The sequence below is a fragment of the Rhizobium sp. USDA 4016 genome (genome assembly GCF_056279705.1).
Map to the genome: position 1 here is coordinate 2834451 of NZ_JBWCCY010000004.1, position 53987 is coordinate 2888437.

The 53987-nt window shown below is 62.7% G+C and carries 58 protein-coding genes (2 of these 58 cut by a window edge); 24 read left to right on the forward strand and 34 right to left on the reverse strand.

The window, feature by feature from the left end:
* Nucleotides 1–87 carry the 5' end (the start) of a superoxide dismutase gene (locus ACZ9DP_RS29680; protein ID WP_074067023.1) on the reverse strand. Its footprint begins 516 nt before the window's first position, so 87 of the gene's 603 nt are visible here — the first part of the coding sequence; the start codon lies at nucleotides 85–87; the stop codon falls past the left edge of the window.
* Nucleotides 88–298: 211 nt separating this feature from the next.
* Between ACZ9DP_RS29680 and ACZ9DP_RS29685 the strand changes: the two genes are divergently transcribed.
* The 3 genes from ACZ9DP_RS29685 (at nucleotide 299) to ACZ9DP_RS29695 (ending at nucleotide 2847) form a co-directional block, all read left to right on the forward strand.
* A complete protein-coding gene (locus tag ACZ9DP_RS29685) occupies nucleotides 299–628 on the forward strand; it encodes a hypothetical protein (protein WP_194729224.1) in 330 nt (109 codons plus the stop codon).
* Between the two features lie 117 nt (nucleotides 629–745).
* Nucleotides 746–2047, forward strand: a complete 1302-nt coding sequence (locus tag ACZ9DP_RS29690) for a hypothetical protein (RefSeq protein ID WP_476204410.1) — start codon at nucleotides 746–748, stop codon at nucleotides 2045–2047.
* Nucleotides 2044–2847 (forward strand): COG3904 family protein, encoded by an 804-nt coding sequence (locus ACZ9DP_RS29695; RefSeq protein WP_476204411.1) that lies wholly within the window; start codon nucleotides 2044–2046, stop codon nucleotides 2845–2847. Before ACZ9DP_RS29690 ends, ACZ9DP_RS29695 begins: the two co-directional genes overlap by 4 nt.
* A 61-nt stretch (nucleotides 2848–2908) precedes the next feature.
* Here ACZ9DP_RS29695 and ACZ9DP_RS29700 read toward each other — a convergent pair whose 3' ends face one another.
* A complete protein-coding gene (locus tag ACZ9DP_RS29700; RefSeq protein WP_039844293.1) occupies nucleotides 2909–3229 on the reverse strand; it encodes a GCG_CRPN prefix-to-repeats domain-containing protein in 321 nt (106 codons plus the stop codon).
* A gap of 74 nt (nucleotides 3230–3303) precedes the next feature.
* On the reverse strand, nucleotides 3304–3453 hold the full coding sequence (locus ACZ9DP_RS29705; protein ID WP_022714476.1) for a hypothetical protein: 150 nt from the start codon (nucleotides 3451–3453) through the stop codon (nucleotides 3304–3306).
* A 742-nt stretch (nucleotides 3454–4195) separates the two neighbouring features.
* On the opposite strand from ACZ9DP_RS29705, the gene ACZ9DP_RS29710 reads away from it, so the two are divergent.
* Nucleotides 4196–4927: a sulfite exporter TauE/SafE family protein gene (locus tag ACZ9DP_RS29710; protein ID WP_194729222.1), complete on the forward strand. Its 732-nt coding sequence runs from the start codon at nucleotides 4196–4198 to the stop codon at nucleotides 4925–4927.
* Nucleotides 4928–5284: 357 nt separating this feature from the next.
* On the opposite strand, the gene ACZ9DP_RS29715 is transcribed toward ACZ9DP_RS29710, so the two are convergent.
* The gene (locus ACZ9DP_RS29715; RefSeq protein WP_476204413.1) at nucleotides 5285–5626 is read right to left on the reverse strand and encodes a nuclear transport factor 2 family protein; all 342 of its coding nucleotides are present in this window, start codon (nucleotides 5624–5626) and stop codon (nucleotides 5285–5287) included.
* A 167-nt stretch (nucleotides 5627–5793) separates the two neighbouring features.
* Between ACZ9DP_RS29715 and ACZ9DP_RS29720 the strand changes: the two genes are divergently transcribed.
* Nucleotides 5794–7023, forward strand: a complete 1230-nt coding sequence (locus ACZ9DP_RS29720) for an MFS transporter (RefSeq protein ID WP_476204414.1) — start codon at nucleotides 5794–5796, stop codon at nucleotides 7021–7023.
* A gap of 153 nt (nucleotides 7024–7176) precedes the next feature.
* Here ACZ9DP_RS29720 and ACZ9DP_RS29725 read toward each other — a convergent pair whose 3' ends face one another.
* Nucleotides 7177–9270: a catalase gene (locus ACZ9DP_RS29725; RefSeq protein WP_476204415.1), complete on the reverse strand. Its 2094-nt coding sequence runs from the start codon at nucleotides 9268–9270 to the stop codon at nucleotides 7177–7179.
* Nucleotides 9271–9728: 458 nt separating this feature from the next.
* Between ACZ9DP_RS29725 and ACZ9DP_RS29730 the strand changes: the two genes are divergently transcribed.
* Both ACZ9DP_RS29730 and ACZ9DP_RS29735 read left to right on the forward strand, forming a co-directional pair.
* A complete protein-coding gene (locus tag ACZ9DP_RS29730) occupies nucleotides 9729–10997 on the forward strand; it encodes an adenylate/guanylate cyclase domain-containing protein (protein ID WP_476204416.1) in 1269 nt (422 codons plus the stop codon).
* A 36-nt stretch (nucleotides 10998–11033) separates the two neighbouring features.
* Nucleotides 11034–11600 (forward strand): hypothetical protein, encoded by a 567-nt coding sequence (locus ACZ9DP_RS29735; protein WP_246763274.1) that lies wholly within the window; start codon nucleotides 11034–11036, stop codon nucleotides 11598–11600.
* A gap of 36 nt (nucleotides 11601–11636) precedes the next feature.
* Here ACZ9DP_RS29735 and ACZ9DP_RS29740 read toward each other — a convergent pair whose 3' ends face one another.
* Nucleotides 11637–12530 (reverse strand): branched-chain amino acid aminotransferase, encoded by an 894-nt coding sequence (locus ACZ9DP_RS29740; protein ID WP_194729217.1) that lies wholly within the window; start codon nucleotides 12528–12530, stop codon nucleotides 11637–11639.
* 251 nt (nucleotides 12531–12781) lie between these two features.
* On the opposite strand from ACZ9DP_RS29740, the gene ACZ9DP_RS29745 reads away from it, so the two are divergent.
* Together ACZ9DP_RS29745 and ACZ9DP_RS29750 are read left to right on the forward strand one after the other, a co-directional pair.
* Nucleotides 12782–13822 (forward strand): zinc-dependent alcohol dehydrogenase family protein, encoded by a 1041-nt coding sequence (locus ACZ9DP_RS29745; protein ID WP_194729216.1) that lies wholly within the window; start codon nucleotides 12782–12784, stop codon nucleotides 13820–13822.
* Nucleotides 13823–13835: 13 nt separating this feature from the next.
* A complete protein-coding gene (locus tag ACZ9DP_RS29750) occupies nucleotides 13836–14567 on the forward strand; it encodes a metallophosphoesterase (protein WP_239594992.1) in 732 nt (243 codons plus the stop codon).
* 84 nt (nucleotides 14568–14651) lie between these two features.
* Here ACZ9DP_RS29750 and ACZ9DP_RS29755 read toward each other — a convergent pair whose 3' ends face one another.
* The gene (locus tag ACZ9DP_RS29755; protein WP_194729214.1) at nucleotides 14652–15536 is read right to left on the reverse strand and encodes a LysR family transcriptional regulator; all 885 of its coding nucleotides are present in this window, start codon (nucleotides 15534–15536) and stop codon (nucleotides 14652–14654) included.
* Nucleotides 15537–15615: 79 nt separating this feature from the next.
* Between ACZ9DP_RS29755 and ACZ9DP_RS29760 the strand changes: the two genes are divergently transcribed.
* Entirely contained in the window at nucleotides 15616–16242 is a 627-nt protein-coding gene (locus tag ACZ9DP_RS29760; protein ID WP_476204418.1) for an isochorismatase family protein, read from the forward strand.
* Nucleotides 16243–16266: 24 nt separating this feature from the next.
* Here ACZ9DP_RS29760 and ACZ9DP_RS29765 read toward each other — a convergent pair whose 3' ends face one another.
* Entirely contained in the window at nucleotides 16267–16929 is a 663-nt protein-coding gene (locus ACZ9DP_RS29765) for an EF-hand domain-containing protein (protein WP_476204419.1), read from the reverse strand.
* A 161-nt stretch (nucleotides 16930–17090) separates the two neighbouring features.
* On the opposite strand from ACZ9DP_RS29765, the gene tam reads away from it, so the two are divergent.
* Complete coding sequence (gene tam / locus ACZ9DP_RS29770; protein WP_476204420.1) at nucleotides 17091–17861, forward strand: trans-aconitate 2-methyltransferase; 771 nt, start codon at nucleotides 17091–17093, stop codon at nucleotides 17859–17861.
* Nucleotides 17862–18220: 359 nt separating this feature from the next.
* Nucleotides 18221–19732 carry a glucose-6-phosphate dehydrogenase gene (gene zwf, locus ACZ9DP_RS29775; RefSeq protein ID WP_476204421.1) on the forward strand — a complete coding sequence of 504 codons (1512 nt, stop codon included), beginning with the start codon at nucleotides 18221–18223 and terminating at the stop codon, nucleotides 19730–19732.
* Nucleotides 19733–19786: 54 nt separating this feature from the next.
* Here zwf and ACZ9DP_RS29780 read toward each other — a convergent pair whose 3' ends face one another.
* The gene (locus tag ACZ9DP_RS29780; RefSeq protein ID WP_039844279.1) at nucleotides 19787–20179 is read right to left on the reverse strand and encodes a hypothetical protein; all 393 of its coding nucleotides are present in this window, start codon (nucleotides 20177–20179) and stop codon (nucleotides 19787–19789) included.
* A gap of 232 nt (nucleotides 20180–20411) precedes the next feature.
* Here ACZ9DP_RS29780 and ACZ9DP_RS29785 point away from each other — a divergent pair, with 232 nt between their 5' ends.
* The gene (locus ACZ9DP_RS29785; RefSeq protein ID WP_476205501.1) at nucleotides 20412–21980 is read left to right on the forward strand and encodes a helicase HerA-like C-terminal domain-containing protein; all 1569 of its coding nucleotides are present in this window, start codon (nucleotides 20412–20414) and stop codon (nucleotides 21978–21980) included.
* 114 nt (nucleotides 21981–22094) lie between these two features.
* Here ACZ9DP_RS29785 and ACZ9DP_RS29790 read toward each other — a convergent pair whose 3' ends face one another.
* The gene (locus ACZ9DP_RS29790; protein WP_194729209.1) at nucleotides 22095–22397 is read right to left on the reverse strand and encodes an alkylphosphonate utilization protein; all 303 of its coding nucleotides are present in this window, start codon (nucleotides 22395–22397) and stop codon (nucleotides 22095–22097) included.
* Nucleotides 22398–22810: 413 nt separating this feature from the next.
* Here ACZ9DP_RS29790 and ACZ9DP_RS29795 point away from each other — a divergent pair, with 413 nt between their 5' ends.
* Nucleotides 22811–24352 carry an ABC-F family ATP-binding cassette domain-containing protein gene (locus ACZ9DP_RS29795; protein ID WP_476204422.1) on the forward strand — a complete coding sequence of 514 codons (1542 nt, stop codon included), beginning with the start codon at nucleotides 22811–22813 and terminating at the stop codon, nucleotides 24350–24352.
* 203 nt (nucleotides 24353–24555) lie between these two features.
* A complete protein-coding gene (locus ACZ9DP_RS29800) occupies nucleotides 24556–24702 on the forward strand; it encodes a hypothetical protein (protein WP_476204423.1) in 147 nt (48 codons plus the stop codon).
* A 418-nt stretch (nucleotides 24703–25120) separates the two neighbouring features.
* Here ACZ9DP_RS29800 and ACZ9DP_RS29805 read toward each other — a convergent pair whose 3' ends face one another.
* Nucleotides 25121–25393 carry a helix-turn-helix domain-containing protein gene (locus ACZ9DP_RS29805; RefSeq protein ID WP_476204424.1) on the reverse strand — a complete coding sequence of 91 codons (273 nt, stop codon included), beginning with the start codon at nucleotides 25391–25393 and terminating at the stop codon, nucleotides 25121–25123.
* A gap of 36 nt (nucleotides 25394–25429) precedes the next feature.
* Here ACZ9DP_RS29805 and tnpA point away from each other — a divergent pair, with 36 nt between their 5' ends.
* Nucleotides 25430–25888 carry an IS200/IS605 family transposase gene (gene tnpA / locus ACZ9DP_RS29810; protein WP_476204425.1) on the forward strand — a complete coding sequence of 153 codons (459 nt, stop codon included), beginning with the start codon at nucleotides 25430–25432 and terminating at the stop codon, nucleotides 25886–25888.
* Nucleotides 25889–25966: 78 nt separating this feature from the next.
* On the opposite strand, the gene ACZ9DP_RS29815 is transcribed toward tnpA, so the two are convergent.
* The 3 genes from ACZ9DP_RS29815 to ACZ9DP_RS29825 are packed head-to-tail and all read right to left on the reverse strand — an operon-like array spanning nucleotide 25967 to nucleotide 28025.
* Nucleotides 25967–26755 (reverse strand): VOC family protein, encoded by a 789-nt coding sequence (locus ACZ9DP_RS29815; RefSeq protein ID WP_194729206.1) that lies wholly within the window; start codon nucleotides 26753–26755, stop codon nucleotides 25967–25969.
* A gap of 45 nt (nucleotides 26756–26800) precedes the next feature.
* Entirely contained in the window at nucleotides 26801–27268 is a 468-nt protein-coding gene (locus tag ACZ9DP_RS29820) for a DUF1579 domain-containing protein (protein ID WP_476204426.1), read from the reverse strand.
* Between the two features lie 31 nt (nucleotides 27269–27299).
* Nucleotides 27300–28025 (reverse strand): DUF899 domain-containing protein, encoded by a 726-nt coding sequence (locus ACZ9DP_RS29825; RefSeq protein ID WP_476204427.1) that lies wholly within the window; start codon nucleotides 28023–28025, stop codon nucleotides 27300–27302.
* A gap of 89 nt (nucleotides 28026–28114) precedes the next feature.
* On the opposite strand from ACZ9DP_RS29825, the gene ACZ9DP_RS29830 reads away from it, so the two are divergent.
* Nucleotides 28115–28561 carry a MarR family winged helix-turn-helix transcriptional regulator gene (locus ACZ9DP_RS29830; RefSeq protein ID WP_476204428.1) on the forward strand — a complete coding sequence of 149 codons (447 nt, stop codon included), beginning with the start codon at nucleotides 28115–28117 and terminating at the stop codon, nucleotides 28559–28561.
* Here ACZ9DP_RS29830 and ACZ9DP_RS29835 read toward each other — a convergent pair whose 3' ends face one another.
* From ACZ9DP_RS29835 to ACZ9DP_RS29845, 3 genes are all read right to left on the reverse strand, one after another.
* Entirely contained in the window at nucleotides 28562–29314 is a 753-nt protein-coding gene (locus tag ACZ9DP_RS29835) for an RES family NAD+ phosphorylase (RefSeq protein ID WP_476204429.1), read from the reverse strand. It abuts the gene before it with no gap.
* A complete protein-coding gene (locus tag ACZ9DP_RS29840; protein ID WP_074070201.1) occupies nucleotides 29274–29657 on the reverse strand; it encodes an MbcA/ParS/Xre antitoxin family protein in 384 nt (127 codons plus the stop codon). Before ACZ9DP_RS29840 ends, ACZ9DP_RS29835 begins: the two co-directional genes overlap by 41 nt.
* A gap of 228 nt (nucleotides 29658–29885) precedes the next feature.
* Nucleotides 29886–30308 (reverse strand): organic hydroperoxide resistance protein, encoded by a 423-nt coding sequence (locus ACZ9DP_RS29845; protein ID WP_476204430.1) that lies wholly within the window; start codon nucleotides 30306–30308, stop codon nucleotides 29886–29888.
* Between the two features lie 124 nt (nucleotides 30309–30432).
* Here ACZ9DP_RS29845 and ACZ9DP_RS29850 point away from each other — a divergent pair, with 124 nt between their 5' ends.
* On the forward strand, nucleotides 30433–30900 hold the full coding sequence (locus ACZ9DP_RS29850; protein ID WP_022716337.1) for a MarR family winged helix-turn-helix transcriptional regulator: 468 nt from the start codon (nucleotides 30433–30435) through the stop codon (nucleotides 30898–30900).
* A 39-nt stretch (nucleotides 30901–30939) separates the two neighbouring features.
* Here the strand turns inward: ACZ9DP_RS29850 and ACZ9DP_RS29855 are convergent, their stop codons facing one another.
* Complete coding sequence (locus tag ACZ9DP_RS29855) at nucleotides 30940–32340, reverse strand: MFS transporter (RefSeq protein ID WP_476204431.1); 1401 nt, start codon at nucleotides 32338–32340, stop codon at nucleotides 30940–30942.
* A 116-nt stretch (nucleotides 32341–32456) separates the two neighbouring features.
* Here ACZ9DP_RS29855 and ACZ9DP_RS29860 point away from each other — a divergent pair, with 116 nt between their 5' ends.
* Together ACZ9DP_RS29860 and ACZ9DP_RS29865 are read left to right on the forward strand one after the other, a co-directional pair.
* Complete coding sequence (locus ACZ9DP_RS29860; RefSeq protein WP_476204432.1) at nucleotides 32457–33422, forward strand: LysR family transcriptional regulator; 966 nt, start codon at nucleotides 32457–32459, stop codon at nucleotides 33420–33422.
* Nucleotides 33423–33571: 149 nt separating this feature from the next.
* A complete protein-coding gene (locus ACZ9DP_RS29865) occupies nucleotides 33572–34444 on the forward strand; it encodes a cell wall hydrolase (RefSeq protein ID WP_194729202.1) in 873 nt (290 codons plus the stop codon).
* Between the two features lie 50 nt (nucleotides 34445–34494).
* On the opposite strand, the gene ACZ9DP_RS29870 is transcribed toward ACZ9DP_RS29865, so the two are convergent.
* The 6 genes from ACZ9DP_RS29870 to ACZ9DP_RS29895 form a co-directional block, all read right to left on the reverse strand.
* Entirely contained in the window at nucleotides 34495–35208 is a 714-nt protein-coding gene (locus tag ACZ9DP_RS29870; RefSeq protein WP_476204433.1) for a L,D-transpeptidase, read from the reverse strand.
* Between the two features lie 175 nt (nucleotides 35209–35383).
* Nucleotides 35384–36190 carry a L,D-transpeptidase gene (locus tag ACZ9DP_RS29875; RefSeq protein WP_476204434.1) on the reverse strand — a complete coding sequence of 269 codons (807 nt, stop codon included), beginning with the start codon at nucleotides 36188–36190 and terminating at the stop codon, nucleotides 35384–35386.
* Nucleotides 36191–36306: 116 nt separating this feature from the next.
* Nucleotides 36307–36528, reverse strand: coding sequence for a hypothetical protein (locus tag ACZ9DP_RS29880; RefSeq protein ID WP_194730093.1), 222 nt, complete (start codon nucleotides 36526–36528; stop codon nucleotides 36307–36309).
* 41 nt (nucleotides 36529–36569) lie between these two features.
* On the reverse strand, nucleotides 36570–37496 hold the full coding sequence (locus tag ACZ9DP_RS29885) for an alpha/beta fold hydrolase (protein WP_283071110.1): 927 nt from the start codon (nucleotides 37494–37496) through the stop codon (nucleotides 36570–36572).
* Between the two features lie 92 nt (nucleotides 37497–37588).
* Nucleotides 37589–39235 (reverse strand): cisplatin damage response ATP-dependent DNA ligase, encoded by a 1647-nt coding sequence (locus ACZ9DP_RS29890; RefSeq protein WP_194729200.1) that lies wholly within the window; start codon nucleotides 39233–39235, stop codon nucleotides 37589–37591.
* A 223-nt stretch (nucleotides 39236–39458) separates the two neighbouring features.
* Nucleotides 39459–40469, reverse strand: a complete 1011-nt coding sequence (locus ACZ9DP_RS29895) for a ligase-associated DNA damage response exonuclease (protein ID WP_476205502.1) — start codon at nucleotides 40467–40469, stop codon at nucleotides 39459–39461.
* 135 nt (nucleotides 40470–40604) lie between these two features.
* Here ACZ9DP_RS29895 and ACZ9DP_RS29900 point away from each other — a divergent pair, with 135 nt between their 5' ends.
* From ACZ9DP_RS29900 to ACZ9DP_RS29910, 3 genes are all read left to right on the forward strand, one after another.
* Nucleotides 40605–41579 carry a glycerophosphodiester phosphodiesterase family protein gene (locus tag ACZ9DP_RS29900; protein WP_476204435.1) on the forward strand — a complete coding sequence of 325 codons (975 nt, stop codon included), beginning with the start codon at nucleotides 40605–40607 and terminating at the stop codon, nucleotides 41577–41579.
* Between the two features lie 84 nt (nucleotides 41580–41663).
* A complete protein-coding gene (locus ACZ9DP_RS29905) occupies nucleotides 41664–42989 on the forward strand; it encodes a TIGR03808 family TAT-translocated repetitive protein (protein WP_476205503.1) in 1326 nt (441 codons plus the stop codon).
* Between the two features lie 96 nt (nucleotides 42990–43085).
* Nucleotides 43086–43745, forward strand: coding sequence for a glutathione S-transferase family protein (locus ACZ9DP_RS29910; RefSeq protein WP_194729197.1), 660 nt, complete (start codon nucleotides 43086–43088; stop codon nucleotides 43743–43745).
* 21 nt (nucleotides 43746–43766) lie between these two features.
* Here the strand turns inward: ACZ9DP_RS29910 and nadC are convergent, their stop codons facing one another.
* The 7 genes from nadC to ACZ9DP_RS29945 all read right to left on the reverse strand — a co-directional run bounded on the left by nadC (nucleotide 43767) and on the right by ACZ9DP_RS29945 (nucleotide 50671).
* A complete protein-coding gene (gene nadC / locus ACZ9DP_RS29915; protein WP_476204436.1) occupies nucleotides 43767–44630 on the reverse strand; it encodes a carboxylating nicotinate-nucleotide diphosphorylase in 864 nt (287 codons plus the stop codon).
* A gap of 1 nt (nucleotide 44631) precedes the next feature.
* Nucleotides 44632–46170: an L-aspartate oxidase gene (locus ACZ9DP_RS29920; RefSeq protein ID WP_476204438.1), complete on the reverse strand. Its 1539-nt coding sequence runs from the start codon at nucleotides 46168–46170 to the stop codon at nucleotides 44632–44634.
* Nucleotides 46167–47138 (reverse strand): quinolinate synthase NadA, encoded by a 972-nt coding sequence (nadA, locus tag ACZ9DP_RS29925; protein ID WP_476204439.1) that lies wholly within the window; start codon nucleotides 47136–47138, stop codon nucleotides 46167–46169. Before nadA ends, ACZ9DP_RS29920 begins: the two co-directional genes overlap by 4 nt.
* A gap of 69 nt (nucleotides 47139–47207) precedes the next feature.
* Nucleotides 47208–48095 (reverse strand): NUDIX hydrolase, encoded by an 888-nt coding sequence (locus ACZ9DP_RS29930; protein ID WP_239595092.1) that lies wholly within the window; start codon nucleotides 48093–48095, stop codon nucleotides 47208–47210.
* A gap of 104 nt (nucleotides 48096–48199) precedes the next feature.
* A complete protein-coding gene (locus tag ACZ9DP_RS29935) occupies nucleotides 48200–49096 on the reverse strand; it encodes a LysR substrate-binding domain-containing protein (protein WP_239595094.1) in 897 nt (298 codons plus the stop codon).
* 499 nt (nucleotides 49097–49595) lie between these two features.
* Entirely contained in the window at nucleotides 49596–50216 is a 621-nt protein-coding gene (locus tag ACZ9DP_RS29940; RefSeq protein WP_194729191.1) for a glutathione S-transferase family protein, read from the reverse strand.
* Nucleotides 50217–50305: 89 nt separating this feature from the next.
* Nucleotides 50306–50671, reverse strand: coding sequence for a DUF4406 domain-containing protein (locus tag ACZ9DP_RS29945; protein ID WP_194729190.1), 366 nt, complete (start codon nucleotides 50669–50671; stop codon nucleotides 50306–50308).
* Nucleotides 50672–50790: 119 nt separating this feature from the next.
* Between ACZ9DP_RS29945 and ACZ9DP_RS29950 the strand changes: the two genes are divergently transcribed.
* A complete protein-coding gene (locus ACZ9DP_RS29950) occupies nucleotides 50791–51546 on the forward strand; it encodes a DeoR/GlpR family DNA-binding transcription regulator (protein WP_476204440.1) in 756 nt (251 codons plus the stop codon).
* Here the strand turns inward: ACZ9DP_RS29950 and ACZ9DP_RS29955 are convergent.
* From ACZ9DP_RS29955 to ACZ9DP_RS29965, 3 genes are all read right to left on the reverse strand, one after another.
* The gene (locus tag ACZ9DP_RS29955) at nucleotides 51521–52258 is read right to left on the reverse strand and encodes a hypothetical protein (RefSeq protein ID WP_476204441.1); all 738 of its coding nucleotides are present in this window, start codon (nucleotides 52256–52258) and stop codon (nucleotides 51521–51523) included. The two genes, ACZ9DP_RS29950 and ACZ9DP_RS29955, sit on opposite strands and share 26 nt — an antisense overlap.
* Before the next feature lie 141 nt (nucleotides 52259–52399).
* On the reverse strand, nucleotides 52400–53407 hold the full coding sequence (locus ACZ9DP_RS29960; RefSeq protein ID WP_074070197.1) for an asparaginase: 1008 nt from the start codon (nucleotides 53405–53407) through the stop codon (nucleotides 52400–52402).
* A gap of 115 nt (nucleotides 53408–53522) precedes the next feature.
* Nucleotides 53523–53987, reverse strand: the 3' portion of a protein-coding gene (locus ACZ9DP_RS29965) for a helix-turn-helix transcriptional regulator (RefSeq protein WP_239595103.1). Its footprint extends 156 nt past the window's final position; the window shows 465 of its 621 coding nt (coding positions 157–621); the start codon falls outside the window, past its right edge; its stop codon occupies nucleotides 53523–53525.

Sequence of the window (53987 nt, forward strand, 5' to 3'; positions counted from 1 at the left end):
GTCGTGGTGGAACTCCAGCGTCTCCTTCGACATGAAAGGTGCGAGAGCTTCGTAGTCGTACGGGAGTGCGGGCAATTCGAAAGCCATTGTAGATCTCCTCTTGGCAAAAGATTGCGGGATCGGCAGGTGAGGCGGAACATAGGAGCGGAAACGTAGGGAGGCAACGGTGGAAACATCAAAAATCGGCCGCCTGCGAGGAAAATTTGCCTCGCCTGCAGGCCTGGCTTCGGTGACAAAAATCGCCCATCATCGGCATATAACCGCGCTTGCGGCAGACACCACGCCCAAGGAAACCAAGATGCAGAGGAATAATATCCGCCTTTACGCAACGATCCTCCTTTTTATGACGGCAGGTAGTGCACTTGCCTCCTCCGACGAGGCATGGAAGGAATTTGCCGCGGATGTGGAGGCCAAGTGCAGGCAAGCGGCGGCCGGATCCATCGCGGATGCAAGGGCCGTCGTCGATCCGATCGGCAGCGCGCATTATGGGCTGGCGCTGGTCACCGGCAGGCCGAAAGGCGCCAACGGCTTCGTCACCCATATCTGTGTCTACGACAAGCAATCGAAAGGCGCGGAAATCGGCAGCGAACTGGACACGCAGACGCTCAACCTGCTGCCGGAAGAGTAAGGTGCGGCGCCTGCCCGGGCATACCTCCTGCGGCGTAAGCGATCCGCTGCTTTTGCGGGCCTTGTTTTCGCCGGGATTTTAATGGTTTCTTAAGAGAATACCACCGGGAGGAAAGCCATGGCGCTCGGCACATCCCATCGCCTGCAGGACGGCATCGACGCCGTCGAAACAATGACGCGTTTCGCGCTCGCCGTTCTGGCGCTCGCGTCGGGCGTCTACACCTATCTCGGCGTGCGCAGCATCCTCGATGGTTCGGCAACGGCCGTATTCTTCGCCGCCCTCATCTATTCCAGCGCGGTTTCGGTGGCGATCTATGCCTTCTGGACCTATATGGCGCGCTTCTATCCGCATGTGACGGGTGCGGCAGGACGCGGCGCGATGCTCGGCGTCATGGCGCTCGGCTGCGCGATGATCATCGCCATGTCGAGCTGGCTGAATGCGGCTGCCCTTGCAGGATCGGCCGCACTCGAACAGCATCTTGCCGAGACGCTGGAGGATTACACCGCCGACCTCGACAAGGCGCATCAGAACGCGCTTGCGGCCCAGAGCCTGCTGCCGGACATCCAGCGCACGCAGGAGCGCTTCGAGCGGCTGGCCGACCAGGAGCGGGAAACCGGCGCGCTGACGGGCACGACCGGCGCAGGCAGCGTCGTGCAGCTTCTCTCGCAGATGGCCTCGCAGCTGACGGAGCTCGAAAACGGCATCAATGCCTCTCGCGAACGGGTCACCTCGCTCTTCGACGAGGGCCGCAAGCACCTGGAAACGATGCGTACGCTGGTTTCGGCCCCCGGCGCGATCGATCCGCGCGCCGACCAATTCGCCGCCGAAGCCGTCGGGCTTTCCGGCGTCATCACCTCGCTGGAGCAGACATCCATCGCCCCTTCGGTAAAGCGTGCGGCCGAAGACCTTTCGCTCGGCTTCATCGCCCCCGTCGCCGACGGCCGCGAGGTCGATCTCGCCAACCGGCAGGATCAGGTCATGGAGACGATCCGCTCCTCGGTTGCGGCGCAATCCAAGGTGCTGTCGCAGGCAGCCGACCAGATCCTTTCGCGCGAACCGGTCGCCGAGCGGCGGTTCGTGCCCCTCTCCTCTGCCGAAGCGGTGTTGCGCTATGCTTCCGACTTCATCCCGAGCTGGGCCGGCGCAATCTCGATCGATATCCTGCCGGCGGTGCTGGTCTTCATGCTGTCGATCGTCCACTCGACGCTGCGGCGCCAGGAACAGCGCCTGCCATTTGCCGAGCGGATCACCGCGGCGGAGCTTCTGCAGGCGCTGGAGGTGCAGCGGGCCGTCCAGCAGCGCGGCGTCGATCTCGAAGCCGCGCTCACTCAGGCAGAGAAAACGGAAACGCCGGACCAATCGAACATTGCGAGCTTCGATCTCTCCGGCAAGGGACCGAGGAAGGGGCCGCCTGTATGAGGCTGGAAACGGCAGGGCAGCGGCTGAAGGATTACGTACTTTCCACAGAGGACGGCACGCTGATACGGCACGCCTTCCACGCCCTGCTTGCCGCTGCGATCGTGCTTGCGGTCATCGACTGGCGCGAGATCAGCGCCGCCAACGCCGAGCTGCCGGGCTTCGATCCGGCACAGCCGGAGACCATGCCGGTGCTGCCGCCGGCGCTGACGGAGGGTGGACCGCAGGCGCCACCTTCCGAGATCACGACCAGCATCGAGCTGCTCAAGCAGCCGATCCGTTTCGAGCTACAGCCGGGCGGTGTGCTTCTGGCGCAGGGGGCAATCGAGCTCGGCGCTGCCGCCCGCTTCGAACAGGAGATTGCGGCGCGCGGCGAATATGTGAAGACCGTTTCTTTGGATTCGCCGGGCGGCGCCGTCGGCGATGCGCTGGCGATGTCGAAGCTCATTCGCGAACGGAAGATCGGTACCAGGGTGGCAAGCGGCGCGCTCTGCGCCTCGTCCTGCCCGATCATCATGGCCGGCGGCGTGACCCGAGAGGCCGAGGACGGCGCCGTCATCGGCGTGCATCAGGTCTTCAACGGCTCGAAGGAGAAGCTTTCGCCGGAGCGCGCCATGTCGGAGGCGCAGCGCACGACCGCCGGCGTCACCCGCCATCTCGGCGACATGGGCATCAAGCCCGGCCTCTGGCTGCATGCGATGGAGACGCCACCCGACCGGCTCTACTATCTGACGCCGGAGGAAATCAAGAAATTCGCGCTAGCGACGACGCCGGAGAAGGTGGCAACCCGGAAAGCAAAATAAAGCCGGGGCGACATTTCGTCCCGGCTTCGTCAATCTCAGCGTCTACCGATCGCTGCGCCGCTCAAAAGCTGCTGCGCTCATAGCGGTCATAACGGTCGTAGCGGCCCCAGTCGCGGTCGCGTCGATGGCGCGGGCGCTCCCAGCCCCAGCCCCAACGTGGCGACGGGCGATGCCAGTAGCGCGGCGGCGGCGGACGGTGGAAGCGCGGGCGGCATTCGCCCCAGCGGTTCAGGCGCCATCCAGGCCCGCAGGCATAATCGACCTTCGTGATCGCAGACGGGGCGGCGGTATCGGCACGCGCCGGCGCCATCGGCATCGCTTCGGCGGAAACTGCCGAAAGGCCTCCGATAACGAGCGCTGCTGCCAGCGAGATAATCTTCATTGCGAGTCTCCATAAATCCAGCCGAAGCGAGATTTAGCCGTGCGGTCCTGAACCGATAATGAACTGCCCGTTCATCAACGCTCAGGCGCGGGCAGAACGCGCGAGGTCTTCGCCGGATGGATTTCCGGCCATTTCGAATTGTTCGGCGCCGGCTGACTGCCGATCGCCGATATCGATACGACGATCGCGGTTACGGCCGAGAAAAGCACGAGTGCATGGGTCATAGCTTCCGATCCTCAATGGTTGGTTCCCAGCCACCGGGGCGCAAACTGATGCGGGAGGATGAACGAAAGCCTAAGCGATATGGTTAAGCGCAAAATATTGTAGCAAAATGCCACAAGTCGAATCCATGCGCCAAGGCAACTCATCTCGCGGCGTGAAAGAGAGCCTCTTCCTTCTATTTTCTGCAACTATTGCAGCTTTGGTCTGGTGAAACCCTCGGGGATGAACCCGCAATCAGCGCGACGGGTCATCACGTCGTCAGTTACCCGCCGCCAATGCTGCCCGCCCTCGTGCCAAGTGCTTTTGCGACTGCGGCAGAGGCCTCAAGCGATGCCGCAGCAGCGTCGGCGCATCCTGAGGGCCGGCGAGCTTCTTTTGGCTTCGAGAATGAAGCAGTCGCGCTTGTAAAGAGCGATGCGCTTACTGAAGACCGAGCCCTCTTGTTTCGCGCATGACCTTTTCGAAGACGTAGCCGTTCGGTGGCCGTGGAGGCGGGATCGCCCTGCGGCAGGCCCAGGCCGCAAAGATCCGTCAGGAAGAGCGGTCTTTACTGGCCGCCTTCCTGGCCCTGCCAGCGCTTGGTGAACGCTTCGACCGCTTCAGCCACATACGATTCTTCCATTGCTCCAAAGGCGTTATCGCGCGAAACTTGGCGCCTGAAGCAAGCAATTGCCGGACATTGCGAAAGGAACTTTTCTCGCCTTTTGCGTGTTCCCTTGCGAAGCCGCCAGCTCGGGGAGTTCAATGACGCTTGATTTCTTCTTTTTCGTGCTGGTCGGTTTCTGCGCGCAAATCGTCGATGGCGCGCTCGGCATGGCGTTCGGGGTGCTTTCGACGACGAGCCTGCTGGCGCTTGGCGTGCCGGTCGCCAATGCCAGCGCGATGACACATGTGGCGGAGATCTTCACGACCGCAGCATCAGGCGCATCGCATGTCTATCACCGCAATGTCGACTGGAAACTCGTGGCGCGTCTGGCGCCGGCAGGGATGATCGGCGGGGCGGTCGGAGCCTATATCCTCGCCACTGTCGAAGGCAAGGCGATCGAGCCCTTCGTTTCGGCCTATCTGATCGCCATCGGCCTCGTCATCCTCTTCAAGGCATTCCAGCCGCACTGGCCGCGCGACGTCAAGGACTGGATCGTGCCGCCGGCCGGGCTATGCGGCGGCGTGCTCGATGCGATCGGCGGCGGCGGTTGGGGGCCGATCGTCACCAGCACGCTGGTCAGTCGCGGGCACGATCCGAAGAAGGTAATCGGCTCTACCAGCCTTACGGAATTCGCGGTGACGCTCACCATCTCGCTTACCTTCGTTCTGACGCTCGGCTGGTCGGAACTGCGTTCGGCTGTCGGCCTCATCGTTGGCGGCGTGATCGCGGCGCCGCTCGGCGCGATGCTCGTCAAGCGCCTGCCGGTGAGGCCCTTGATGATCGCCGTCTCGCTCGTCATCATCTCGACGTCGGCGATCCGGTTTTTCTAGGGACGAATGGCGCATGATCAACTACACGACGGTCGGCACTTCCGATTTTAGCGCGAGCCCTAAGATTCTATGGGTCGCTGTTGCCGAAATAAGCCTCGATCAATGCTAGAAAACCTCCGAACTTTGCGTTCATTGGCGCCTGGCTCGGGCTGACAACGCGGCGCTACCAGTCAGGCGATGTTGATTATCACGGCCATATCTTGCGACCGCAGATACAACCTGCTCCCGGGCACCGGAGAGCTCTGAAGAAACCATTGCCGCTGAGGGCCGCTCCAACCCATCAGTTTGGGCCGCGTTGCCTGTTGTGCAACACGAGGCTGCCGACTGCCCAGCCCACCTTGACCAAGGCAAATGCGGTCAGACAACCTCACGCCCGAAATAGACCTCCACCGACGCAAGCTTGCCGTCCTTGAAGCGCAGCGCCTCCATGTTACGGAAGGCGGTGCCGTCAGCTTTTTCGGCGCGGTAGCGGACGACGGCCTCGTCGCCGTCGATCGCCAGGAATTCGATCTCCATGCCGCGAAAGAACGGCGGTTCCGGCCAGCAGCGGTCGAAATAGGCGTTGCGGTCGATATGATCGTCACGCGGGCTCGAGAAGGTGAAATCCTCGCTCAGCATGTCGCCGACGATACCCTTACGGCCTTCGACATAGGCTTTGTAAAGGCCCCGCACGGTGTCTTCGCGGGACGTTGCGGTCATTGCCGCTCTCCTTTTGAAATCCGATTGCGAATTGCAATCAGTTTATAACAAGAAATAGGGCGAAACGCAAATTGCCGGACGGTTCAAGCCCGATCCGTCCTTGGCACCGGAGCCGGCGGGGCGTAAGTTTCCGCTTCTTCCAAACCGGTACCCATAGAGATCCTGACATGACAGAGACGCAGATGGACGCGGCAGATGCGGCGGCCGGGTCCGCCTACTGGAAACGAAACCTCGCGATTTCGCTGACCGGCTCCTTCACCACCATCGTGGCAATGACGCTGCTGCTCCCCTTCCTGCCGCTCTATGTCGCGGAACTCGGCGTCAGCGAGCATGCCGCGATCGTGCAGTGGTCGGGCATCGCCTATGGCGCGACCTTCTTTGCCGCCGCGCTCGTCGCGCCGCTCTGGGGCCGGCTCGGCGATATCTACGGGCGAAAGCTGATGCTGGTGCGCGCCAGCCTCGGCATGACGATCGCAATCTCGCTGATGGGCATGGCGGAGAACGTCTGGCAGCTGGTGGCGCTCCGGCTCTTCGTCGGACTTGCAGGCGGCTACGCCTCGGGCTCCATGGTGCTGGTCGCGACGCAGACGCCGAAGGACCGCTCGGCCTGGGCACTCGGCGTGCTGTCGTCGGGCATCATGGCGGGTAATCTCGTCGGACCGCTGATCGGCGGGGCGCTGCCGGCCATCATCGGCATCCGCGGCACGTTCCTGGCGGCGGGCGGCGTCATCTTCCTCGCCTTCCTGGCGACCACCTTCCTGATCAAGGAGGAGAAGTCCCCTGCGCGCAGACAAGCGGCGAAGGCAAGCGGCGGCTGGCGCGCGATACCGGACAAGGGCCCGGTGGTCGCGATGCTGGCGACCGGCCTGCTTCTGATGCTCGCCAACATGTCGATCGAACCGATCATAACCGTCTACGTGGCGCAACTGGTCGAAGACCAGGGACGCGTAACGATGACCGCCGGCATCGTCATGTCGGCGACAGCACTCGGCAGCATCCTTTCGGCGTCGCGCCTCGGCAAGCTCGCCGACAGGATCGGGCATTGGCCGGTGATTGCGGGTGCGCTTGCTGTTGCGGCGCTGCTCCTGATCCCGCAGGCCTTCGTCACCAATTCGTGGCAGCTGATTGCGCTGCGCTTGCTGATGGGAATTGCGCTCGGCGGGCTGTTGCCCTGCATCACCGCCGTCATCCGCCACAGCGTGCCGGACAGTGCCGCGGGCAGCATACTCGGCTACTCCATCTCGACGCAATATGTCGGCCAGGTCGCAGGCCCCGTGCTCGGCGGCTTCGTGGGCGGGCATATCGGCATGCGGGCGGTCTTTCTCGGCACCTGCGTGCTGCTGTTGGCGGGTGCTGCCTATGCGTGGATGGTGCGGCCGAGGGAGAAAACGAGCTAGCTCCATTGGCTGCTTGTGCGTCGCCTACCGCAAAGCTCGAGGGAGCGGCCGCTCATCCGCCCTTCGGGCACCTTCTCCCCCGGGGGAGAAGGTGATTTGACGTGGCGTCCCGGCACTTGTCCATGGCAGGTAGCGCTCCGCGGCGCGACACATCTATGCCAGCATGCGCACATTCGGCTCGCGGTACCAGTAGCGCTTGGCGGCGGCCTCGAAGAAAGCGCCGTCCAACGCGACGACACCTTCGTCGGGTTCGACGCCGGCCCTCTGAAGCAGGGGCAAGGCTTCCGGCGTGTGGCCGATCGCCTTCAGATGCACGAAGGCATTCATCACCCATTGCACGGCGGCACCTTCCTTCAGCAGTATCCCGGTGCCCTCTCCGGACAGGAGAACCGCGACCGCATCGAATATCTGCGACGGGGAACCGGCGAGCTGGCCATCGGCCTTGATCGTGCTGCCGTCCGAAAGCCTCGCCTTGCCGACCTTCGGAGCAACGACGAAAGCCGTGGCATTCGCATCCTCGATCGAGTTCACCAGGGATTGCAGGGCGTGAGCGTCACTGCCGTCGGCGATCAGGATGCCGATCTTGCGGCCCTCGATCGTCTGCTTCATGTTTTTCTGGATCGAGAGCGCCGGCGACGGGGGCATGTCGATCGGCTCGCGGGCGGCCGGGTTCTTCTGCGGCAGATCGATGCCGAGGCCTTCGGCGACACGTTTGGCAAGCTCCGGATCGACGTTCAGCAGGTTGCCGACCATGCGTGATGGCACCTGCTTCAGGCCGACCTTGGAAAGCTCGAAGACGAAGGACGAGGCGATATGGGCCTGTTCCGAGTGCGTCTGCGACTTCCAGAACAGCCGCGCCTGGCTGTAGTGGTCGGCAAAGAGCTCGGCGCGGATGCGCAGCTTGTCGCCCTGCTCCTCTTTTCCGGACGCGGCGCTGAATGTCGGGAAGCCGGTGACGGGACATTCGCGCGGCCCGCCTCCCTCGCCATGCGCGCCAAGGCTGTTCGGCTCGTAATTGGCTCGACCCGTCGGCACGTTCATCTGCATCTGCCCGTCACGCTGGAAGTTCATGACCGGGCATTTCGGCGCGTTGATCGGCAGCTGGTGGAAGTTAGCGGTGCCGAGGCGCGATTTCTGCGTATCGAGATAGCTGAAGAGGCGTCCCTGCAGCAGCGGGTCATTGGTGAAATCGATGCCAGGCACGATATTGGCGGGGCAATAGGCGACCTGCTCGGTTTCGGCAAAGAAATTGTCCGGGTTGCGGTCCAGCACGAGGCGGCCGACGATTTTCAGCGGCAGCACTTCTTCCGGAATGATTTTGGTGGCATCGAGCACGTCGTAAGGTTGCTTGCTGGCAAAGTCCTCGTCGAAAAGCTGCAGGCCGAGTTCCCATTCCGGGAAGTTTCCGGCTTCGATCGCCTCGTGAAGATCACGGCGATGGAAATCGTTGTCGGCCGCCTGCAGCTTCAGCGCCTCGTCCCAGACGGTCGATTGGAGGCCGAGCTTAGGCTTCCAGTGAAACTTCACGAAGGTCGATTTGCCCTCAGCGTTCACGAAGCGGAACGTGTGGACGCCGAAGCCCTGCATCATCCGGAAAGAGCGCGGGATGGCGCGGTCGGACATCGCCCACATCAGCATGTGGGTGCTTTCGGGCATCAGGGACGCCCAGTCCCAAAAAGTGTCATGGGCGCTGGCGGCCTGTGGATAGGCGCGGTCAGCCTCCATCTTCACCGCATGGACGAGATCGGGAAACTTGATGGCATCCTGAATGAAGAAGACCGGGATGTTGTTGCCAACCAGATCCCAATTGCCTTCCTTCGTATAGAACTTGACCGCAAAGCCGCGCACGTCGCGCGGGGTGTCGACCGAACCGGCGCCGCCGGCGACCGTCGAGAAGCGCACGAAGACCGGCGTCTTCTCGCCCTTGCGCTGGAAGAGATCGGCCTTGGTGATGCCGGAAAGGCTTTCCGTCAGCTCGAAATAGCCGTGCGCTGCCGAACCACGGGCATGCACGATCCGCTCCGGAATGCGCTCGTGATCGAAATGGAAGATCTTCTCGCGCAGCACGAAATCCTCGAGCAGCGTCGGGCCGCGCGCACCCGAGCGCAGGCTGTTCTGATTGTCGGAAATGCGGATGCCCTGATTGGTGGTCAGATGGTCGAGGCCCTCGTGCGGGCCTTTTTCCGGAATATGCTGATGCGTCTCGCCGCCATTGCCGCGGCTGGTGTCGAACGGGTTGTCGGACATGATACGTCCCTCATTTTGGGGTGATAGACGCCAAACGAGGACAGTGGGCTAATGTTCCTGAAATGACGGTCGGGTAAGGCGAAAGGTAGTCTAGCCGCCGGAGTCGGCCCATAGTTGGCGCTGGCGCACCGTTCGCCTACGCGCGAGGCGGACACTTGGAACGAATGTGGGCCGAGCTCGCCCCGCTTGCAGGAAGCGGCGAGACGCGCATGGTTGCGCCCGACCTAACTTGATCGCGATCGAAGGCGCTCAGCTTCTCTGGATAGCGGCCGGCGACATTGATTAAGTGAGATAGCGAGAGTAAGTTTTTGGGTGGCAGTAGGTGTCGGATGGGCGGCGTGAGCTGCTTCGCCACGGCAAGGCCCGATAACAACACCGGATGATCGACAAGAGCGGAGCCGCGCCCGCCCGATCTGAACGGGCGGGCCATTTTGGCTTCGCACAATGGAGGGCCCGGCATGGACTTCCCTCTACCTGACAACGAGGCTGAACGCTTGGCCGCGGTACGGGCCTATGATGTTTACGGCACCGACCCGGAAGCCGGATTCGACGATCTAACCGATCTCGCCGCCCTGATTGCCAGTGCCCCGATCGCGATGGTCAACATCGTCGGCGACACCAAGATATGGCTCAAATCCCGTCACGGCGTTCCTCCCGGCATTGAAGAAGTGCCCCGCAGCGGCGTCTGCTGCGCCTATGCGCTCTGCCGTAGCGACATGCTGGTGGTTCCCGACACCCACGCCGACGATCGCTTCAAGGCACTGCCGTTCATCGCGACTGAACCCTTCTTCCGCTTTTATGCAGGCATGCCGCTAATCGATTCAGGCGGCCATGCGCTGGGCACGCTCTGCATCTTGGACCTCACCCCGCGCGAGCTCGCCTTCGAGGCTGCCGAAGGCATCCGTCGCCTCGCGCGCCAGACCATCGCCCAGCTCGAACTGCGCCTGAGGATGGCAGAGGTGCTGCGCTCGCAGCAGGAACTGGCCGCTGAGAAGCAGCGCGCGGACAGCCTGCTCCTCAACATCCTCCCAATCAAGGTAGCCGCGGAATTGACAGAGAAGGGCTCGGTCGAGCCCCGCCACCACCCTTCGACGACGATCCTCTTTACGGACTTCGTCGACTTTACCAAATCAGCCGTTGAACTCTCCCCTCGGGAGTTGGTCGATGACCTCGACATGTACTTCTCCGAGTTCGATAACATCGTCGCGCGACATGGGCTGGAGAAGCTCAAGACCATCGGTGACTCCTATATGTGCGCCGGCGGTCTGATGCAGGGCCGCAAGGACCATGCGATCCGCAGCTGCCTTGCTGCTCTCGAGATTCGACGCTTTGTCGTGGCGTCGAACCAGCGCTGGGCCGCGGTCGGGCAGCGGCCCTGGCACCTCCGCGTCGGCCTGCATACCGGCAGTGTGATGTCCGGCGTCGTTGGCCGGAAGAAGTTCGCCTACGACGTCTGGGGCGACGCGGTGAATATCGCGGCTCGTATGGAGAGCACGGACGAAGTAGACCAGGTGAACATCTCCGAAAGCACCTACCAGCACGTAAAATCATATTTCGACTGCACCCCGCGAGGTGCCCTTGACGTGAAAAACAAGGGTAAGATGACGATGTATTTCCTCGACCGGCTGAAACCGGAATATGCCGCGGATGCTGCGGGCGTGGAGGCGAACGAGCATCTGAGGAAAACTCTCGCCGGTACTTCGGTCACTTGGTCGCTGCACGGATAGACCGCGCTCCCAGAGGAACTCACGATGAGGCGTCACTTGCGAATCCTGGCTGCGTTGCTGACACTGTCACTCATCAGTGCCGGACCGGCTGACGACGGACGTTTCTATGCTGGGGATTATTCCTTCTCCGATGAGCTTGGCGGCTTCCGCATCCTGTCAGTTACAGGCTCAGGTACAAAAGCCGATCCAATCGAAATCCACGAGGAACTTAACTCGGCCAGCCCCGTCACTCTGGTGATTAGGGCCGCAAGGCCAATTCAACATCACGGGTTTCCTGAGGGCGCCTTCCACCTGCGCGTTGTCACTCTCAACAAGAGCGGATTGGCCTGGATCGAGTTCGAATTCGAACTTCAAGAGATCCTTGGCAAACCGAGCGACTTTTATGACGGTCTGTCATTTGATCAGACCAACCCCAATCCGGACCTCATTTCGTCCAACCGGTTTGCCCGTTTCGAGAACCACTTCGAGAAATTCGACCGGCTGCGCTTCGCCAGCGGTCACGTTGATCCCCTCGACCGACCGGCGTTTGGCTTTTTTATCACTGACGTCACGCCGGTTACCGAGTTCTACTTGGTGCAGGATCCGCGCGTACCTTTCTCGTGAGACTGCAACGGTTCGCACTCCCCTGCGCGCGGATCGCTACTCGCCGCTTTGGCTATGGCTGCGCCCGTTGGCCCAATCCATGTAGAGATCGAGCGCCTTGCGGGTGACCGGGCCGTCTTCGAAATCGCGGCCGTCGAGGCGGTTGACGCCGACGATCTTTGAATAGTTGCCGCTGGTGAATATCTCATCGGCATTCATGAAGTCTTCGACCGAGAGCGTCACCTCGCGCACGTCGAATCCTGCCTGGTCCAGCAACCCCATGACGCGGGCGCGGGTGATGCCGGCGAGGAAAGTGCGGTTGGCAACCGGCGTGAAGACCACGCCGTCCTTCACCATGAAGATGTTGGAGGATGCCGTTTCGGCGACATTGCCGTTCAGGTCGCGCATCAGGGCATTGTCGAAGCCGCGGCTTCGCGCCTCGGCGATCGCGCGGCCGCTGTTCGGGTAGAGCCCGCCCGCCTTGGAATCCGTCGTCGCCGTTTCCGGCGACGGGCGGCGGAAGGGCGAAACGGTCAGCGACGAACCGCTATGGCCGCCCATCGGCGCTTCGAAAAGGCAGAGCGCAAAGCGGGTCGATTCCGCATCGACGGAGACGACGCTGCCCGGCGAACCGTGCTCGCCCCAATACATCGGCTTGATATAGATCGGCGTCTTGCCATCGAACTTCTTGATGCCTTCCCAGGCGAGCGCCTCGATCTCCTCGGCCGTCTTGATGGGCTTCAGCCCCATATTGACGGCTGAGCGGTTGACACGCTGGCAGTGCAGGTCGAGGTCCGGCGCGATGCCATCAAACCAGCGGGCACCGTCGAAGACCGTGGACGCGAGCCACATGGCATGCGAGGTCGGGCCGATCAGCGGCGGGTTGCCGGCAAGCCACTCGCCCTCGACATGGGTCCAGGTGGTCGTGCGGGGCGATGTATCGACGGGCATGATCTTCTCCTTCCAAAGCCCGAGAAGCAAAATCCTTCCCGGCAGGCAGGGTCAAGCGGAAATTCGGTCGCTCAAGCGGGACGCACGAAAAATGCCGCAACCGCCCATATCGCCGCAACAATCATGCGCGTTCGCCCGCATGAAAGCGATGGGTCCATCAGCGAAAATGATCGAACGGAGTGTTGGAACCGCAGGCTCCCGCGTGGCATCATGGCGGCGGAATCTCAAACAAAAGAGCTGGAGGCCGTCCGATGAAAGCCATGTATTACGAAGCCTTCGAGCAGACACCCGACATTCGCACGGTGCCCGACCCGACGCCGACCGAGGACGGCGTCGTCATCGCCATCGGCGCGACCGGCCTTTGCCGCAGCGACTGGCACGGTTGGATGGGACATGATCCGGATATCTGCCTGCCGCATGTGCCGGGACACGAGCTTGCGGGCAAGATCGTCGCCACAGGCAAGGGCGTGGTGCGCTTCAAGGCGGGCGACCGGGTGACCGTGCCGTTCGTTTCCGGCTGCGGCCATTGCAGCGAATGCCACTCCGGCAATCAGCAGGTCTGCCCGAACCAGTTCCAGCCCGGTTTCACGCATTGGGGCTCGTTCGCCGAATATGTCGCGATCGACTATGCCGACACCAATCTCGTGCATCTGCCCGACAGCGTCGACGATGCGACGGCGGCGAGCCTCGGCTGCCGCTTCGCCACCTCCTTCCGCGCCGTTGCCGACCAGGCACGCACCGGCCCCGGCGAGTGGATCGCCATCCATGGCGCGGGCGGCGTCGGCCTCTCGGCGATCATGATCGCCAGCGCGCTCGGCGCCAATCCGATCGCGATCGACATTTCGGAGGAGAAACTTGCCTTTGCGCGCGAATGCGGGGCGGTGGCGACGATTAATGCGGCGGCGGTTGCCGATGTCGCGGAAGCCGTGCGCGAGATCACCAAGGGCGGCGCGCATGTTTCGATCGACGCACTCGGCCATCCCGTGACCTGCTTCAACTCGATCAAGAACTTGCGCCGCCGCGGCCGCCATGTGCAGATCGGCCTGATGCTCGGCGAATATGCCACGCCGCAAGTCCCGATGGCGCTGGTGATCGGCCATGAACTGGAAATCTACGGCAGCCACGGCATGCAGGCATGGCGCTACGACGCCATGCTCTCCATGCTTGCCGCCGGCAAGATCGCGCCGCAGAAACTGATCGGCCGGACAATCAGCCTGGAAGAGGCTGTGCCGGCGCTGATGGCGATGGACCGGGCGGAAGGAACCGGGATCAGCGTCATTACGCGGTTTTGAATGAGGTGGCGCCATGCTCATCGCCCAGATAAGCGATATCCACGCCAGCCCCGACAATGACGGCCTTGCCCGGCTTAAGAGGGCAATTTGCTGGCTCGCCACGATGCAGCCGGCTATCGTCGTGGTGTCCGGGGATCTTGTCAACGGCGGCTGGCGGGAGGGCTACCGGCAGATCATTTCTGCGTTGCAAAGCCTCGCGTGCCGCACCTTGATCCTCCCCGGCAACGTGGACGACCGCACCGTCATGCGCGAGGCGATGCCCGAGGCGGGCCATTGGGGCGATGACGAGAAAATGCATTTTGCCGAACCCCATGGAGACGCTTTGATCGTCGGCCTTGACACATGCGTCGACGGACATGCCCATGGTGACGTTACGGAGCATCTTCCGTGGTTGCGACAAACGCTGGCGAGCGGTCCATCGGGCATACCCTTGCTCTTCACGCATCACCATGTTTTCCCCACGGGAATATCGCCTCTGGATGATGTCATGTGCAGGGGTGCAGATGCCTTGGGCGACCTGCTATCGAGTGGCATAAGGCGCCCCATCGCAATCTGCAGCGGCCACGTCCATCGGCCGATGTCGAGCCTGATCGCAGGCATTCCGGCCTACATATGCGGCTCGATCTGTCCCGCCAATCCTTTGCTGCTCGATCCCACACGTGAACCGCCTGTCACCGATCCTCCAGGCCTCATGATCCATGATCTTCGGAATGGCCGGCTGGTCAGCAGTCACGTTTCCCTCTGATAGAGAGATCTGGTGGATGACCAACCGTGGGCCCGGAGAGATCGAGGCATCCGCCAGCGTCCGCCTCATGCGCATAAGATCGGCTTAGAGCCTGTCCTTCGACACAGCGAATATCTCAGCCAAGCCATCCCATACCGCGCGGATGCGCGGGATATCGACCAGATTGGCCGGGGCAAGCATCCAGAGTTCGCGATCGGGCATTGCCTCGCCGCAATCGATCTCGACCAGAGCCGGATTCTGTTTCGCGACGAAGCGCGGAAGCATGGCGATGCCGAGCCCGGCGGCTGCGGCATTTGCCTGCACGACATTGCTGCTCGAGCGGAAGACGAAGGCATCCGGGCCGAATTTCGTTTCCAGCCAGCGCGCTTCGGCCACGCCGTCGCTATCCAGGTCAAATCCGATGAGGCGGGCTGGCCTGCTTTCCGCAACAGTCTCGGCGGCCGCTTTCGAGGCGTAGAAAGCGTATCCGATCGTCGCCACGCGTTTTCCGGTGAGATCACTGTCCTTCGGGTGCCCCAGCCGAAGGGCAATATCGGCCTCGCGCTGGGCAAGGCTCTGCACGCGGATATCGGTGACGATTTCGAGTTCGACGTCAGCAAGCCCGCGCAGCACATCGCCGAGCCGCGGCGCGATGACGAGATCGGCGATCGAACGGGTCGTCGTCAGCCGCACGCGACCGCTCGGGCCGTTCGAATAAGCCAGCCGGTCGCGGATCGCCCCAGCGGCACTCTCCATGGCACCCGCCTCGGACAGGATCGCGGTTCCGTGGCGGCTGAGCTGGTAGCCGTCGGCGCGCCGCTCGAAGAGCGCGAAGCCGAGAGCACTTTCCAGCGCGCCAACGCGGCGGGCGACGGTCGCATGGTTGACCTTCAGCGCACGCGCCGTTGCCGAAAGGCTGCCGTGCCTTGCCAGCGCCGCGAAAAAACGCAGGTCCTCCCAATCGATATCTGTGCGCTTTTGCTCAGGCATTGTGAATTGATAGCGAATATTCGCTCAGTACGAAAGCGGTTAGCGTCCTTGGCATCGATCCATCCAAGGAGATATGCCAATGGTTCCCCTCACCCTTCTTCAGCATGCGGGCGTCACGCCCCAAGCTGCCCACTGGTCGAAGTCGGTCGTTGTTGTCATCGACGCCCAGAACGAATATGTGGACGGCGGACTGCCGCTTCATGGCATCGCGGCACCCGTCGGCGAAATTCGCAAGTTGCTCGATGCGGCCCGGCGTGATGGCGTTCCGGTTATTCATATCGTTCACCACGCGGCGCCGGGCAGCGGCCACTTCGCGATCGGCTCGCATGGCGCGAAGATCATTTCCACGTTGACGCCGGCTGACGGTGAAGCCGTCATCCCGAAGACGCTTCCCAATGCCTTTGCCGGAACCACGCTTGCCGCAGCTCTCGCAGCAATTGCCAAGCAGACAGGGCGCTCCGATGTGATCCTCGTAGGCTTCATGACGCATATGTGCGTCAGCGCTGCGGCGCGTGCGGCACTCGATCTCGGCATCAAGGCGACCGTCATCGCATCCGCCGCCTTAAGCCGCGATCTGCCGGATCCGCTCGGCGGCATGATCCCGGCCGAGACCGTACATCGTACGGCGCTGGCGGAGATCGCCGACCGTTTCGCGACGGTCGTCCCGGATATAGCGGCGATTGTCAAACGGGCCGCAACGGCCTGACGGGCCGCAAGAAGCCGTCTCCCTCTACGGCTTCTCCCGCTTTTCCTGCTCTTCCCTAAATTGCCTGACGGTTGCGGCGCGCTCCGTCTTTTCGGCTTTCGAAAGAGCGCCGTCGCCGTTCTTGTCGTAGAAGGCGAAGGCGGAGAGGAGGAGCGCCTTGAACTCATCCTCCGTCAGTTTGCCGTCCTTGTTGGGGTCGATCGCCAGCAGGGCGGCGACGCGTTCCGTATCGCTCAGTCCGTAAGCGAGCGGCATGCGAGGCAGCGGCGGTGATTTCAGCGCTTCGTCGAGCGTCACGATACCGTCGCCGTTGCGATCGAAATTCGCAAAGCGCGCTTTCATGCCGAGTTCGGCCTCGTTGCGGCTTTCATAGAGGTTGGCGAGCTTGTACTCGTCGAGCGTCATGCGCCCGTCGGCATCGAGATCACCGGTGAAGAACGGCATTGCGGCGGCCGCCCTTTGGCGTGCGGCATCGATCTGCCGGAGCCTGGCGATATCGTCTTCATCGAGGGCACGGTCGGCACCGCTGTAGACGGCAAAGGGCTCCAGATGGCTGGACACATACTGGTCGCGCGCATTGCCCATGTCTTCCACAAGGAAAATCGGCGGAGCGGCCGGCGTCTCGGCCCTTGCGGACATTGCGGCGACCGATAGGCAGACTGCGGCAAAGACGAAACCGGCTCTCATGAATCCCCCAACCCAGAAACGACATCAATAATGCAACCCGCTCGTGCAGGCAATTCGAAGACAGCTGCACCACGCCGCATACAAGCGGCCGAGAATTGCTGCTAGCATGACGCGCTTTGAATCATTGCCGTATCGGAACACGGGAAAAACAGGAGGTGCCCATGGCCTGGTCTGCCAGCCAGTATGTGAAGTTCGAGGATGAGCGGACGCGGGCGGCGCGCGATCTCCTGGCGCAGGTGCCGCTGGAAAGGGTCAGCAAGGCGATCGATCTCGGTTGCGGGCCGGGAAATTCGACCGAACTCATCATCGACCGCTACGGCCAGGATGGCGTGTCCGGCCTCGACAGCGACCTCAACATGCTGGAGGCAGCGCGCAAGCGGCTTCCGGGCACCACCTTCACCGAGGCTGACCTTGCCACCTGGCAGCCGAATGAGCCTTCCGACCTGCTCTTCGCCAATGCCGTCTTCCAGTGGCTGCCCAACCATCTCGACATCTTCGACCGGCTGATGGACGGGCTTACCAGGGGCGGCGTGCTCGCCGTGCAGATGCCCGACAATCTCGGCGAGCCGACGCATCTGCTGATGGAGGAAAGCGCCCATGCCGGACCATGGAAGACGGCCTTCGAAAAGAAGAGCGTGCGCCGCAATCCCCTTTCCCAGCCGTCGGCCTATTACAGCCGCCTGATCGGCAAATCCGCGCGCCTGGATATCTGGCACACGATCTACAACCACCCGATGGCGGATGCCGCGGCCATCGTCGAATGGGTGAAGGCAACGGGTCTGATGCCCTACCTCGCGGCTGCCGGCCAAGAGCATCGCGAGGCGTTTCTCGCGGATTATCTTGGGCGTGTCGAGAAGGCCTATCCGAAGATGGCGGACGGGCGGGTGCTGCTCGGCTTCCCGCGGATTTTCATGGTGGCAGTGAAGGGTTAAGCGCGGCACGTTTCATGGAGTGCCGCGCAGTCGCCGCGTCGTCCCCGGGGGATGGTTCGGCTCTCCCTCATCTTTGTGCTTGTCACAGAGATCCAGCCACTGCGCGTCCGCGCCGTGAAGGACTCATTTGCCTTGAAGGGAACCTGCGCCGGGCGCGCTCGATGAGGGAAGGATAAATGACAGCGCCGAGGGCAACCTCTTGCTTGCCGCAGCCTTGCCTGAGATCGAGCGCTTGGAATGTTGCCCATCAACTGACTTGATGAGGGTAGGAGAAGCAGACCTGGTGACAACAGGCCACGCTTGCGGTAGCGCCCGGCGGCCTTATATTCCGGCGCTGACAATCACGGAGAGCGATCCCTATGCCAGACGCCAAGCCAACGCCGCCCACCACTCTGGTCATCTTCGGGGCGACCGGCGACCTTACCCGGCGGCTTCTCGTTCCGGCGATCATCAATCTCACCCGCGGCGCCATGGTTGGCGACGATCTCGACATTCTCGGCATCGGCATCGAGCCCGGCGGCGACGAGATGCTGCTCAAACGGCTAGACGATTTCCTGGCCGGCCTCGGCGACGGCGAACCGCTCGTCAAGGATCCGGCCTGGTCACGGTTGCGGCAGCGGATCAGCTATATTTCCGGCGATTTCACCGGCGACGATATTTATCTGGAGATCGCCAAACGCCTCACTTCGGCGCCGGGCGGCAATGCGGCCTTCTATCTCGCCGTGCCGCCCCGCTTCTTCGGCGGTATCGTGGAGAAGCTCGCGGCTCACGGACTTGCCGCCGAGAGTGAAAATAGCTTCCGTCGCATCGCCATCGAAAAGCCCTTTGGAACGGACCTCGCTTCGGCCCGTGCCCTGAACGCGCAGATCCTGAGCAAGGTCGGCGAAAGCCAGGTCTACCGGCTCGACCATTTCCTCGGCAAGGAGACCGTCCAGAACCTGCTGACGGCGCGCTTTGCGAACATGATGATCGAATCGCTGTGGAACAGCCGCTATATCGACCATGTGCAGATCACCGCAGCCGAAACCGTCGATGTCGGCAGCCGCGGCGCCTTCTACGACGCGACGGGCGCACTGCGCGACATGGTGCCGAACCATTTGTTCCAACTGCTCGCCATGATCGCCATGGAGCCGCCGAACAGCTTCGACGCCGAAGCGATCCGCAACGAGAAGAGCAAGGTGCTGAAGGCGCTGCGCGTCTTTACGCCCGAGGAGGCGGCAACACACGGCGTTCGCGGCGTCTATTCCGGCGGGACGCTGAACGGCGCTGAAATCCCCGCCTATCACCAGACGCCGCAAGTGGTGCCTGACAGCAGGACCGAGACCTTCGTGGCGCTGAAGCTTTATGCCGATACGTGGCGCTGGGCGGGCGTGCCCTTCTATCTGCGGACCGGCAAGGCGATGACAGCGCGCGACACGGAAATCGTCGTCGAATTCCAGCCCGTGCCGTTCGCGCAGTTCCGCGAGACCGACGTCACGCGCCGGCTGCCGCCGAACAGGCTGGTCATACAAGTGCAGCCGGACGAAGGCATGAGCCTGGAGATATCCATCAAATCGCCAGGGCTTTCGGTCGATACCGTGCCGGTTTCGCTCGACTTCCGCTATGCCGACCAGTTCGACATCGGTAAGATGACCGGCTACGAATCCCTTATCTACGACCTGCTGATCGGCGACCAGACGCTGTTCCAGCGGGCCGACGGCATCGAAGCCGGCTGGGCGGCGGTGCAGCCTTTTCTCGACCTATGGGCGAAGGGCGGCGAGCCGGAAGCCTACGCCCCCGGCAGCATGGGGCCTGCCTGCGCCGACGGCCTCATCGAACGCGACGGGCGGCAATGGCATGCGCTGGACGTGGTGCATGCGAAGCACAAATAAAAACCCCGCTTCACATGGAAGCGGGGCTCTTTCCGATTCGGCATGAAGGCCGGATCAAACGAACTGGCTCAAGCCCGGGACCGAGGCGACGACCTCGTCGACGACTTCTTCGCCGGCATATTGCTTGGCAATGGCGATGGTTTCCTTGGCGAGCGAGGTGATTTCGCCCATGCCGAGGCCCTGGCTCATGAGCTGCTGGCCGAGGCCCATGATTCCGCCGCCGCCGAGCGCGCCCATCAAACCGCCGAGCAGACCGCCGCCACCGGCGCCTTCGCCGTTATACTGGGCGACGAGATCGGCGCCGCCGGGAATGGCTTCTATCATCTTGGCGACTGCTGCATCATCCCCTTCACGCTGCAGGAAGCCGAGCATCATGCCCAGCGCCTTCTCCGCCAGATCGGGCGCAATGCCCACGCGATCGGCAATCTGGGTCACAACTTCATTCATCGTCAGCCTCCTGTTATTTGACGTTGACGTCAACGTTATTTGAGTTTCGTCCGCAACTCAAGCCGCGCCGCCGAGAGCCGGCATTTTCCCCGGATTTGCTTTCAATGCAAACAGTTGTCGGCATCCCGGTCCCTGCTTATAACAGGTGGACGATAGTAAGATGAATGCGGCTTATTGCGATCTCCGCATTTCAAACGCAAGCGGCGGCATCGGCCGAAGGGAGAACTGCTTCATGCTCGAGGAAGGCAAGATTTTCATCGGCGCCAGCCGCAATACGGACGACAGCATCAACAAGCCGGAATATCTCGACCTGAAATTCGGCAACCGCCATGGCCTGGTGACGGGCGCGACCGGCACCGGCAAGACCGTAACGCTGCAGGTGCTGGCGGAAGGTTTTTCCAAGGCTGGCGTCCCGGTCTTTGCCGCCGACATCAAGGGCGATCTTTCCGGCATTGCCGCCAAGGGCGAAGCGAAGGATTTCCTCACCAAGCGGGCCGAGCAGATCGGCTTTGCCGATTACCAATTCGACCAGTTCCCGGTGATCTTCTGGGACCTCTTCGGCGAGAAGGGCCACCGGGTCCGCACCACGATCGCCGAAATGGGGCCTCTGCTTCTGGCCCGCCTCATGGATGCCTCCGAGCCACAGGAGGGCGTCATCAATATCGCCTTCAAGATCGCCGACCAGGCGGGCCTGCCGCTGCTCGACCTCAAGGATTTCTCCTCGCTGCTGAACTACATGGGCGAGAATGCGAGCGAGCTTTCCAGCCAGTTCGGCCTGATCTCCAAGGCGTCCATCGGCTCGATCCAGCGTGCGCTGCTCGTTCTCGAACAGCAGGGGGCCGAGCATTTCTTCGGTGAACCGGCGCTGAAGATCACCGATATCATGCGCACCAGCAATAACGGTTATGGCCAGATTTCGGTGCTTGCGGCCGACAAGCTGATGATGAACCCCAGGCTTTACGCCACCTTCCTTCTCTGGCTGCTTTCCGAGCTTTTCGAAGAGTTGCCCGAAGTCGGCGATCCGGACAAGCCGAAGCTCGTCTTCTTTTTCGACGAGGCGCATCTGCTCTTCAACGACGCGCCGCGTGTCTTGACCGAACGCGTCGAGCAGGTCGTGCGGCTGATCCGCTCTAAGGGCGTCGGCGTCTATTTCGTCACGCAAAACCCGCTCGACGTGCCGGAAACGGTCCTCGCCCAGCTCGGCAACCGCGTGCAGCATGCGCTTCGCGCCTATTCGCCACGCGAGCAGAAGGCGGTCAGGACAGCCGCCGATACCTTCCGCCCCAACCCGACCTTCGATTGCGCCACCGTGATCACCAATCTCGGCACCGGCGAGGCGCTGGTTTCGACGCTGGAGACCAAGGGCGCGCCATCGATCGTCGAGCGCACGCTGATCCGCCCGCCATCCGGCCGCGTCGGCCCGGTAACGGAAGCGGAACGCCGTCAGATCATGGATCGGAGCCCGGTACTTGGGATCTATGACGAGGATGTCGACCGCGACTCTGCCTTCGAAATGCTCACAGCCCGCGCGAAAAAGGCTGCCGAAGCGGAAGCCGCCAAGCGGGCGCAGGAAGAGGCCGAAACGCAGCAGACGAGCGCCGGAACGACCTCTGGCTGGACGCTGCCCGGTTTCGGCGGCAGCGACGACGAACAGCCGAACCGCGGCCAATCGCGCGGGCGTTCGTCCGGCTATCGGCGAGAGACGGTCGTCGAGGCGGCGATGAAAAGCGTGGCCCGGACGGTTGCGACGCAGGTCGGCCGGGCGCTGGTGCGCGGCATTCTGGGGAGTTTGAAGCGGTAGGTCGCGGAGGCAAGCCTGAAGGGAGAGGCCATTCGGCAGCTTACCTCCCTGTGCCTTGCCGGGCCGATGGGATGCCAAAGGTATATCAGGCCTGGCTCGGCGAGATTTGTATCCTCAACGCTTGCGGACGAATTCCGTGCGCAGGACAAGGCCCTTGATGGTGTCGTGGCGGCAGTCGATCTCTTCGGGGTTGTCCGTCAACCGGATCGACCTTATGACCGTGCCCTGCTTCAGGGTCTGATTGGCACCCTTGACCTTCAGATCCTTGATGAGCGTGACGGAATCGCCGTCGTTGAGGATATTTCCGGCAGCGTCGCGGACCTCGACGGCCGCCTGCGCGGCGGCAGCCAATTCCGAAGCCGGACGCCATTCGCCCGTCACTTCGTCATAGACGTATTCGTCGTCATCGCCCGCCATGGTCGTCTCTCCTAAATCAAGAATTTCCCGGTCGGGCCGCTTATAACAGCCAGCCTGTCCTGCGCAAGTTCGGCCGCGCAGAGCAAGGGCCTGATGCGACCGCTTTGGTTGCATTCCTGCATAGGTGATGATATTTCATGCTTGCACTCTAAAGAGAAAGGAGGGTCGCGTGCATAATTACTATTTCCGGTTCAACCGGCAGCGCGGCCCCGTCAACGCCCTGCAAATGCGTTTGCAGGGCTGACCAGAGACCTTTCTCGCAAAACCTCTCTTCTGGTCTGCCCGTTGTGGCCTGCAGCGCCGAGCTTTATCGCTTGAGCGTCTGCGATTTCGATCCACCGCTGACGCATCGCATCGATGATGGCCCAGGAGCCCTCGATGGATGATCGCGCGGTCAAGACCAGAGAACGATCATGACCCTCCTCAATATCCGCAATCTCGGCATCACCTTGTCGAGCTCTTTGTTTTCCAGGCTCAATCTCGTCGTCAATGCCGGCGACCGCATCGGCATCGTGGCCGCCAACGGCCGCGGGAAATCGACGCTTTTCCGCTGCATCGCCGGCACGCTGGAGCCGACCGAAGGCGACATCACCAGGGCGCGCGGGCTGACGGTCGGCTATGTCGAGCAGAATGTGCCGCCTGCCCTATTCGCCAAGCCATTCTACGACGCCGTTCTCGATGCGCTCGCTCCGGAGCAGGCGGTAACCGAGAGCTGGCGCGTCGATGTCGTGCTGGGATCTCTGGAGGTGCCGGAGGAGTTGCACCGGCGTTCGCTCTCGGCGCTCAGCGGCGGGTGGCAGCGGCTGGCGATGCTTGCCCGTGTCTGGGTGACCGAACCCGACCTCTTGATGCTCGACGAGCCGACCAACCATCTTGATCTCGGCAAGATCGCGCGGCTGGAGGAATGGCTGAATGCGCTCCCCCGCGACGTGCCGATGATCCTGGCCAGCCATGACCGCGCCTTCCTCGACGCCGTGACGAACCGCACGCTCTTCCTGCGGCCAGAGCAATCGCAGATCTTCGCTTTGCCCTATTCCCGGGCGCGGGCTTCGATCGACGAGCTCGATGCGGCAGATGCGCGCCGCTACGAGCGCGACATGAAGACGGCGGAGCAACTGCGCAAGCAGGCGGCGAAGCTCAACAATATCGGCATCAATTCCGGCAGCGACCTGCTGGTCGTCAAGACCAAGCAGCTGAAGCAGCGCGCCGAAAAACTCGAGGATGCGGCAAAACCCGCGCATCTGGAGCGTTCGGCGGGTGCGATCCGGCTTGCCAATCGCGGCACGCATGCCAAGGTGCTGGTGACGCTGGACGATGCGGCGGTTGAGACGCCGGACGGCACGCTGCTCTTCAAGACCGGCAGGCAGTTCATCTGCCAGGGAGACCGGATCGTGCTGCTCGGCGAAAACGGCGCCGGCAAGACGCGGCTGATCGCCATGCTGCGCAAGGCGATCGCGAACCCGGAGACGGCCGAGAACGGCATCAAGGCCACGCCTTCGCTGGCGCTCGGCTACGGCGACCAGGCGCTTGCCGATCTGCGCGATGCCGACACGCCGATGGACACGATCATCCGCCGCTTCGACGTCGGTGACCAGCGCGCGCGCGCACTGCTGGCCGGCGCCGGCATGTCGATCGAGATGCAGGGCCGCCCCATCGGCCAGCTTTCCGGCGGGCAGAAAGCAAGGATCGGCATGCTGGTGCTCCGGCTCTCCAACCCGAACTTCTACCTGCTCGACGAACCCACCAACCATCTCGACATCGACGGGCAGGAAGCGCTGGAAGGCGAGCTGATGGCGCACCAGGCAAGCTGCCTGCTCGTTTCCCACGACCGCAGCTTCGTGCGCGCCGTCGGCAGCCGCTTCTGGCTGATCGAGAAGCGGCGGCTTGTGGAAGTGGAGAGCCCCGAAAGGTTCTTTGCGTCGGCAGCCGGTAGGGATGATTGGCCAAGGGGCTGACCAGCCAGGCGCGAGCCAACGGTCTCGACCCGTCCTTCGGACCCCAGCTGGGTAGAAGGGAGCGGAAACGTTGCGGCATATCCCTTCCCCCTCGGGGAGAAGGTGCCGACAGAGGGGCGGCAAGCCGTTACTTCAGTCTTCATTCCTCGGCTCGTGATTGCCGATGTGACGGCGGGCGAAGCATAGCTGATGAGCAGCGACGAATGCGCGCCCTGGCGGCGCTGACGGCGGCAGGCACGGCACCTGCCACGCCCGAAACATCGATGACCTGGATGAAGACCTGGCCGTTGCCGAGCTCGCCGACGCTGAGGGCTGCGCCGTCGCGCACATCGCGGGCGGCACCCTCGTAAACGCCGCTCGCACCTCTCGGCAGCAGCAGCGTAATCTCCCGTACCGGCCAGAAGCGCCACTTCTACCATGCGGTGCTTTCGGTCGCCGTCGATGGCAACTACTTCATCCTGGACAACATGCGCGACCAGGTGCTGCCCGACAGCCGCTTGCCCGACTACCAGCCGCTTTTTTCCATCGCCGGCGGCAAGGGGTATCTTCACGGGCTGCGGGCCGGCAACAAGCAGGTTGCCTCCCGCATGCCGCTGGAAAAGGTCGCACCGGGCGAAGGCGCGGCACTGAGACAAACCAAAACGCATGACGTTCAAAGCGGTCGCATGATCCGGCCGCTTTTTTCGTTTCATGCGTCGGTCAGTAGCGGGAAATATAACCACGCAGATATAGCCGATTATGCATCCACCCAAAAATGTTCAGGAAGGGTTAACCTTGCGGGGCGCTTTTCGGGCGGGAACGATGGGGCGTCACATGCACGGCGGCAATCCAGTCGAACGCGGCCCGCAGTGCGGTCAATTCCCGCGCCTGGGCGATGTCGTTCAAGCGGTTCCCGGTCTGCCGCCGGTAATGCCGCCACCAGTCCCTGCGCTGCTCCAGCGCCAGATTATAGACCAGCCGCACAACCCCCGCGAACTGCCGCAACAGGACTTCCTGTTCGGCGGTCGGAGCGAGCTTGTAGCGAAAAGCGCGGTGGATCATGTTACGATTCTATCAATTGCTCCAAGGAGCGCAACCGTGGATCGCACCGGCAGGCATGTCGTCTACATGCTCCATGGTCAGTTGGTCTTTGTCACGAAATACCGCCGTGACGTTCTGTCAGAACCGGCAATCGGCGACCTGCGGCGCATCTTCGCCAAGCTGTGTCGCGACTTCGAGGCCGAATTGATCGAATGCGACGGCGAGGACGATCATGTTCACCTGCGGGTGCATGACCCTCCGAAGATCGCCCTGTCGAAGCTGGTCAACAGCCGCAAAGGCGTATCCAGCCGACGTCTGCGCGAGAGCCGCCCGGAAATCACCGGGCGCTACCACAAGGGCGTTTTGTGGTCGCCGTCCTCCTTTGCGGCAAGCTGTGGCGGCGCACCGCTCTCGGTGATCGCCGAATATGTCAAATCCCAGCGGGAAACGGCCCAACGCCGCTCTCGCGTTCCTCCCCGGCCTGAACGACGGGGTATCCCGCGAGGTTCACGATGAAAGGCGGCCCGCCTCCAAGGGCCGCCGCCGATCACTTTCCGTATCTCGATTCGCCGTTTCCGGGATGTTGCTGCGAGGTCAGCGGCCCGGCGCGACGAGGCAGAAAAAAGCGCCCTGCGGGTCCGTCGCATTGATGATCCAGCTGCCACCGGGCACTTCCATCGGACCGACGATTACCTTGCCGCCGCCCGCATTGACGCGTTCGATGGCGCTGTCGATCGCCGGCACGTTGAAGTAATAGCCCCAATAGCACATCGGCACACCGGCGGGTTTGGTCATCATGCCGCCGATCTGTTTTCCATGTTCGGCGAAGATGCGATAAGCGCCCATCTCGCCCATGTCGAAATCGTGGTCCTTGGTCCAGCCGAAGACCTTCGAGTAGAAGGCGAAGGCTTCCTCCATGTTGCCGGCCATCAGTTCGTGCCAGCCGATATGGCCGGGCGTACCCATTTCCGGCTCCCAGCCGCTATCGCCCTCCATCGGCAGCGGCGTCATGATGCAGAGGACGGCCCCGTGCGGGTCGGCGACGACGGCAAAGCGGCCGATGGTCGGGATGTCTTCGGGGGGGCGGCGGATCTGGCCGCCGTTCGCCTCGAAATCCTTCGCGGATTGGTCGACATCGTCGACACAGACATAGCCTGTCCAGTTCGGCGGAATGCCCTGCCCTTCGAGCTCGGCCGGAAAGGTCATCATGCCGGCGACGCCGCGGCCGTCCGCCTCGAAGATGGTATAGGGGGAAGGAAGGTCCTCCATCGGCATCTCTTTCGTGGTCCAGCCGACGACAGAGCTGTAGAAGCCGGCGGCAGCCTTGGTATCCGTCGTCATCAGTTCGCACCAGATGAATTTTCCATGCGTGTCGGAAGCCATGATCTTTTTCCTTTTCGTGCCTATGGAATCGGGTTTGGTTCGGGATCACGGCTTGCGCGTGTAATGCGCCTCCATAAACTGCTTCCAGCTGCCGTCCGGCTGCTTGGCCGCCGAGTTGAAGGTGCGGTGATCGTCATCGGCGAAGATGATCTGCTCGCGGTAGTCCTGCTCGGCGCCTTGGTCCTGGAAATCGGGGCCACGGGTATAGAGGCTGAGCACCTTGCCGTCGGGCGATACATCACCCTCGTAGACCCACATGTGGTCCATCATCGAGCCGATCCAGCTACCGACATATTTGCCCTTGGCCGCATTGTAGCCGAGGGTGAGCATGGTGGTGGCAGCCCCGCCGCCCGGCATCTCGCCATTGCCTTCGGCAACGAACCAGATGCCGTGCAGCGAGCGCACGATCTCCGTCCATTGCTGGTCAGCGGTCATTTCGGATGCCGTGACATCCCATACGCCCACCAACCTCTCGAGGAAGCGGTGCTCCTCCAACGCTTTTGCAGTTTCCATCATCCTTCTCCCTTGGAGATGTTCGCAGATTTCAGTGACGGGATTGCGTCTTTCGAGCGCCCTCGTATTCGTCGTGGCGCTTGACGAAATCCATCGTGCCTTCCTCGTTGCGGCCCTTCGGCGCGCGGTCGAGGATCATCAGCGTGCCGATCAGTTCCTCCGGCCCACGGGCATAGCTAGAGTAGGTATGGAAGATTTCACCCCGCTCGTTCTTGTAGAAGGAACTCAGCCCCGGCAGTTCGTCATGGGCCTCGGCGGGTTCGATCGCGGTGAAATTGTAGAAAACCTTATCCTTGGCGAGATCTTCCGGGCTGAAGGAAACGTGGTAGTCGAAATTGAAATCGCTGCCGAAGGACGAAACCCAGGGGAACTTCCAGCCCATGCGCTTCTTGTAGGCCTCGATCTTGGCGAGCGGCGCGCGCGAAACCGCGACCCAGGTGACGTCGTGATGGTTGAGATGCGGCAGCGCGCCATCCACGTGATCGGAAAGGAACGAGCAGCCGGTGCAACCGGCCTCCCAATCCGGACCGAGCATGAAATGGTAGATCATCAGCTGGCTGCGGCCGTCGAAGAGATCGGATAGGCCCTTCTTTCCCTGCGGCGTGTCGAAGACATAGTCCTTGTCGACCTTGACCCAGGGCATGGCCAGGCGCTCGGCATTGATCCTGTCTCTGAGATGCGTTGCTTCCTTCTCCTTCAAAAGCAGCGCCTGGCGGGCCTCCAGCCATTGTTCACGGGAAACGACTTGATTCTGCATCGCGAGCGCCCTCCTCCGGCGCCGCCGGCAAGACCGGCATTCGTTCTCATTCGCTTGACTAAATACATTGATATCAATAGAAATAGGGCATGTCAAACGCGATAGAAATTCCCTTTTCGACGACACTGCTGGTACGGGACGCCTGCCTGTGCCTGCATGTTCAGCGCGCCGCGCGAGCACTCGCACGGCTTTTCGACGATGCGCTTCGTCCGGTCGGGCTCACCAATGGGCAGTTCTCGCTGATGATGTCCCTCAACCGGCCGGAGCCGCCGCCGATGGGGCCTGTGGCCAATGTTCTCGCCATGGACCAGACGACGCTGACGGCGGCGCTGAAACCGCTGCAACGCCGTGGCTGGGTAAATGTAACGCAAAATCCGAAAGACAAGCGGGGGCGGCTGCTCAGCCTGACGCCGGAGGGCAAGGCGGTGCTCGCCGCAGCGCTGCCAATCTGGGAAAGGACGCATGCAGCGCTGGAAGAGAAGCTGCCTGGCGGCAGTGGCGAGCGGCTGCGGAGCGCGCTGCAGGCGCTCGCCTGATCAACGGGCGATGCGTGGATCGTTGCCGAAATCGCTCCTGGCAAAGCCGATTCGCATCTTCGGAAATTCGCACAGCGCCTGAACGCCTGCCGGCGACAGGCGAATGCGCCATGTCTGGCGCTCGGCCGGTTCGCGGGCGCTGAAGGCCTTGGCCGTCAGCAGCGCGATATTCTTGCCGTGATGCGGATCGCGGACGGATTCATAAAGGATCGCTTCGGTGCCGATCGCGCGGGCGGTATCGGCAAGCGCCTGGCAGGGTTCGCAATTCATAGGATCGGTCCATGTCGGGCGATCGCGGTTGAGCGGCGGCAAAGTCAAATCGAGCGCGGCCTTCGTCCCGACGAGAGCCGCAAAGGCGGTGTATTCGGCTGCATTCGCAGGCAGAGGCGTCTCAGGAGAATCCGCGAAGAAGAGCAGGCGGTAGAAGGCCATCTCGGCAAGCGCCGTCTCCACCTTTTCCGAAGCGTAGAAAACGCCGAGCGTGCGCCCTGCCCTGCGAAAGCGCGAGCCATGCGGGTAGACAGCGCCGTAGCGGAAGGGCGTGGCGAGCAGATAGTCGAGACCTGCGCATTCGGGCGGCAGCGCCGGCTTGCTCTCCTCGAGCAGTGTTTCGAGCAGCGCCTGCTCTTCCAGCGTATCGACGAGCTTCAGCGTCGAGATCTGATGCTGCGCCTCCACCAGGCGCCAGAAACTGCCGGATATCGCGCGCGCCTCAGACGAGAGCGCGACGGGCGTCCAGATAGGCAAGGACATCGGTCAATCCGGAAATGCTGGCGATCTTTTCAAGCGGTGCGGCACCGAGCGCGGTATTGGCATTGCGCAACCATTGCCGGGCAACCGCCTCGTCGCCGCCGACGATCGCATCCAGCGAGCGGAAGAGACGGACAAGCAGGACAGCGAGCTCAAAGGACTTGCTGCCAGGCTCCAGAAGATGATCCTGCCGCTTCATGCGCGAGACAGTGGCTTCCGATACGCCGAGAACGACGGCAAGCACGCGGGCGCTGATGCCGAGCCGGTCTGCGGCATTGACCGCCGCCTTGGTGATCACCGCGGCTTCGGATGTCCGGCGGCTGTCCTGAAGATGCAACGAGGTCATCGGCATATCCTTTCCTTGGAAATAATATAGCGATTATATTTCAGATGAAAAGGGTGTGCCGCTTGTTTCCTTTCCGCAGCTGGGGAGAAGTGCCGGAGCGAAGCCGAGGCGATGAGGACTCCATGAGCGCGCGTCTGAGGCAAAAGCGAAGACGACATTTGCCGTGTCGCTCCCTCATCCAGGCCCTTCGGGCCACCTTCTCCCCGGCGGGGAGAAGGTGATTCCGCATCAGGCCACCGTGACCGGAACTTCGGTCGAGGTGCGCATGGCGTGGCTGTAGGGGCAGACGATGTGGGCGGCGGCGGCGAGCTTTTCAGCCTCGGCCTTATCCAGGCCGGGGATATTGACGGTGAGCGCCACGTCGATGCCGAAGCCCGTGCCGTCTTCACGCGGACCAATGCCGACCTTGGAGGAAACCGTCGTGTCTTCCGGAATCTTGACCTTCTGCTGGCCCGCGACAAATTTCAAGGCACCGAGGAAGCACGCGGAATAGCCGGCCGCGAAGAGCTGTTCGGGATTGGTGCCGGTGGCGCCATCGCCGCCGAGTTCCTTCGGAACAGTCAACGTCACGTCGAGAACGCCGTTTTCGGAAACGGCGCGGCCTGCGCGGCCACCGGTGGCGGAAGCTTGGGTCGTATAGAGGATAGGCATGTCAGTCTCCTTTGCGTTGGGGCTGGATTTCATATATTGCACAATTAAATTGTACGCAAGTGAATTTCGCAAATTGCATTCGGAATCTGAAAAGAGGAGAATTGCACCTCAAAGGAACAGGACCATGAAAGCGCAGATGGCAAAGACGATGGAAATCCCGCAAGAGGAGAGGCGGCTGGAGAAACAGCTCTGTTTCGCGGTCTACGCGACGGCGCATGCCTTCACGCGCGCCTACAAGCCGATCCTCGACAAGGTCGGCCTCACCTATCCGCAATATCTGGTGATGCTCGTGCTCTGGGAAAAAGCCGAACTTCCGGTGAAGACGATCGGCGAGCAGCTCGACCTCGATTCGGGCACGCTCTCGCCGCTGCTCAAGCGGCTGGAGCAGACCGGGCTGATCAAGCGCACCCGGGACGCACGCGACGAGCGGCAGGTGATCGTTTCGCTGACGCCGAAGGGCCGGTCGATGAAGAGCGAGGCGGCAACGATCATGACGGCCATCGGCCAGGCGGCCGGCTGCACGCTCGAGGAAATGGCGGAAATCCGCGGATCTTTGCAGAAGCTGCGCGGGAACCTGAATGCAGCCGTGTGAGAAATCGCCCGCGCCTTTAAGCGCGGGCGTTCGCAGATTTTACTCGGCGGCCTGATAGGCTGCGGCGCGCAACGGCGACGTCCTCGGACCGATGGCGGCGAGAAACACGACCGCAACGGCAAGCAACGCCGTGAAGGCGACGCCTGCCACATAAGGATCCCAGCCGAAGGACGGCGCCGCGCCGAAGACCGCGGAGGCGGCCGCGAGCACAATGCCGCCGCCGATCTGGAAGGCCGCAAAGAGCATGCCGGAGGCCAGGCCCGATTTGTCTTCCTCGACATCAGCGAGTGCCGCGACCTGAACGGAGGGATAGGTCAGCGCGTAACCGAGGCCGAGCGGGACCTGCGACAGGACGACGAGCAGGATCGGATTGATGTCACCGACAGCCGCGACCCAGAAGATATAGCTTGCTGCCTGCAGCGCCACGCCGAGCGCCATGAGGCCAGTGGTGCCGCGGTTCTGCGCGATCGCGGCAAAGCGTGGCGCCAGGAACATGACGAAGACGCCGCCTAAAGCGAAACAGAAGCCGGTGCTGAAGGCCGACCAGCCGAGCTCGTTCTGGTAATAGAGCGTCGCGATGAACTGGAAGCCGACATAGACGCCCTGAAAAAGGGCGGCGACGGCATTGGCATGGCTGAGTTTTGCCCGGCGGAACATCGCAAGCGGCACCATCGGATCGGCATGCCGGGCCTCAACGGCAAGGAAGAGCAGGATCAGGACGGCGGCCGCAGTCAGTGCGCCCCAGGTGGGAAAGGCGCTCCAGCCGTCGGCTGCGGCGTTGGTGATGCCGAAGACGAAGAGCAGCAGGCCGGGGGTGATGGTCAAGGCGCCTGCCCAGTCAAATCGCGGACGGCCGGCTCCCCGGCGCTCGTCTGCGGGCAGGACGAATGGCGCGATCGCCAGCGTGAGGATCGCCACCGGAGCGCCCATGACGAGTGTCGCCCGCCAGCTGAAAATGGTGGCCGCACCGCCGAGCACCATGCCAAGCACGAAGCCGGCGGCGCCGGTGGAGGAGAAGACCCCGAGCGCCTTGGCGCGGGCGCTGCCCTCTCCGAAGACGGAAAGCAGAAGCGCCAAAGCGGCCGGTGCAGTGAAGGCCGCGGCGATGCCCTTGATCAGACGGGCGGCAATCAGCGTCGGCGCGCTGTCGACAAAGCCGCCCGCGATACTCGCAGCTGCAAAGACGGCAAGCGACCAGAGAAAGACGCGGCGGTGGCCGAAAACGTCGGCAACGCGACCGCCGAGCAGCAGGAAGCCGCCGTAGCCGAGGACATAGGCGCTGACGGCCCATTGCAGCGAAGTTGCCTGCATGCCGAGTTCGGCCTGAATGGCGGGAAGCGCGACGCCGATGGTCGAAACGTCCATGGCGTCAAGGAAATTGGCGGCGCAGAGCAACAGCAATGCCAGCCCCGCCCCTCTTCGAGATTGTGTGAGAGTCATCGAGATCGTTCCTTTTGCTGCCGCGCTGGTTGGGAGGAAGCGGCAGAGGGACGAGAAAATGATCATCTCCGAATCCTATTGCAAATTGATAGTAACCATGCCAGGTATTACTGATAATGATGAATGACGCGATCCTTCGGAAAATCGACCTGAACCTCCTGCTGGCCTTTTCCGTGCTGATGCAAGAACGCAATGTCAGCCGCGCGGCCGAGCGGCTGCTGCTTGGCCAGCCGGGACTTTCGGCGGCGCTGCGGCGGCTGCGCGAAGCACTGGACGACGAATTGTTCGTCCGCGTCGGACGCGGCCTGCAGCCGACGACGCGCGCGCTTGCCATCGCGCCGGCAATCGAGGATGCGCTTTCCGGCATCGAGCGGGCCATCCGCCCGCCCGCCGCCTTTGACCCCGCCAGCTGGAAGGGTGAATTCCGCATCGGCCTGTGCGACAATCTCGAATCAGCCTTCTTCGGTCCGCTCGCGGCGCGCCTGCGGGAACTGGCGCCGGGCGCCCGGCTGGTCGGTGTGGCTTTCCACAAACGCGACGCCGCACGCCTGCTCGACGAGGGCGCCTATGATTTCAGTGTCTCGATCCACGACGAGCCCGCCTCCTGGCATATCCGCGATCCGCTCTTCGACCAGTGTTCGATCTCGATCTACGATCAGAAGCAGCTCAGGTTGAAGACCCCGCTGACCCTTGAGGACTTCGCCAAGGCAGACCATGTCGGCGTCTCGTTCGAAGGCAGCAATGGCTCGACCAATGTCGATATCGCGCTTGCCCGCTTGGGGCACAGCAGGCAGGTGGTGGCCACCGTGCCCCGCTTTTCCGCCTTGCCGACGGCGCTGCGGGCGATGCCGGCGATCGCGACGATCCCGGAATCGATCGCCCGCTGCATGGCGCAATTGCATGGGCTAACGGTTTCAGTGCCGCCAATCCCACTGCCTGCCGAACCGGTCACCATGCTTTACCGCCGCGTCGACCGGGCGGACGGACGCTCCGTCTGGTTCCGCCGGCTCTTCATCGACGTTGCCAGCGCTGCACTCGAAGCATCCGGCTGCCGGATGGGCATTTCCAGGGCGGCCGCCTAGCGAATCAGCCGCTAGCCGCCCATCTTCCCTTTGAAATATAAGGATTTTTCCGTAAATCACGAAATGTGTTTGGAATATTTACGAACGTGAGGTAAAACGTTTTCGCGACGTGATTTGGGCTGGACTATCACAATAGGAGGCACCGGCCGTTGAGGGCGCGATACGCATTGGGCAAAACCATCTCCGGGATTCTCTTCGCCGGACTGGCTGCAACAGGGTGCACGACGGCCGCCAAGGCGCCACCGCCGACTGCACGTCCTTCTTCCACCGCGAAACCAGCATCAGCCAAAGTGACTTATAATTACACGGCACGGGACCGCGATTGTCTGAAGCGCGCCATGTATTTCGAATCCGAACACTCGGATCGCGATGGCTATATGGCGGTCGGAACCGTGGTAATGAACCGGCTCACATCGCCCGCCTATCCCGACACGATTTGCGAGGTCGTAGCGCAGGAAAAGCAGTTCGCGCCCGGCGTCATGACCAGGGTCGTCGACCCGAAGGCCGGACCGGAACTTGATTCCGCCGTGGACGGAATCTTGCGCGGGGAACGGCATCCCGGCGTGCAGAACGCCATGTTCTTCCACACCGACGGCCTGAAATTCCCCTATCGCAACATGCATTATGTCGTCGAGGCCGGCGGCAACGTCTTTTATGAAAAGCGCGGCAGGGACGGAGCCTTGCAAACGCCGGCACCTCTGCCGGCCTATGACGTCGCAATGAACTACGTTTCCGACCCGCGGCTATCGGGTCCGGTTCAGTTCGCAGGCGTGCAGCCGTTCGCGACTTCCACACAAATCGACGTGTTGCTCCCGGAGAAGGGGCCAATCCCGAGGGCCATGCCCGATGTGGCATCGATACCGGATGCCACCACGACCTCCGCCATTCCGGCCGCTCCCCCGGCATCGACGACTCCAGGCACGGTCATGCCGCCGGAAGGATCGCCCATCGCACTGCCGACGCCCCGCCCCGCCTACAACAGCGCAGGACTCGCTGCCGGCCATCTGCCGGCGGGCGGCTGAGGCCGATCAGAAAGACTTCCTTCCGATCGGAAGGAAGTCGAGTTCATTCATCACTGCCAGACGACGATCGGCGTCTTGTTCGGCACGCGGTCGTAGAGATCGATGATATCCTGGTTCAGCAGGCGGACGCAGCCGGACGAAACGGCCTTGCCGATCGACCGCCATTCCGGATTGCCGTGCAGGCGGTAGAGCGTATCCTCGCCATTCGAGAAGATGTAGAGCGCGCGCGCGCCGAGCGGGTTCAGCAGGCCAGGCTCCATGCCGCCGCGTTCGATCGAATATTTTGCGAGTTCCGGCTGGCGGGCAACCATCTCATTCGGCGGCTTCCAGCGCGGCCACTTCTGCTTCCATTGGATGACGCCGTTGCCAGACCAGGCAAAGCCTTCGCGTCCGATGCCGACGCCGTAGCGCATCGCTGTCCCGCCCGGCTGGACGAGATAAAGGAAGCGCGACGGCGTATCGACGACGATCGTGCCTGGACGCTCGCCTGTCGGGTCGATGACCTGCTGGCGATAGTAGCGCGGATCTATCTGCTGGTAGGGGACGGCGGGGATCAGGAAGCCGCCGTCCTCGATGGGACCGTATATCACCTCAAGCTCGGCATCCGTGGGAGCGGGCGTCGTCTCGAAAGGGCGTGGGAAACGGAAACCGACGGGCTGGATGCTCGGTGCCGAAGTGGAAGCGCAGCCGGCGAGCGCGGAGGCCGCCGTCAAAGCCGAAAAGGAGAGAAAGTTGCGGCGGGAGAGAGATTTTTCGAGACTCATGCGCGGGACGGATTTCCTTCTGTCGCGGGGAGAGCCGGCATGCGGCACGCACCCCGGTTGGTTCATTCAACGCCGGTGACGAGTCGGAAATCTATCTGCCGCTGCCAAATAAACCATACCCTCACGAAGTCGTGTCTCCGTGCGGACAGACGATATCGCCTGCCCTGTTGCGCCGCTACATCACAACGATCTCGGCCTTGGCCGGAACGCGGTCGTAAAGGTCGACGACGTCCTGGTTGAGCATGCGCACGCAGCCCGACGACGTCGCCTTGCCGATCGATTGCCAATCCGGTGTGCCGTGCACGCGATAGAGCGTATCCTGGCCGTCGTTGAAGATGTACATGGCGCGGGCGCCGAGCGGATTTCCGAGGCCAGGATTCATGCCGCCATTTTCGGCCGAGAAGGGGCGGATATCCGGCTGGCGCGAGACCATTTCGGCAGGCGGCGTCCAGCGCGGCCATTTCTGCTTCCACTGGATGACGCCGCGGCCCGACCAGGCGAAGCCTTCGCGGCCGATACCGACGCCGTAGCGGATCGCCTTACCGTTCGGCTCGACGAGATAGAGATGGCGGGCGCGCGTATCGACGATAACAGTGCCCGGCTTCTCCTGTGTCGGGTAGTCGACTTCCTGACGGAGATACTCGGGGCTGACGCGGCTGACCGGAATGGCCGGCAAAAGGAAATCGCCATCGCGAAGCTCGCCGTACAAGGCGGCGTTCACCGGATTGGTGACCGGCAGGCCGTAGGTCTGGTTGAATTGCGTCGAGTAGAGATCGCGCACCTGCGGCACCGGCGGATCGGAGATCGCCCTTACCTTGCGCGGATCAACGCCCGGCGGCTCATAGAAAACCGGCGAAGTCTCCTGCACGAAGCGGGCCGGATCGGTCGCGCCCGTATCAGGAATAAGAACGTTGCAGCCGCTGAGGCCAAGGACCGCCACGGCAAGGCCGGCAAAGGGAAACACCCGGCGCGAAAAATCCATAAAGCCACCCTTTTTCCATTGTCAGCGGAGCGATATCTGGCGGGAGGATGGCATTTGCGGCTGGCGTGAAGCTGGCGTCAGCACCGGAAAACTTGCCGGCTTCACGAGACTGGACATCACACGAGCACAACGCCGTGGCCGTAGACGGTCGCCAGTTCGCGCACAAGCTGCGCTTCATGTTCGGTGAGCTTGCGAACATCCACAAAGCGCCAGTTGCGCTCATAAAGGGCGAAGGCTTCCTTTGCGGAAATGGCGCATAGAGGATCGCGATCCATCAGGAGCGATTTCAGCTCCGGGAAGTCGTTCGGAATGATCTCGTCTGCCATTTGCGCCATCATGCGTCCAATATAGACCGTCGCGGCGAAAATTGAAGACGCGTTCAAGCGGCCACCCCACGGAAAAAACGGATGCTTTGCTCGATCTCGGCCGGCAGCGCGGAGGTGTGGTTGCCGGCCACCCTATCGGTCTCGATGCGGATACCGGCCGCACGGGCGCGGGCAGCGAGCAGGCCGGCACGGTCGTTGAATTGATCCTCTTCCGTGCCGTGAACGACGTGGACGGGGCACTTGAAGCTTTGCGCGTAGCAGAGCGCCGAGCGGACCTCGAATTCGTGCTTGTTGCCGTCGTCGAAGCGGATGTCCTGCGGGTAGCGATTGAAGAAGCGGAAGGCGTCCGGATTGCCGGAAATCGGGGCGGCGGCGCGGAAACGGTGCGTGCTCATGGCGGCAAGCATAGTCAGCGTGCCGCCGATGCTGTGGCCCGCCACAAAAAGCCGGCTTGGGTCCACACCCGGCAGATGCGCCAGCCGGTCGGCGGCGGCAAGAACGTCGTCCACCTCGTCGTAGAAGCCGGAAAAATTGCCCATCTGGCCATTTTCACCGCGGACAGACGGCATCAGCACCACGAAACCCGCCTCGGCATAGGGTTTCAGGAGCTGCCACTGGCCAGCACCCATGGCATTGCCACCATGAAGGAAAAGCACGCCGGGCTTTGCGTGGTGCCCGCGCTTGTATTTGCTGACCCAGGCCGCCAGTTCGAGCTCGCCGCCAGCGCCCGAGCGGTAGAATATCTGCTCGCCATCCGGCGGCGTGGCCAATGCCTCGTATTTGTCCGGCGCAGGCCCCTTCTGCAGCAGCTTCGTGCGGAAGCGGCGGCGAACCTTGGCATAGTCGTGGGTGATCAGGCGCGGCTGATCCGGAACATTAAAGGCGGAGGCGGCGCGGGGGAGCATGAGGGCACCCGCGATACCGGCGAGGACAGCGCGGCGTTGGCGGAAAAAGGCATTTCGATCGTCGTCAAAGGACATGACACAGCACCCGATAGCCCCCGGGGCACTCAAATATCTGCACCAGAACGGCATTTCGGCCAATACACATTGCGTTGAAATCCGGCCCTGCGTCATTGTCGCGCAGGCGGGCCTATTCCACGGCTTTCGTCGATCATCGCGACCAGCGTTTCGAGGCGGTCTGCCTCATAGGAAGGCTTGTCCGGCCGTAGCCGGGAGATGCGCGGAAAGCGCATCGCCACACCGGACTTGTGCCGCGTCGAGCGGTTGATGCCTTCGAAGGCGACCTCGACGACGAAGCCGAACTCCCGATCTGCGCGCACGGCACGAACCGGACCGAAACGCTCGATGGTGTTGTTGCGGACGAATTTATCGAGCAGCTCCAATTCCTGATCGGTGAAACCGAAATAGGCCTTGCCGACGGGCACCAGCTGTTCGCCGTCCGGCGTCTCGGCCCAGACACCAAAGGTGAAATCGGAATAGTAGCTCGAGCGCTTGCCATGGCCACGCTGGGCATACATCAAGACGGCGTCGACGTTGTAAGGATTGCGCTTCCACTTGAACCACGGGCCCTTCATGCGGCCCGCCTGATAGATGCTGTCCCGACGTTTGATCATCACGCCCTCGATCACCGGGTCGGGCGGCGAAGTCCGCAGCTCGTCCAATTCCTCCCATGTCGAAAAGGCGACGAGCGGCGAGAGGTCGAACCGATCGTGCGGCGCCTGCTCGATAATCTCCGAGAGCCGGTCGCGGCGGTCGATGAAGCTATGGCCGCGCACATCCTCTTCGCCGTCGAACAGCAGGTCGTAGGCACGGATGAAGGCCGGGTATTCGTCGAGCATCTTCGCCGTCACCGTCTTGCGGTTCAATCGCTGCTGAAGGTCGGAAAAGGTTCTCGTCGGGCTGTTCGAGCGTGCGGTTCCGCCGACGAGCAGTTCGCCGTCGAGCACGCCGTTGAAGCTGATGGACTCCAGAATATCCGGGAAGGCATTGGAGATGTCGTCGCCGGAGCGTGAATAGATCTTGCGCGTTTCGCCGGAGCGGGAAAGCTGGACCCGGATACCGTCCCACTTCCATTCCGCCGCATAATCCGCCGGGTCGAGGCTGGTGAGATCGTTGTCTTCCACCGGATGGGCGAGCATGACGGAATGGAAGATCGCGGGCGTCGCGAGCACTGGCTTGCCGCCCCTGCCCTCCAGCCATTCGAAAAGTGATTCATAGGGCGGCTCCAGACCGTGCCATAGCGTCTCGATCTCGATCACGTCCTTTCCACCGAGATCGGACAGCGCCTGCTTGGCAAGCCGTGCCGAGACGCCGATGCGCATGGCGCCGGTGGCAAGCTTGATGAAGGCGAAGCGACCAGACGGATCCAGCCGGTCCAGCGTATCGCGCACGAAACTGCGAACCTCGGTGCGGCCGAGCGAATTCATACGGGTGATGACCTCGCCGAGGCGCGGCTGGACGAAGGCGGAGCGCTCGATGTCCTTTTCGTTGTCCCAGACGAGCGAGATCGTTTCGGCGAGGTCGCCGACATAGTCGTAGGAGTAGCGGAACAGCACCTCGTCCATCCGCTCAAGCGTCAGATCGCGGAGCATGGCAGGCTTGACGTTGCGCACTTCGAGCGTGCCGGCGATCGCCGCAAGGCCATAGCCGCGGTCCGGGTCGGGTGTGTCGCGGAAATAGTCGGTCAGGAGCTTCAGCTTGCCGTTGCGGCTGGGCGTCAGGACGAGACGGTCGAGGAGATCGGCGAAGGGTTTCATGGGGCCGCTCCGGCCGGTCGAGAAGCCATTTCTTCTGAAGACCCCTCCCCAACCCCTCCCAACAAGGAGGAGGGGCTTAGACGCCGTGTCCACCGCGTCCCATTCGCAACGATGCAGCACGAAGCGACGCTGTATTGGGGCGAAAGGGAGCCGCATCGTAACCCCTGCCCCTTCTGGTCAGGGGTTGGGGAGGGGTCGTTGCGAATAGTCCCACACATCTTCCTCAATCCCCCTCGTCCTCATAACCCACCAGATGCAGCGGCCTCGCCTTGATGCCTTGCAGTTCGCACCAGCGGACGAGCGCTTCCTCGCGGCCGTGGGTGACCCAGACTTCGGCGGGGCTGAGTTCGGTAATCGTCTGGGTGAGTTCCGGCCAGTCGCAATGGTCGGAGATGACGAGCGGCAGCTCGACACCCTGCTGCTTGGCGCGCTGGCGCACCATCATCCAGCCGGAGGCGAAGGCGGGGAGCGGTTCGTTGAAGCGGCGCGCCCAGCGATCGGCGAAGGCCGAAGACGGACCGACGACGACGGCGCCCTTGAAGGCGGATTTGTCGCGGGTTTCAACGGTGGCCGGCCGCAGGTCGCCGAGGTCGATGCCCTGCCCGACATAATATTCGCAGAGCCGTTCCATGGCCCCGTGGATATAGATCGGCTCGCCGTAACCGGCATCGCGCAGCAGACGGATGACGCGCTGGGCCTTGCCAAGCGCATAGGCACCGATCAGATGCGTGCGCTCCGGAAACTGCCGGAGCGAGGCAAGCAGCTTGCCGATCTCCTCCATCGGATCGGGATGATGGAACACCGGCAGCCCGAAGGTCGCTTCGGTGATGAAGACATCGCAGGGCACCGGCACATAGGCCGCACAGGTCGGGTCCGGACGGCGCTTGTAATCGCCGGAAACGACGATGCGGGTGCCGCTCTTTTCAATCGCGATCTGAGCAGAGCCGAGGACATGGCCTGCCGGATGGAAGCTTACCTTGACGCCGTTCAAATCCAGCTCTTCGCCGAAGCCGACGGCCTGCTCGCTGCCACAGAACCCGTCGCCGCAGCGCAGGCGCATGATGTCGAGCGTCTGGCGCGTCGCGAGAACATGCCGGTGGCCCGGGCGGGCATGATCGGAATGGCCATGAGTAACGAGCGCCTGCTCCACCGGCCGCACCGGATCGACATAGAATCCGCCCTGCGGGCAATAAAGCCCTTCGGGAGCCGGAAAAAGAAGAGCATCGGGTCGCATCATCAACGGGAAGATAGCGGGAAATGGGCGGAGAGCCAGTAGCTTCCCGCAATTCCGTCTGCCTGCCGCCGGCTGCCGCAGATCGACCCAAATCTCGCCTTAGCGATTCGCCACATTCGTTGGGAGGGAACCGTTTTGAGAAAGAAATTGCGTTATAGCATAGCGGCAATCGCCGTCTTCGCCGCAGCCGTTTATCTGAACAATACCAATCTTTTGGCATCGCACCGGGAGGGCAAGCCGGTGCTGCTGGCACATCGCGGGATCGCGCAGCGTTTCGACGAGCGCAATTTGACGAACGACACCTGCACGGCGGCGCGCATGCTGCCGCCGAAGCACGACTATCTGGAAAATACCATCCGCTCGATGCGCGCAGGCTTCGATCTGGGTGCGGATATCGTCGAGGTCGACGTCCATCCGACGACGGATGGGGAATTCGCGATCTTCCACGACTGGACGCTCGACTGCCGCACGAACGGGCACGGCGTCACCCGCGAGCACGCGATGGCGGAGATGAAGGCGCTCGATGTCGGCTACGGCTATACGGCCGACGGCGGGAAGACCTTTCCTTTCCGAGGTACCGGCATCGGCCAGATGCCGACGCTTGCCGAGGTGCTTCAGACGTTTCCGGACAGGCGGCTGCTGATCAATGTCAAAAGCCGGGATCCGTCCGAAGGCGAGAAACTGGCTGTCGTCCTCAATGCCCTGCCCGCCGAGCGCCGGGAACTGATCATGGTCTATGGCGGCGACGAGCCCATCGAAACCATCCGCCGCCTGGCGCCGGACATCAAGACGGCATCGCGCGCAAGCCTCAAAGCCTGCCTGCTCGGCTATATCGGCTACGGCTGGACGGGCATGGTGCCGCAAGCCTGCAAGAACACGATGATGCTGGTGCCGGTCAATATCGCTCCGTGGCTCTGGGGCTGGCCGGACCGTTTCCTCAATCGCATGGAGGCTGGAAACAGCGTGGTCTTTGCGCTCGGCCCTTATCGCGGCGGCGATTTTTCGACGGGGATCGATACGCCCGAAATGCTGGAAAAGCTGCCTGCCGATTATTCCGGCGGCATCTGGACGAACGAGATCGAGGCGATCGGCAAGCTCAGGGAAAATTAGGCTCCCCAAGATACTTCGCGGCAAGGATTCTGTGTCAGAACATATATTCGTTTGGCACGAATGATGACGGCGAAAGGCTCCTTGATGTATCTGCGGCGCGATATGCTCGGCTTTGTCGGTGCGGCTTTGGTCCTGCCGATGGCCGGTCGCGCCTTCGCTACGTCAAAACGGCCCGCACTGCGCGGGGCGCTGGATGCATCCGGCGCGGCAAAGAGCGGGCTGCAGGCTCTGATCGACGAGGCGGCACGCAGCGACACGCCTCTTTATCTTCCGGCCGGGACCTATGAAGCTTCGAACCTCGTGCTACCGGACAATGCCCGCATTATCGGCGTTCCGGGTGCGTCGCGGATTCTTCATCAAGGCAGTGTCAATTCGGCGGAGGGCGCCCGGCGCATCGAGCTTTCCGGCATCGTCATCCAGGGTGGCGGCGGGATGAGCGGCGAGGACAATAGCGGCCTCGTGCAGTTGACCGGCATTGCCGACGTGCAGATCGACAACTGCGGAATTGCCGAGGCCGGCAAGCATGGCCTGCGCCTGGAGCGCTGCGGCGGCCGGATCGAACGCAGCCGTATTTCAGGGGTGGCGCAGGCCGGTATCTTCGCAGTCGATTCCACCGGGCTTGCGATAACCGGAAACACGGTTGCCGATTGCGGCAATGGCGGCATCCTCGTGCACCGCTGGGAAAAGGGCCAGGATGGCACCGTCGTTACCGGCAACCGCGTTAGGCGCATTAGGGCGGATGACGGCGGCACGGGGCAGAACGGCAACGGCATCAATGTCTTCCGCGCCGGCGGCGTGATGGTGGCAAATAACCAGATTTCCGATTGCGCCTTTACCGCCGTGCGGGCCAATTCCGCCGACAACGTGCAGATCACCGGCAATCAATGCCTGCGCTCCGGCGAGACGGCGATCTATGCAGAGTTCGATTTTCAAGGCGCCGTCTTATCTGCCAACCTCGTCGATGGTGCTGCGAACGGCATCTCGATCGCCAACTTCAACGACGGCGGAAGGTTAGCCACCGTCATCGGCAACATCGTGCGGAACCTGAGGCGCGACGGCCCCTACAAATCCGAGGTCGGTTTCGGCATCGGAATTGCCGCGGAAGCCGACACGACCATCTCGGGCAATGTCATCGAAAACGCGCCGCTCTGGGCGATGCAGCTCGGCTGGGGGCCATATCTGCGCAATCTCGTTGTCACCGGAAATGTCGTACGCAAGGCGCCTGTCGGCTGTGCGGTCTCGGTGGCGGAGGGTTCAGGCACGGCGGTGATCACCGACAACGTCTTCCAGGAAATGAAGGAGGGCGCGGTCTTAGGCTTCGAATGGGAAAAAAAGGTCTCCGGGGATCTCACGCAAGCGGGGAGCGAGCGATACCCGCATCTCACCATCGAACGGAACCGCATCAGCTAGGATGCATCAAAAGCTTTCATTGATCCATCAGGACCAGCCGCTTTCGCTTCGCCCGGCCGCGCTCTAATTTGCGCGCAACGTTCAAGGGGGACAAGCATGCTGACAATCTACGGCGTTTACCGTTCGCGCGCTGCGCGCGTCTACTGGACGGCAGAGGAACTCGGCATCGCCTTCACCTCCGTTCCGGTGATCCAGGCGAAGCGGCTTGCCAATCCGCTGGCGCCGGACGCACCGATCAATACGCTCTCGCCCGAATTCATCGCCATCAATCCGATGGCGCGGATCCCCTCGATCAAGGACGGCGAGCTGGTGATGCACGAGTCGCTGGCGATCAATCTCTATCTCGTGCGCAAGCACGGCGGTCCGATTTCCGGCAAAACCGTCGAGGAGGACGGTTTGCTGACGATGTGGACCATCTGGGCGCTGGCGGAACTCGAGCCGCATACGGTAAGGATCGTCGTGACCTATGACAACGAGCACGAAAACACCGAGGCCGGAAAGGCCACGATCGACGTCGCCTGCCGCTCCATGAAGCGCCCCCTCGCCGTGCTGGAAAAGCACCTCGCCAACAAGGAGTGGATCGTCGGCGACCGCTTCACCGTTGCCGATCTCAACGTTGCGGAAGTGCTGCGCTATGGCCAGACGGAACAGGCACTGTTCGACGCTCATCCGAAGGTTAACGCCTGGCTGAAGCGCTGCCAGTCCCGCCCGGCCTATCTCGCCATGCAGGCGATACGCTCGAAAGAGCCGGTCTGAACCAACGACAGTTCGATCACCCTATTCCGATTGGCTGGATTTCCAATCGAGCCCGATGTCCAGCGTCGGCGCGCTGTGCGTCAGCCAGCCGACCGAGATCAGATCGACGCCGGAAGCGGCAATCGCACCTGCGGTTTCCGGCGTCACCCGCCCGGAAGCTTCGGTGATCGCACGGCCGGCGACGATTTCAACCGCCCGGCGAAGCTGGTCCGGGGTCATATTGTCGAGCAGGACGGCATCCACGCCGGTCTCCATCGCTTCACGCAACTGGTCGAGCGTATCGACCTCGACTTCGATCTTCACCATATGGCCGGCACCGGCCTTGGCCCGGCAAATGGCCTCGGCGACGCCGCCGGCAATGGCGACATGATTGTCTTTGATCAGCACGGCATCGGAAAGCGCGAAGCGATGGTTGACGCCGCCACCGGCGCGCACGGCATATTTCTCCAGGGCGCGCAGTCCCGGCGTCGTCTTGCGGGTGCAGGCGACCGAGGCATTCGTACCGCCGATCGCGGCCACGATCCCGGCCGTCACCGTGGCGATGCCCGAAAGATGGCCGAGAAAGTTCAGCGCCGTCCGCTCTCCGGTCAAAATGGCGCGCGAGCGACCTTCGATCGTGGCGATGACGTCCCCGGGTTTCACCGCCGCGCCGTCCTCGACATGAGGGGTCATGATGATCGCGGGATCGACAAGCTCAAACGCCAGCGCGGCAGCGTCGAGCCCAGCGATCACGCCCGGCTGGCGGGCCACCATGACGACCGTGGAGCGGTGATCGCGCGGAATGACGGCAGCCGAGGTGATATCGCCAGCAAGGCCGAGATCTTCCAGCAGCGCATTGCGGACGGGCGACTCGATCAGCAGCCGCGGCAGGGGAACAAGCGTCATGTCAGGCACTCCTGGCAAGGGGGTCGGATGCAACGGCCCGCGCAAAGTTTAAAACCTGAGGAAAATTCATCTTTTGGCGCTTTGCATGCACGTGCTTGAGCGGAAAATCGGTTCGGGCATGGGCACCGCGCGACTCCGTCCGCAGCGCCGCAAAGGCGGCAATCAACAGCGCGACGGTGGCAGGATCCGTTGCCGGCCCCTCCTTCTCGACGAAGGGCAGGAGCGCGCCGATCGCGCCATGGATCGTACCACCGTTCCGCAGCACGCCGAGATGCGCGGAGACAATCCGCCGGATCGGCGATGCGTCGGGTTGCGGCGGCAGCGCTTCGATCGCTGTTGGCCGCAGGGATACGGTCGTGCCGGCGATATCCCGGGCCGAGCGCATGCCCATGACCGCGGCTTCGAGCAGCGAATTGCTGGCAAGGCGGTTGGCGCCGTGCAGGCCAGTCGATGCTGCTTCGCCGGCGACCCAGAGGCTAGGGAGGGAACTGCGGCCGTTCTTGTCCGTGGCGACACCGCCCATGTGGTAATGCACGGCCGGTGCAACCGGGATCAGCTGCCGCGCCGGATCGACCCCGGCTTCGCGGCAGAGAGTATCGATCACCGGAAAGCGGCTTGAAAAGCGAGCGCCGAGGGCCTCGCGGGCATCGAGATAGACCTTGCCGCCGCGGGCGATCTCGGCGCTGATCGCGCGCGCCACCACGTCGCGCGGTGCAAGTTCCTGAGCAGGCTGATCCGCCATGAAGCGCTCGCCGCGCTCGTTGACCAGCATAGCCCCTTCGCCGCGCACCGCTTCGCTGACGAGCGCCAGCGGCCGGCGCTTCGAGCGGAGTGCCGTCGGGTGGAATTGCACGAATTCCATATCCGCAAGCACGGCGCCTGCCCTTGCAGCGAGGACGATGCCCTGGCCGAAATTGATGACCGGATTGGTCGTCGCCTCGTAGAGGCCGCCGAGGCCGCCGGTTGCCAAGAGGACATACGGCGTCGGCACCATGAAAGCCTTTCCGCCGGACGCGCAAAGGACGCCGCCGATCGCACCGTCTGCGAGCGCCAGACGCCGGACTTCGAAATTGGCAAGCACGGTGATCGACGGCGTGGCCGAGACGGCTCGTACCAGCGCGCGAATGATGGCGGCACCGGAGCCGTCGCCTTCGGCATGTACAATGCGCGGGCAGGAATGAGCGGCCTCCAGCCCGAGCGCTAGCCGACCTTCGGCATTCCTATCAAAGCGGACGCCTAATTTCTCAAGCGCCGCGATCACCGCTGGCGCTTCGCTCACGATTCCGGCGGCGGTCTCAGGGTCACATAGGCCGTCACCGGCAGCAAGCGTATCGGCAAGGTGCAGGTCCGCCCTGTCATCCGCGCCGATGCTTGCTGCGATGCCTCCCTGGGCCCAGGCGCTCGAGGTCTCGGCGCCCAGGGCGGCTTGCGTGATCAGGACGACCGGCTGCGGCGCCAGCGTGAGCGCCGCCATCAGCCCAGCAATGCCGCTGCCGACGATGACCGGGCGGCCGGCAAGATGGGTGAGGATTTCGGTCATATCGCCAGCATCCTTTCCACGGCACGCCGCGCGGCAACCGCAATGGCGGGCTCGACGGTGACTTCGTGGCGGTTTTCCTGAAGCGCCGTGCGGATGTTCGAAAGCGTGATCCGCTTCATGTGCGGGCAGAGATTGCAGGGCCGGATGAATTCGACATCCGGATGGTGCACGGCGACGTTGTCGCTCATCGAACATTCGGTGAGCAGTACGACACGCGCCGGTCGCTTCTTCCCGACATAGTCGGACATGATGGCGGTGGAGCCGGCGAAATCCGCTTCGGCGACGACGTCCGGCGGACATTCCGGATGGGCGAGCACGGTGACGCCCGGATAATTTTCCCGAAGCTGGCGGACATCATCTGCGTTGAAGAGCTCATGCACCTCGCAGTGGCCATGCCAGGCGATGATCTCAACATCGGTTTCCTTTGCGACGTTGCGGGCAAGATATTCATCCGGGATCATCAGCACGCGCGGCACACCAAGCGATTCGACCACCTGCTTCGCATTGCCCGAGGTGCAGCAGATATCCGAGGCGGCTTTCACCGCCGCCGAGGTATTGACATAGGTGATCACCGGCACGCCGGGATGGGCCTGGCGCAGCAGCGCGACATCCTCCGGCGTGATCGAATCCGCCAGCGAGCAACCGGCGCCCATGTCGGGAATGAGTACCGTCTTTCCGGGATTAAGCAGCTTCGCGGTCTCGGCCATGAAGTGGACGCCGGCAAGCACGATCACCTCGGCATCCACCTCGATCGCCTTGCGCGCCAGCGCCAGGCTGTCGCCGACGATATCGGCAACGCCGTGGAAGATCTCCGGCGTCTGGTAATTGTGGGCGAGGATGACGGCGTTGCGGCGGCGCTTCAGATCGAGGATCGCTTCGACATCGTCCTGGAAGGTCAGCCATTCCGCCTTGGGGATGACGCGCCTGACACGGTCATAGAGAGAGGACGCGGACACGGGAGAATTCACGGCGAGCTCCTTTTATACTCGAAACGAGTATTTCTAGGACAAATTAATTATTCTCAGTTTGAGTTTATGTCAAGCGCGGGAGAGCGGGAGTTTCGAGCCGGACAGCGCGCGTTCTTCGAGAACGGCATGCCGGTAGCGAAAGAGCTTCGCCGGGCGGCCGCCGGTTTCGCTGGCCATCTCGCCGGTTTCCTCGATCAGTTGCTGCTGATCGATCAGCCGGCGGAAATTCGGCTTATGAAGCGTAAGGCCCGCCAGCGCTTCGACGCTGCGCTGAAGCTGCAGCAGCGTGAAGCTCTCCGGCATGAGCTCGAAGACGACCGGGCGATACTTGATCTTCGCGCGAAGCCTGGCTATTCCGGTCGCGAGAATCCGCCGGTGATCGGCAAACATCCGGCGGCCCGGGTTCTCCGCCACGGTTGCGCCCGCCTCCCCCACCAGGCCCGCCTCGTACAGCAGTTCGTAGCGTTGCAGGGCGAGATCTTCGTTCCATGCGGCGCCATCCAGGCCGAAAGTAAAGGCGATCCGGCGCTTGCGGTTCTGCTGGCGAGCGGCATCCGTCGCTTCCCAGCGCCGCAGCCGGTCGACAAGCGCATCGAAGACCGGCGGCTTGCCTTTGCGGTGATCCTCCCACGGAAAATATTCGTACCAGCTATGCCAACCCGGCGCCGGGTGCTCCCGCACCAGCCCCAGATAGCTGATCGAGATCGTCCGTCCACCGAGGATCTCGTTCTGCCGGTCGCGGTCGGCGAAGGTATAAAGCTGTTCAAGATAGCCAACCGGATGAGCCGTCTGCTCCTGAATCCACTCCCGCAGCCCGCTCTGCAGCGTGCGGTGCCCCATCTCGAAGGATCCGGAAGGCAGCGCCTCGCCAGTCCTGACCGTCATGATGCGCGGGTCTTCGTCGGTTACGGCGGCGAGGACCGCGATCAGTTCTGCGTGTGCGACGCCGATGGGCACTGTGATGGATCGTCCTCTGCGAATGTGGTTCTAGCAAACAGCTTTGCCACACGAGCTATACAATGCCAATGCCAGCCAAGCGCAGCCCGCTGTCAGTCACGCCCTCAAGAAAAGAGCTTCACCGTTCCGGCCATCTCCTCGCGGATCCAGGCCTTGAAGTCCCGCACCTTCTTCGGCTCGCGCGCGCCTTCGGCTGTCACGAAATAATGGCCGAAACCGGTTTTCGCGCGGATGCCGAAGGGGACGGCGAGCTGGCCGGCCTGCAGCGAATAGTCTGCCAGCGTCTGCCAGGCGAGCATGACGCCCTGCCCGGCGATGGCCGCATCGAGGCAGAGCGAGGCGTCGTTGAAGACGTGGCGCGTCGCCGGCGCCGAACCTGAGAGGCCCGCCTCCTGCATCCAGACCTCCCAGCCGAACATGGCGCGGCCATCGATGACGGCAGGCAGCTTCCGGATATCCGCGGGTTCCTTCAGATCGCGCGCCATCTGCGGTGCACAGACCGGGAATACTTCCTGCTCCACAAGCAGTTCGGCCGTGACGCCGGGCCACTGCCCGGCACCGACGCGGATGCCGATATCGACGTCGGATGTCGACAGATTGACGAGGCATGTCGTCGCATCGATGCGCAGTTTGATATCCGGAAAACGCGCGGCGAAACGATCGAGCCGCCACACCAACCAGCGGGCGGCGAAGACGGGTGCCACGGAGATCGTCAGCGTCGCGTCGTCCCGGCGCTGCGCGATCGAGACGGCCTGCGACATACGGTTGAAGCCCTCCGTCAGAGCGGCAAGCACCGGCGCGCCCGCTTGCGTCACCACCATGCCCTTCGACGTGCGCTCGAAAATCAGCTGATCGAGCTGCGCTTCGGTCTTGATGACCTGCTGGCTGACGGCACCGATCGAGACCCCGAGTTCCTCCGCGGCAAGCTGCAGCGAACCGAGACGCCCGACGGCCTCCAGCGCGCGCAGCCCGTTCAAATGCACCGAGTTGAGATTCCGCATATATATTTTCTATAGCGCGTCGCTGATAATCTCAATTGAAAAGGTTCCTCATGGCTCCGATATTGAGGCGGAGCACCTGTAACGGCGAGGTATTCTCGCCGCACACTGTGCATTTGCGAACCAGAGAAAGCGAGGCATGCCATGTCATTGCTGAAGTTTTTCTTGAGTAAGGCATCCGACGCGAAGGCTCCTGAGGCCGACGATCCGCTGTCGCATCCGGAGATCGCCGCAATGTCGCTGCGGCAAATGGCCGATCTGCCTTTAAACTATCCGGCGCCGAAGCCAACGCGATATGAGACGCGGCCGCTTTCGAAATGTGCATGATTGCTGCTGGGGTCTTTTGCGCAAACAACGGAAATGGATTGGATGCCGCCGGCCCTCCTTGCACCTCATTGCTGTCCTTGTGACGGCAACACAGCCACGGCGAGGGTTGCCCGCATGAGCCACCCCCATCTCCTCTCGCCGTTCGACATGATGAAGGAGGGAGTAAGGGGCGCCCTCATCCCTTTTCAATCGTCAGCGCCCGCTGCACCGCCGGGCGATCCATCATCCGGGCGTAATGGGCGGTGGCCTTGGCGAAACGCATCGGGTCGACGCCGTCGCCGCGCAGCCAACCGGTCATCGTGAAGAGATAGGGATCGGCGACGGAATACTGCTCGCCCATGACCCAGGGGCCGGCGAGCATCGTCTCCTCGATGAGTTCGAAACTTTCCGTCATGGTCTGCGGCACCTTGGCCTGCATGGCTTCGTGCGCGGCGGGATCGTCGGCCCAGCGGGGCCCGCGGCGCTTGTGTGCATGGTTCACATGCACGGTCGAGCAGAGGTAGCTGTTGAAGGCCTGCAGGCGGGCAAACTCGAAGGAGTCGTCGAGGGGCGCGAGCCTGGCCGCAGGGGCGGTCTGCGCGATATAGGCGAGGATCGCCGGCGTTTCGGTGACTATGCCGCGATCGGTGACGAGGGCGGGGACGCGGCCCTTCGGGTTGATCTTCAGATATTCCGGCGAGCGCTGCTCGTTGTCCTTGAAGCTGATCATCCTTGCTTCATAGGCAAGGCCGGATTCCTCCAGCGCGATGAGACTTGCCAGCGCACAGGTGCTTGGCGCGAAATAAAATGTCAGCATGGTCGAGACTCCCTTTCGGGATTTTATATAGCGCAGCCGTCACACCCTGCCCATGGCGGAAATCGGGGCCGTTGCCGGCCCCGGCGCCATCACGCGGCTCTCGCGCAGCCCGGCACCTCTTCCAGCTTGTACCAGACCGGAATGCCGCGCTCGCGCGCGATGCGGACGTCGTTGTCGGCACCTTTGGAGTCCCCCGGCAGCCGCAGCACGCCCTCGCAAAGCTCCAAAAGCCGGTGGGCGACGGGGTGGAAGATTTCCTCGTAGAGATCATCGCCGATCGACTTGCCTCCGGCTGCATTCCAGACCGGCAAGGCCACCCATTCGCCGATCATCGGCACATGGCCTGCCTTGAAGAGCGCGTAAGCCGGTTCCTCCAGTCGCTTCAGGTTGGCCGTCATTTTTCCCGGATCATCGCCGGTTCCGGACCGGTACGGCCCTGCAATCAAGATTAACATCGTCAAACTCCATCACTCCCGGCCTCATGCACGGGATTTCACGATAATGCGTGAAATTACTTGCATGTCGAGTCATTTCAGGCATTATCGTGAAAATTCGTTGAATTTCGTGCAGAGTGATGCTGACAACACAACGCAAATCCCTGATCCTCGACATCCTGCGCCGTGACGGCCAGGTCATCGCCAAGCGCGTCGCCGAAGATTTAGCGCTGTCGGAAGACACGATCCGGCGCGACCTGCGGGAGATGGCGGCTGACGGGCTCTTGAAGCGGGTGCATGGCGGCGCGATGCCGATTGCGCCCGACCTGCCAAATTTCTCGGCGCGGCGGAGCGTTTCGTCCGATGCCAAGCAGCGGCTCGGCGCCAGGGCGGTACAAATGGTGAAAGCGGGGCAGATGATCTTTCTCGACGGCGGGACGACGACGGCGGAGATCGCCCGGTATCTGCCACGCGACATCGCCTTTACCGTCGCAACGCATAGCCCGACGATCGCCACGGAACTGGAGCATCACCCGACCGCCGACATCATTCTTACAGGCGGGCGGCTCTACAAGCACTCGATGGTGGCAACCGGCGCTGCGGCCATGGCGGCGATCTCGCAGCTCAGACCCGATATCTTCTTCCTCGGCGTCACCGCCGCCCATCCCGTGCACGGGCTCTCCACGGGCGATTTCGAGGAGGCGGCGATCAAGCGCCATATCGCCCGTTGCGCGGCCGAAACATATGTCCTGCTGACCGAGGAGAAATTCGATCTCGTTTCGCCCTGCGCTGTGCTCGGCATTGCCGATGTTGCCGGACTGATCGTTTCGGCGGGAGTGCCGGAAGAGCGGCTTGCGCCCTACCGGGCGCTCAATGCCGCGATCCTCCAAGCATGAAGGGCGCGGCGAGCCGCGCGATGTCCTGCGGCAGTAGGCTTGCGGAGAGAGCCGCCACGAAGACCGCCAGCATAGCATAGGCCGGCATCATGCTGCCGGTTCCGAAATCGAAGATTGCCGCCAAAAGCGGCTGGAATGCCGCGATCGTTGAGGCGATCCACGGCATGCCGAGCATGCGCGCCGGGAGGGCACCGAAGCCTGGCGTTTCCACGATTGCCGCAAGCACGCCGTAGCACGCGGCAATCCAGATGACGGCCCGCAGCCAGGCCCGTTGGCCAAAGGGAACCATCCTCCCCTCTTCGAAGGCGATGAAGAGATAACCGCAGAACACCGTGACGAAGAGGAAGGCCACCGGCAGGCTTTCGACGACCATTTCCGGCCGCAACTGGCCCGTCCAGCCGCCCGCGAGAATCCCCGGGAAGGCCGCCGACGCCGAAAACCAGACAAGCGCGACAGGCCCCCAGAGCCAGTTGACCGACAGGTAACGCAAACGGGCGAATGTGCAGATCACCATGATTGCCCCCGCAAGCCCGATACCCGAAGGCTTCATCGCGCCGGACATGGCAAGCACGATCGGCCCGCAGGAACCGGCGATCTCGGCGCAGCCGGAAATGGCGACGATCGCCCAGGTCACGTAATCGAAGCACATGGAAAAGAACAGGAAGATCGCGACGGCGATCAGCATCCACCAGAGATAGCGGCCTGCAAACATATCCTGCCCTCGCGGCACGGGTTGAACGGCGCACCATAGTAGGACAAATGCGCCGCCGCGCATCTCCTCTCGCAGGATTTGGTTTAACGCACATTAGGAATTGCTGATTATCCAAAACAGCCTGTGCCGTAACGGCACGGCCTACGCGAGAAGCGCAGCCGTGACGCGAATGTCGCCGACATGGATGCCGTTCCAATTGTGCATCGGCTTGACGCCCATCGAAATCAGCTTCGCGTGAACCTCGCTGCCCCTTTCGAAGAACCGGGCGAGCGCTGCCGCCACCATGGCCTCGGCGGCGCGAGTCGTCCCGTCCTCGCACTTTACGGCAATCGAGATCCCTTCTTCGGGAATTGCAGCGCAGAAGACGCCCTCGGCGCCGGTCTTGGCGAAAATCCTGCCCGGCGCGATCTGCATCAGCTCGGTGCAGGCGCGGCCCGTACCCGCGACATAGAAGGGCTCCGCCATGCAGGCGTCAAATAAGCGGCGGGAGGCCTTGGCGCGCAGCGGTTCAAGGCCATTGCCGGTCGCCATCTTGGCAAAGCCATGCGCGAGGCCGCGGAGCGGCACGGCATAGGTCGGGATCGAGCAGCCGTCGGTGCCGCAATTGTCGCGGCCGAGCACGGCGCCGCTGAGGCTCTCCATCGTACCGCGTATCTCTTGCTGCAGCGGGTGGTCGTAGCCGGCATAGCCCTTCGGATCAATATCCTGATGGCAGCAGGCGCAGACGAAGCCTGCATGCTTGCCGGAACAATTGTTGTGGAGCGCCGTCGGCGCTGTGATCGTGCGCGCCTGGTGGATCAGAGTCTTGCGGTCCGATGACCAGTGGACACCGCATTCCAGCGTTTCGACGCTCCCTCCAGCGCGCGCCAGCATGGAGGCGGCAAGCGCCACATGCTCGTCCTCGCCGTTATGTGAAGAACAGGCGAGCGCCAGTTCCTTGTTGCCGAAGCCATAGGCATCGGCCGCACCACTTTCGACCAGCGGCAGCGCCTGCATAGCCTTGCAGGAAGACCGCGGGAAAACGCCGGCATCGATATCGCCAAGCCCGAAGACGACCTTGCCATCGCCGTCGACGGCAACGACCGTGCCGCGATGGCAGCTTTCGACGAGCGAGCCGCGAGTGACTTCGACAGTGACGGGATTGGACATGGGCAGGAATCCGGATCGGTTTTTGGGGAGAGCAAAGCCATAGCGCGTTGCGCCGATAAAGCAACGCCTTTTGGCCGCGCTGCGGCGCAATTGCATTCCCGTTTCGTCCCGAAGCCTAAAGCGGACTGATCCGGTAGGCGCAGCGGCGGGCGCCGAGGAGAATGTGCTCGGACCGCTCGACATTGGCGCCAAGCACATTGCGGAAGGTCTCGAGCTCGGAACGGCAGAAGCCGGCGCAGGCCCGGGCCGCCGCACAGATGGCGCAGTGGTTTTCGACAAGCATAAACGTGCCGTCCTCTTCCATCCAGCTATCGGCCATGTAACCTTCGCGCGTCCGGATCGCTGTCAGCTGGCGGATGCGCAGAGCGAGATCGGAAGCCGAGACCTCCTCGCGATAGCGCTTCACGGTTTCTGCCTCGCGTGCCGAGATGATGGTATCCAGGGCATCCCTGCCGAGCGTCTTGACCATGGTGCTCAGAAGGGTCGCGGTCAATTCCGCGTGGCCGTCCGGAAAGGTCTGGTTACCGGCCAGGGTCAGATGCCAGAGCTGACCTGGCCGTCCTCGGCCCGAACCCGGCTC

Coding starts and splice junctions, on each gene's coding strand:
- ACZ9DP_RS29685 (WP_194729224.1), top strand. CDS start 299: ATGCAGAGGAATAATATCCGCCTTTACGCAACGATCCTCCTTTTTATG.
- ACZ9DP_RS29690 (WP_476204410.1), top strand. CDS start 746: ATGGCGCTCGGCACATCCCATCGCCTGCAGGACGGCATCGACGCCGTC.
- ACZ9DP_RS29695 (WP_476204411.1), top strand. CDS start 2,044: ATGAGGCTGGAAACGGCAGGGCAGCGGCTGAAGGATTACGTACTTTCC.
- ACZ9DP_RS29700 (WP_039844293.1), bottom strand. CDS start 3,229: ATGAAGATTATCTCGCTGGCAGCAGCGCTCGTTATCGGAGGCCTTTCG.
- ACZ9DP_RS29705 (WP_022714476.1), bottom strand. CDS start 3,453: ATGACCCATGCACTCGTGCTTTTCTCGGCCGTAACCGCGATCGTCGTA.
- ACZ9DP_RS29710 (WP_194729222.1), top strand. CDS start 4,196: ATGACGCTTGATTTCTTCTTTTTCGTGCTGGTCGGTTTCTGCGCGCAA.
- ACZ9DP_RS29715 (WP_476204413.1), bottom strand. CDS start 5,626: ATGACCGCAACGTCCCGCGAAGACACCGTGCGGGGCCTTTACAAAGCC.
- ACZ9DP_RS29720 (WP_476204414.1), top strand. CDS start 5,794: ATGACAGAGACGCAGATGGACGCGGCAGATGCGGCGGCCGGGTCCGCC.
- ACZ9DP_RS29725 (WP_476204415.1), bottom strand. CDS start 9,270: ATGTCCGACAACCCGTTCGACACCAGCCGCGGCAATGGCGGCGAGACG.
- ACZ9DP_RS29730 (WP_476204416.1), top strand. CDS start 9,729: ATGGACTTCCCTCTACCTGACAACGAGGCTGAACGCTTGGCCGCGGTA.
- ACZ9DP_RS29740 (WP_194729217.1), bottom strand. CDS start 12,530: ATGCCCGTCGATACATCGCCCCGCACGACCACCTGGACCCATGTCGAG.
- ACZ9DP_RS29745 (WP_194729216.1), top strand. CDS start 12,782: ATGAAAGCCATGTATTACGAAGCCTTCGAGCAGACACCCGACATTCGC.
- ACZ9DP_RS29750 (WP_239594992.1), top strand. CDS start 13,836: ATGCTCATCGCCCAGATAAGCGATATCCACGCCAGCCCCGACAATGAC.
- ACZ9DP_RS29755 (WP_194729214.1), bottom strand. CDS start 15,536: ATGCCTGAGCAAAAGCGCACAGATATCGATTGGGAGGACCTGCGTTTT.
- ACZ9DP_RS29760 (WP_476204418.1), top strand. CDS start 15,616: ATGGTTCCCCTCACCCTTCTTCAGCATGCGGGCGTCACGCCCCAAGCT.
- ACZ9DP_RS29765 (WP_476204419.1), bottom strand. CDS start 16,929: ATGAGAGCCGGTTTCGTCTTTGCCGCAGTCTGCCTATCGGTCGCCGCA.
- tam (WP_476204420.1), top strand. CDS start 17,091: ATGGCCTGGTCTGCCAGCCAGTATGTGAAGTTCGAGGATGAGCGGACG.
- zwf (WP_476204421.1), top strand. CDS start 18,221: ATGCCAGACGCCAAGCCAACGCCGCCCACCACTCTGGTCATCTTCGGG.
- ACZ9DP_RS29780 (WP_039844279.1), bottom strand. CDS start 20,179: ATGAATGAAGTTGTGACCCAGATTGCCGATCGCGTGGGCATTGCGCCC.
- ACZ9DP_RS29785 (WP_476205501.1), top strand. CDS start 20,412: ATGCTCGAGGAAGGCAAGATTTTCATCGGCGCCAGCCGCAATACGGAC.
- ACZ9DP_RS29790 (WP_194729209.1), bottom strand. CDS start 22,397: ATGGCGGGCGATGACGACGAATACGTCTATGACGAAGTGACGGGCGAA.
- ACZ9DP_RS29795 (WP_476204422.1), top strand. CDS start 22,811: ATGACCCTCCTCAATATCCGCAATCTCGGCATCACCTTGTCGAGCTCT.
- ACZ9DP_RS29800 (WP_476204423.1), top strand. CDS start 24,556: ATGCGCGCCCTGGCGGCGCTGACGGCGGCAGGCACGGCACCTGCCACG.
- ACZ9DP_RS29805 (WP_476204424.1), bottom strand. CDS start 25,393: ATGATCCACCGCGCTTTTCGCTACAAGCTCGCTCCGACCGCCGAACAG.
- ACZ9DP_RS29815 (WP_194729206.1), bottom strand. CDS start 26,755: ATGGCTTCCGACACGCATGGAAAATTCATCTGGTGCGAACTGATGACG.
- ACZ9DP_RS29820 (WP_476204426.1), bottom strand. CDS start 27,268: ATGGAAACTGCAAAAGCGTTGGAGGAGCACCGCTTCCTCGAGAGGTTG.
- ACZ9DP_RS29825 (WP_476204427.1), bottom strand. CDS start 28,025: ATGCAGAATCAAGTCGTTTCCCGTGAACAATGGCTGGAGGCCCGCCAG.
- ACZ9DP_RS29830 (WP_476204428.1), top strand. CDS start 28,115: ATGTCAAACGCGATAGAAATTCCCTTTTCGACGACACTGCTGGTACGG.
- ACZ9DP_RS29835 (WP_476204429.1), bottom strand. CDS start 29,314: ATGTCCTTGCCTATCTGGACGCCCGTCGCGCTCTCGTCTGAGGCGCGC.
- ACZ9DP_RS29840 (WP_074070201.1), bottom strand. CDS start 29,657: ATGACCTCGTTGCATCTTCAGGACAGCCGCCGGACATCCGAAGCCGCG.
- ACZ9DP_RS29845 (WP_476204430.1), bottom strand. CDS start 30,308: ATGCCTATCCTCTATACGACCCAAGCTTCCGCCACCGGTGGCCGCGCA.
- ACZ9DP_RS29850 (WP_022716337.1), top strand. CDS start 30,433: ATGAAAGCGCAGATGGCAAAGACGATGGAAATCCCGCAAGAGGAGAGG.
- ACZ9DP_RS29855 (WP_476204431.1), bottom strand. CDS start 32,340: ATGACTCTCACACAATCTCGAAGAGGGGCGGGGCTGGCATTGCTGTTG.
- ACZ9DP_RS29860 (WP_476204432.1), top strand. CDS start 32,457: ATGATGAATGACGCGATCCTTCGGAAAATCGACCTGAACCTCCTGCTG.
- ACZ9DP_RS29870 (WP_476204433.1), bottom strand. CDS start 35,208: ATGAGTCTCGAAAAATCTCTCTCCCGCCGCAACTTTCTCTCCTTTTCG.
- ACZ9DP_RS29875 (WP_476204434.1), bottom strand. CDS start 36,190: ATGGATTTTTCGCGCCGGGTGTTTCCCTTTGCCGGCCTTGCCGTGGCG.
- ACZ9DP_RS29880 (WP_194730093.1), bottom strand. CDS start 36,528: ATGATGGCGCAAATGGCAGACGAGATCATTCCGAACGACTTCCCGGAG.
- ACZ9DP_RS29885 (WP_283071110.1), bottom strand. CDS start 37,496: ATGTCCTTTGACGACGATCGAAATGCCTTTTTCCGCCAACGCCGCGCT.
- ACZ9DP_RS29890 (WP_194729200.1), bottom strand. CDS start 39,235: ATGAAACCCTTCGCCGATCTCCTCGACCGTCTCGTCCTGACGCCCAGC.
- ACZ9DP_RS29895 (WP_476205502.1), bottom strand. CDS start 40,469: ATGCGACCCGATGCTCTTCTTTTTCCGGCTCCCGAAGGGCTTTATTGC.
- ACZ9DP_RS29905 (WP_476205503.1), top strand. CDS start 41,664: ATGTATCTGCGGCGCGATATGCTCGGCTTTGTCGGTGCGGCTTTGGTC.
- ACZ9DP_RS29910 (WP_194729197.1), top strand. CDS start 43,086: ATGCTGACAATCTACGGCGTTTACCGTTCGCGCGCTGCGCGCGTCTAC.
- nadC (WP_476204436.1), bottom strand. CDS start 44,630: ATGACGCTTGTTCCCCTGCCGCGGCTGCTGATCGAGTCGCCCGTCCGC.
- ACZ9DP_RS29920 (WP_476204438.1), bottom strand. CDS start 46,170: ATGACCGAAATCCTCACCCATCTTGCCGGCCGCCCGGTCATCGTCGGC.
- ACZ9DP_RS29935 (WP_239595094.1), bottom strand. CDS start 49,096: ATGCGGAATCTCAACTCGGTGCATTTGAACGGGCTGCGCGCGCTGGAG.
- ACZ9DP_RS29940 (WP_194729191.1), bottom strand. CDS start 50,216: ATGCTGACATTTTATTTCGCGCCAAGCACCTGTGCGCTGGCAAGTCTC.
- ACZ9DP_RS29945 (WP_194729190.1), bottom strand. CDS start 50,671: ATGTTAATCTTGATTGCAGGGCCGTACCGGTCCGGAACCGGCGATGAT.
- ACZ9DP_RS29950 (WP_476204440.1), top strand. CDS start 50,791: ATGCTGACAACACAACGCAAATCCCTGATCCTCGACATCCTGCGCCGT.
- ACZ9DP_RS29955 (WP_476204441.1), bottom strand. CDS start 52,258: ATGTTTGCAGGCCGCTATCTCTGGTGGATGCTGATCGCCGTCGCGATC.
- ACZ9DP_RS29960 (WP_074070197.1), bottom strand. CDS start 53,407: ATGTCCAATCCCGTCACTGTCGAAGTCACTCGCGGCTCGCTCGTCGAA.